The 56,276-nt window shown below is 61.4% G+C and carries 55 protein-coding genes and 1 pseudogene (1 of these 56 running past the window's edge); 22 read left to right on the forward strand and 34 right to left on the reverse strand.

Annotated features, from left to right (window positions below):
• Positions 1-381 precede the first annotated feature (381 nt).
• From POI8812_RS17835 to POI8812_RS14080, 4 genes are read right to left on the reverse strand one after another with little or no spacing between them, the layout of a single operon-like run.
• Positions 382-930 (reverse strand): DUF3726 domain-containing protein, encoded by a 549-nt coding sequence (locus POI8812_RS17835; protein ID WP_245895428.1) that lies wholly within the window; start codon positions 928-930, stop codon positions 382-384.
• Positions 915-2,591 (reverse strand): hypothetical protein, encoded by a 1,677-nt coding sequence (locus POI8812_RS14070; RefSeq protein WP_108783257.1) that lies wholly within the window; start codon positions 2,589-2,591, stop codon positions 915-917. The genes POI8812_RS17835 and POI8812_RS14070 overlap by 16 nt, the downstream gene beginning before the upstream one ends.
• A complete protein-coding gene (locus tag POI8812_RS14075) occupies positions 2,588-3,562 on the reverse strand; it encodes a membrane dipeptidase (RefSeq protein ID WP_108783258.1) in 975 nt (324 codons plus the stop codon). The genes POI8812_RS14070 and POI8812_RS14075 overlap by 4 nt, the downstream gene beginning before the upstream one ends.
• Positions 3,562-5,013: an aldehyde dehydrogenase family protein gene (locus POI8812_RS14080; protein WP_108783259.1), complete on the reverse strand. Its 1,452-nt coding sequence runs from the start codon at positions 5,011-5,013 to the stop codon at positions 3,562-3,564. The genes POI8812_RS14075 and POI8812_RS14080 overlap by 1 nt, the downstream gene beginning before the upstream one ends.
• 94 nt (positions 5,014-5,107) lie before the next feature.
• Here POI8812_RS14080 and POI8812_RS14085 point away from each other — a divergent pair, with 94 nt between their 5' ends.
• Positions 5,108-5,965 carry a LysR family transcriptional regulator gene (locus POI8812_RS14085; RefSeq protein ID WP_162844967.1) on the forward strand — a complete coding sequence of 286 codons (858 nt, stop codon included), beginning with the start codon at positions 5,108-5,110 and terminating at the stop codon, positions 5,963-5,965.
• Positions 5,966-5,975: 10 nt separating this feature from the next.
• Here the strand turns inward: POI8812_RS14085 and lpdA are convergent, their stop codons facing one another.
• The 15 genes from lpdA to irr form a co-directional block, all read right to left on the reverse strand.
• Positions 5,976-7,361, reverse strand: coding sequence for a dihydrolipoyl dehydrogenase (gene lpdA, locus POI8812_RS14090; RefSeq protein ID WP_108783261.1), 1,386 nt, complete (start codon positions 7,359-7,361; stop codon positions 5,976-5,978).
• A gap of 111 nt (positions 7,362-7,472) precedes the next feature.
• Positions 7,473-7,871, reverse strand: coding sequence for an MAPEG family protein (locus tag POI8812_RS14095; protein ID WP_108783262.1), 399 nt, complete (start codon positions 7,869-7,871; stop codon positions 7,473-7,475).
• Complete coding sequence (locus POI8812_RS17730; protein ID WP_162844968.1) at positions 7,868-8,038, reverse strand: hypothetical protein; 171 nt, start codon at positions 8,036-8,038, stop codon at positions 7,868-7,870. The genes POI8812_RS14095 and POI8812_RS17730 overlap by 4 nt, the downstream gene beginning before the upstream one ends.
• Positions 8,035-8,616, reverse strand: a complete 582-nt coding sequence (locus tag POI8812_RS14100) for a hypothetical protein (protein WP_146186177.1) — start codon at positions 8,614-8,616, stop codon at positions 8,035-8,037. Before POI8812_RS14100 ends, POI8812_RS17730 begins: the two co-directional genes overlap by 4 nt.
• 137 nt (positions 8,617-8,753) lie before the next feature.
• Complete coding sequence (gene odhB, locus POI8812_RS14105; protein WP_108783264.1) at positions 8,754-10,250, reverse strand: 2-oxoglutarate dehydrogenase complex dihydrolipoyllysine-residue succinyltransferase; 1,497 nt, start codon at positions 10,248-10,250, stop codon at positions 8,754-8,756.
• Between the two features lies 1 nt (position 10,251).
• Complete coding sequence (locus tag POI8812_RS14110; RefSeq protein WP_108783265.1) at positions 10,252-13,209, reverse strand: 2-oxoglutarate dehydrogenase E1 component; 2,958 nt, start codon at positions 13,207-13,209, stop codon at positions 10,252-10,254.
• 66 nt (positions 13,210-13,275) lie between these two features.
• Complete coding sequence (locus POI8812_RS14115) at positions 13,276-13,743, reverse strand: DUF805 domain-containing protein (protein ID WP_108783266.1); 468 nt, start codon at positions 13,741-13,743, stop codon at positions 13,276-13,278.
• 10 nt (positions 13,744-13,753) lie between these two features.
• Positions 13,754-14,638 carry a succinate--CoA ligase subunit alpha gene (sucD, locus tag POI8812_RS14120; protein ID WP_108783267.1) on the reverse strand — a complete coding sequence of 295 codons (885 nt, stop codon included), beginning with the start codon at positions 14,636-14,638 and terminating at the stop codon, positions 13,754-13,756.
• A gap of 16 nt (positions 14,639-14,654) precedes the next feature.
• Entirely contained in the window at positions 14,655-15,461 is an 807-nt protein-coding gene (locus POI8812_RS14125; protein WP_162844969.1) for a class I SAM-dependent methyltransferase, read from the reverse strand.
• Positions 15,462-15,694: 233 nt separating this feature from the next.
• The gene (gene sucC, locus POI8812_RS14130; RefSeq protein WP_108783269.1) at positions 15,695-16,888 is read right to left on the reverse strand and encodes an ADP-forming succinate--CoA ligase subunit beta; all 1,194 of its coding nucleotides are present in this window, start codon (positions 16,886-16,888) and stop codon (positions 15,695-15,697) included.
• Positions 16,889-17,074: 186 nt separating this feature from the next.
• A complete protein-coding gene (lnt, locus tag POI8812_RS14135; RefSeq protein WP_108783270.1) occupies positions 17,075-18,637 on the reverse strand; it encodes an apolipoprotein N-acyltransferase in 1,563 nt (520 codons plus the stop codon).
• Between the two features lie 2 nt (positions 18,638-18,639).
• Positions 18,640-19,554, reverse strand: a complete 915-nt coding sequence (locus POI8812_RS14140) for a hemolysin family protein (protein ID WP_108783755.1) — start codon at positions 19,552-19,554, stop codon at positions 18,640-18,642.
• 40 nt (positions 19,555-19,594) lie between these two features.
• A complete protein-coding gene (ybeY, locus tag POI8812_RS14145; RefSeq protein ID WP_108783271.1) occupies positions 19,595-20,089 on the reverse strand; it encodes an rRNA maturation RNase YbeY in 495 nt (164 codons plus the stop codon).
• Positions 20,086-21,105: a PhoH family protein gene (locus POI8812_RS14150; protein WP_245895431.1), complete on the reverse strand. Its 1,020-nt coding sequence runs from the start codon at positions 21,103-21,105 to the stop codon at positions 20,086-20,088. Before POI8812_RS14150 ends, ybeY begins: the two co-directional genes overlap by 4 nt.
• Positions 21,106-21,254: 149 nt before the next feature.
• A complete protein-coding gene (irr, locus tag POI8812_RS14155; protein ID WP_211310410.1) occupies positions 21,255-21,686 on the reverse strand; it encodes a Fur family transcriptional regulator Irr in 432 nt (143 codons plus the stop codon).
• 66 nt (positions 21,687-21,752) lie between these two features.
• Here irr and POI8812_RS14160 point away from each other — a divergent pair, with 66 nt between their 5' ends.
• The 3 genes from POI8812_RS14160 to fabB all read left to right on the forward strand — a co-directional run bounded on the left by POI8812_RS14160 (position 21,753) and on the right by fabB (position 24,679).
• On the forward strand, positions 21,753-22,820 hold the full coding sequence (locus POI8812_RS14160; protein WP_108783272.1) for a DUF5671 domain-containing protein: 1,068 nt from the start codon (positions 21,753-21,755) through the stop codon (positions 22,818-22,820).
• Positions 22,821-22,905: 85 nt separating this feature from the next.
• Positions 22,906-23,415, forward strand: coding sequence for a bifunctional 3-hydroxydecanoyl-ACP dehydratase/trans-2-decenoyl-ACP isomerase (gene fabA, locus POI8812_RS14165; RefSeq protein WP_108783273.1), 510 nt, complete (start codon positions 22,906-22,908; stop codon positions 23,413-23,415).
• Between the two features lie 34 nt (positions 23,416-23,449).
• Positions 23,450-24,679 carry a beta-ketoacyl-ACP synthase I gene (fabB, locus tag POI8812_RS14170; protein ID WP_108783274.1) on the forward strand — a complete coding sequence of 410 codons (1,230 nt, stop codon included), beginning with the start codon at positions 23,450-23,452 and terminating at the stop codon, positions 24,677-24,679.
• A gap of 8 nt (positions 24,680-24,687) precedes the next feature.
• On the opposite strand, the gene POI8812_RS14175 is transcribed toward fabB, so the two are convergent.
• On the reverse strand, positions 24,688-25,434 hold the full coding sequence (locus tag POI8812_RS14175) for a hypothetical protein (protein ID WP_108783275.1): 747 nt from the start codon (positions 25,432-25,434) through the stop codon (positions 24,688-24,690).
• Positions 25,435-25,531: 97 nt separating this feature from the next.
• On the opposite strand from POI8812_RS14175, the gene POI8812_RS14180 reads away from it, so the two are divergent.
• Entirely contained in the window at positions 25,532-26,320 is a 789-nt protein-coding gene (locus POI8812_RS14180) for an enoyl-ACP reductase FabI (RefSeq protein ID WP_108783276.1), read from the forward strand.
• 85 nt (positions 26,321-26,405) lie between these two features.
• On the opposite strand, the gene POI8812_RS14185 is transcribed toward POI8812_RS14180, so the two are convergent.
• Positions 26,406-26,786 (reverse strand): VOC family protein, encoded by a 381-nt coding sequence (locus tag POI8812_RS14185; protein WP_108783277.1) that lies wholly within the window; start codon positions 26,784-26,786, stop codon positions 26,406-26,408.
• A gap of 114 nt (positions 26,787-26,900) precedes the next feature.
• Between POI8812_RS14185 and POI8812_RS14190 the strand changes: the two genes are divergently transcribed.
• The 5 genes from POI8812_RS14190 to POI8812_RS14210 all read left to right on the forward strand — a co-directional run bounded on the left by POI8812_RS14190 (position 26,901) and on the right by POI8812_RS14210 (position 31,070).
• A complete protein-coding gene (locus tag POI8812_RS14190; RefSeq protein WP_108783278.1) occupies positions 26,901-27,581 on the forward strand; it encodes a haloacid dehalogenase type II in 681 nt (226 codons plus the stop codon).
• Positions 27,578-28,411, forward strand: coding sequence for an alpha/beta fold hydrolase (locus POI8812_RS14195; RefSeq protein ID WP_108783279.1), 834 nt, complete (start codon positions 27,578-27,580; stop codon positions 28,409-28,411). Before POI8812_RS14190 ends, POI8812_RS14195 begins: the two co-directional genes overlap by 4 nt.
• On the forward strand, positions 28,398-29,369 hold the full coding sequence (locus POI8812_RS14200; protein WP_108783280.1) for a threonine ammonia-lyase: 972 nt from the start codon (positions 28,398-28,400) through the stop codon (positions 29,367-29,369). The genes POI8812_RS14195 and POI8812_RS14200 overlap by 14 nt, the downstream gene beginning before the upstream one ends.
• Positions 29,362-30,411 carry an NAD(P)/FAD-dependent oxidoreductase gene (locus POI8812_RS14205; protein WP_108783758.1) on the forward strand — a complete coding sequence of 350 codons (1,050 nt, stop codon included), beginning with the start codon at positions 29,362-29,364 and terminating at the stop codon, positions 30,409-30,411. Before POI8812_RS14200 ends, POI8812_RS14205 begins: the two co-directional genes overlap by 8 nt.
• A 77-nt stretch (positions 30,412-30,488) precedes the next feature.
• Positions 30,489-31,070: a DUF937 domain-containing protein gene (locus POI8812_RS14210; protein ID WP_108783281.1), complete on the forward strand. Its 582-nt coding sequence runs from the start codon at positions 30,489-30,491 to the stop codon at positions 31,068-31,070.
• Between the two features lie 34 nt (positions 31,071-31,104).
• On the opposite strand, the gene POI8812_RS14215 is transcribed toward POI8812_RS14210, so the two are convergent.
• A complete protein-coding gene (locus tag POI8812_RS14215; RefSeq protein ID WP_108783282.1) occupies positions 31,105-32,088 on the reverse strand; it encodes a 2-hydroxyacid dehydrogenase in 984 nt (327 codons plus the stop codon).
• A 76-nt stretch (positions 32,089-32,164) separates the two neighbouring features.
• Between POI8812_RS14215 and POI8812_RS14220 the strand changes: the two genes are divergently transcribed.
• Positions 32,165-32,647: an SH3 domain-containing protein gene (locus tag POI8812_RS14220; RefSeq protein ID WP_108783283.1), complete on the forward strand. Its 483-nt coding sequence runs from the start codon at positions 32,165-32,167 to the stop codon at positions 32,645-32,647.
• Positions 32,648-32,744: 97 nt separating this feature from the next.
• On the opposite strand, the gene miaB is transcribed toward POI8812_RS14220, so the two are convergent.
• Together miaB and POI8812_RS14230 are read right to left on the reverse strand one after the other, a co-directional pair.
• Positions 32,745-34,070, reverse strand: coding sequence for a tRNA (N6-isopentenyl adenosine(37)-C2)-methylthiotransferase MiaB (miaB, locus tag POI8812_RS14225; protein WP_108783284.1), 1,326 nt, complete (start codon positions 34,068-34,070; stop codon positions 32,745-32,747).
• A gap of 105 nt (positions 34,071-34,175) precedes the next feature.
• On the reverse strand, positions 34,176-34,589 hold the full coding sequence (locus tag POI8812_RS14230; RefSeq protein ID WP_108783285.1) for a Ros/MucR family transcriptional regulator: 414 nt from the start codon (positions 34,587-34,589) through the stop codon (positions 34,176-34,178).
• A gap of 233 nt (positions 34,590-34,822) precedes the next feature.
• Between POI8812_RS14230 and POI8812_RS14235 the strand changes: the two genes are divergently transcribed.
• Positions 34,823-35,680, forward strand: coding sequence for a hypothetical protein (locus POI8812_RS14235; protein ID WP_108783286.1), 858 nt, complete (start codon positions 34,823-34,825; stop codon positions 35,678-35,680).
• Here the strand turns inward: POI8812_RS14235 and POI8812_RS14240 are convergent.
• Positions 35,677-37,056 (reverse strand): MATE family efflux transporter, encoded by a 1,380-nt coding sequence (locus tag POI8812_RS14240; RefSeq protein ID WP_108783287.1) that lies wholly within the window; start codon positions 37,054-37,056, stop codon positions 35,677-35,679. The genes POI8812_RS14235 and POI8812_RS14240 overlap by 4 nt on opposite strands.
• Complete coding sequence (locus tag POI8812_RS14245; RefSeq protein ID WP_108783759.1) at positions 37,053-39,059, reverse strand: M3 family metallopeptidase; 2,007 nt, start codon at positions 39,057-39,059, stop codon at positions 37,053-37,055. The genes POI8812_RS14240 and POI8812_RS14245 overlap by 4 nt, the downstream gene beginning before the upstream one ends.
• A 66-nt stretch (positions 39,060-39,125) precedes the next feature.
• Here POI8812_RS14245 and POI8812_RS14250 point away from each other — a divergent pair, with 66 nt between their 5' ends.
• Together POI8812_RS14250 and POI8812_RS14255 are read left to right on the forward strand one after the other, a co-directional pair.
• Positions 39,126-39,554 (forward strand): tetratricopeptide repeat protein, encoded by a 429-nt coding sequence (locus tag POI8812_RS14250; protein ID WP_146186178.1) that lies wholly within the window; start codon positions 39,126-39,128, stop codon positions 39,552-39,554.
• Positions 39,555-39,674: 120 nt separating this feature from the next.
• Positions 39,675-42,164 carry a GcvT family protein gene (locus tag POI8812_RS14255; protein ID WP_108783289.1) on the forward strand — a complete coding sequence of 830 codons (2,490 nt, stop codon included), beginning with the start codon at positions 39,675-39,677 and terminating at the stop codon, positions 42,162-42,164.
• A 163-nt stretch (positions 42,165-42,327) separates the two neighbouring features.
• On the opposite strand, the pseudogene POI8812_RS14260 reads toward POI8812_RS14255, so the two are convergent.
• From POI8812_RS14260 to POI8812_RS14285, 6 genes and pseudogenes are all read right to left on the reverse strand, one after another.
• A pseudogene (locus POI8812_RS14260) lies at positions 42,328-43,086 on the reverse strand (HesA/MoeB/ThiF family protein); the annotation flags it as partial.
• A gap of 2 nt (positions 43,087-43,088) precedes the next feature.
• Positions 43,089-43,802, reverse strand: coding sequence for a GNAT family N-acetyltransferase (locus tag POI8812_RS14265; RefSeq protein WP_108783291.1), 714 nt, complete (start codon positions 43,800-43,802; stop codon positions 43,089-43,091).
• Complete coding sequence (gene dut, locus POI8812_RS14270) at positions 43,802-44,308, reverse strand: dUTP diphosphatase (protein WP_108783292.1); 507 nt, start codon at positions 44,306-44,308, stop codon at positions 43,802-43,804. Before dut ends, POI8812_RS14265 begins: the two co-directional genes overlap by 1 nt.
• Positions 44,305-45,489: a bifunctional phosphopantothenoylcysteine decarboxylase/phosphopantothenate--cysteine ligase CoaBC gene (gene coaBC, locus POI8812_RS14275; RefSeq protein WP_108783293.1), complete on the reverse strand. Its 1,185-nt coding sequence runs from the start codon at positions 45,487-45,489 to the stop codon at positions 44,305-44,307. Before coaBC ends, dut begins: the two co-directional genes overlap by 4 nt.
• Positions 45,486-46,295 (reverse strand): ChaN family lipoprotein, encoded by an 810-nt coding sequence (locus tag POI8812_RS14280; RefSeq protein WP_162844970.1) that lies wholly within the window; start codon positions 46,293-46,295, stop codon positions 45,486-45,488. The genes coaBC and POI8812_RS14280 overlap by 4 nt, the downstream gene beginning before the upstream one ends.
• A 98-nt stretch (positions 46,296-46,393) precedes the next feature.
• Positions 46,394-47,272 carry an RNA polymerase factor sigma-32 gene (locus POI8812_RS14285; RefSeq protein ID WP_108783295.1) on the reverse strand — a complete coding sequence of 293 codons (879 nt, stop codon included), beginning with the start codon at positions 47,270-47,272 and terminating at the stop codon, positions 46,394-46,396.
• A 114-nt stretch (positions 47,273-47,386) separates the two neighbouring features.
• Between POI8812_RS14285 and cobU the strand changes: the two genes are divergently transcribed.
• The 3 genes from cobU to POI8812_RS14300 are packed head-to-tail and all read left to right on the forward strand — an operon-like array spanning position 47,387 to position 49,476.
• Positions 47,387-47,929 (forward strand): bifunctional adenosylcobinamide kinase/adenosylcobinamide-phosphate guanylyltransferase, encoded by a 543-nt coding sequence (gene cobU, locus POI8812_RS14290; protein ID WP_108783296.1) that lies wholly within the window; start codon positions 47,387-47,389, stop codon positions 47,927-47,929.
• Positions 47,926-48,480 (forward strand): histidine phosphatase family protein, encoded by a 555-nt coding sequence (locus tag POI8812_RS14295; protein WP_245895432.1) that lies wholly within the window; start codon positions 47,926-47,928, stop codon positions 48,478-48,480. Before cobU ends, POI8812_RS14295 begins: the two co-directional genes overlap by 4 nt.
• A 12-nt stretch (positions 48,481-48,492) precedes the next feature.
• Entirely contained in the window at positions 48,493-49,476 is a 984-nt protein-coding gene (locus tag POI8812_RS14300) for a glutathione S-transferase (protein ID WP_245895433.1), read from the forward strand.
• Positions 49,477-49,554: 78 nt separating this feature from the next.
• Here POI8812_RS14300 and truA read toward each other — a convergent pair whose 3' ends face one another.
• The gene (gene truA, locus POI8812_RS14305; protein WP_108783298.1) at positions 49,555-50,316 is read right to left on the reverse strand and encodes a tRNA pseudouridine(38-40) synthase TruA; all 762 of its coding nucleotides are present in this window, start codon (positions 50,314-50,316) and stop codon (positions 49,555-49,557) included.
• A gap of 98 nt (positions 50,317-50,414) precedes the next feature.
• Here truA and POI8812_RS14310 point away from each other — a divergent pair, with 98 nt between their 5' ends.
• The 3 genes from POI8812_RS14310 to POI8812_RS14320 all read left to right on the forward strand — a co-directional run bounded on the left by POI8812_RS14310 (position 50,415) and on the right by POI8812_RS14320 (position 53,346).
• The gene (locus POI8812_RS14310) at positions 50,415-51,839 is read left to right on the forward strand and encodes a YcjX family GTP-binding protein (RefSeq protein WP_245895434.1); all 1,425 of its coding nucleotides are present in this window, start codon (positions 50,415-50,417) and stop codon (positions 51,837-51,839) included.
• Positions 51,836-52,846 carry a YcjF family protein gene (locus POI8812_RS14315; RefSeq protein WP_108783299.1) on the forward strand — a complete coding sequence of 337 codons (1,011 nt, stop codon included), beginning with the start codon at positions 51,836-51,838 and terminating at the stop codon, positions 52,844-52,846. The genes POI8812_RS14310 and POI8812_RS14315 overlap by 4 nt, the downstream gene beginning before the upstream one ends.
• Before the next feature lie 65 nt (positions 52,847-52,911).
• On the forward strand, positions 52,912-53,346 hold the full coding sequence (locus POI8812_RS14320) for a GNAT family N-acetyltransferase (RefSeq protein ID WP_108783300.1): 435 nt from the start codon (positions 52,912-52,914) through the stop codon (positions 53,344-53,346).
• Between the two features lie 24 nt (positions 53,347-53,370).
• Here the strand turns inward: POI8812_RS14320 and POI8812_RS14325 are convergent, their stop codons facing one another.
• Positions 53,371-54,702, reverse strand: coding sequence for an amidase (locus POI8812_RS14325; RefSeq protein WP_108783301.1), 1,332 nt, complete (start codon positions 54,700-54,702; stop codon positions 53,371-53,373).
• Positions 54,703-54,812: 110 nt separating this feature from the next.
• Here POI8812_RS14325 and POI8812_RS14330 point away from each other — a divergent pair, with 110 nt between their 5' ends.
• Positions 54,813-56,039: an FAD-dependent monooxygenase gene (locus POI8812_RS14330; protein ID WP_108783762.1), complete on the forward strand. Its 1,227-nt coding sequence runs from the start codon at positions 54,813-54,815 to the stop codon at positions 56,037-56,039.
• A 191-nt stretch (positions 56,040-56,230) separates the two neighbouring features.
• Positions 56,231-56,276: the start of an SRPBCC family protein gene (locus POI8812_RS14335; protein ID WP_162844971.1), read on the forward strand. It continues 479 nt past the right edge of the window; 46 of the gene's 525 nt are visible here — the first part of the coding sequence; its start codon is at positions 56,231-56,233; its stop codon lies off the right edge, out of view.

Raw genomic sequence — 56,276 nt, forward strand, 5'->3', positions numbered from 1 at the left:
TGAAGGTCGTAGGTTCAAATCCTACCCCCGCAACCAAATCAAAAGCATTGCAAGAACATGAGTGCGCGCAAGCGCCCATACTTGCCGTCACCACAAAACTCAATCACGACGCCAAATCAACGACGCCTTTTTTGTCGCCGGTGTGCGCATTGGGTGCAGCAAGCTAGATGTTGATGACAGTGTTTTGGGCGACGTTACACATGTTCGTGTCGTCTGCTCTATTAATGACGATCGCGCCCAACCGGGATCGCAGGACTGCTAGAGTTCGCGGATGTGACAGTGACCCCAAATGGACGAATGATCATCACTCGTGCTGATCAGTCCGGCAAGTCCTGGGAACAGACTGCCCTCATCCGAAAAGATGGTTTTCGAGGGCGGCGTTCAGTCGTCGGCGCCACCCGCGCCCAGTGTGCGGGATTGTTCTGTGGCTGGTGCGTAGGTGCGACGTGCAAACAGCTCCAGCTTGGTAAGTGCGGTGTCGTCGCACGTCGCTCTATGGCAGATTGAGGTGTGGGAGCTATTCGTTCCGCAGGGTTCGACTATCATTGTCCCGCGAGCTGGAAGGGTTCCGACGACTGATAGCCCTTCGCCAACGTAGGCGAACCCGTCCTGCCAAGTCATACGAAATCCTGAACTTCCCAATCCAAAGAGCAGGAGCGCTGGCGCTATCACATCAACATGCTCTTCGCGGCCACGCGGCGGTTGATCGCTGAGTCGGCAGGCGAGCGTCAGGCCGCATTGGCCGACGACGGTGCCACGGTTGTCTAAAAGAAAGGTGAGGGTCGCTGCGCCGTCGAGTCCCCATTCATGCAGAAACCGCACGGCCCGCCCGGCCTCGTCTGCCATGCCCCAACTGAAGCCAGCGCCGCGCGCAGCCTTGCGGGCAAGCGATTGTACTTCGTTCAGCGAGAGGGTCATTGGATCGGGCACGGATAGACCCAGCGATCACAATTCCAATCGCACAATTCGTCTGGGTAGGGCGCGCCAGCATACATGCAAATGCGCAACCATCGGTCAGAGCGCGGGTCAAAACAGGTCGCACCAAAGAAGGACAGTTTCGCGCGCAGCATGTCGATGGGCATCATGTCCGCCGCGATGGTGTTGTCGCGAATTTCACCATAAGGGGCGAAGGCACAGATTTGCGCACGCCGCACCGTATGGCGATGTTCTGGATGTTTGACCAGGAATTCCGCGATCTCTGTGCCCGCATCCCAGTGTTCCAAAACCTGATGGGCAAGTGCCGCATCTCGTGCCGGCGCAAGGGGTTGTTCGTAAGGTTCAATCGGTTCCTCAAACCGTTCGCCGAGACGCGGTTCAAGCTTTTCCTCAGATACATACCAAGCCCGAGCGATCTGCGGGGACTCACTCCAGTCGCGCTCCAACGCCCAGCCAAAGCTTTCCTGCAACAGTCTGAGCACCTCACCGACTGTCATTCGACCGTTGATGCGAAAGCCTTGCTCGGTCACATCGCTCATACAGTCAGCAAGCCCGTCCACCAGATCAGGATAAGGCTCAAGCATCAGTGAGTTCAGCAGCTCCTGCCCCTCAATGCTCAAGGTTTCGGAGGCCCATGCGGCCAGCGCTTTCCACGGTGTCGGCTGGGTCAATGACGCTTCGGCGAGGTAGTGACGCAGCGCCGCCAGATCATTACGCAATTCCGCGCAGCGCTCTGCCTGTCTGGGATGGGCGCTGTTCCAACGAGCCACGGTTTCATCAGCCCCGTTTAGACAAGCCTCGAAGATCCCGATCGCTTCAGGCGTTGCTGACGTTTCAGAAAGAACGCGCGCCAGCGCTTCTTCCCGCGCCATGATCCAATTGTTGAACAGGACCGGATGATTGACGAGAAACGGTGCCATGCCGAGGCCGGTCGAATTGCCGATGCCAAGAAGGCGCGCATTGGCAGAGGACAGGCAAACGGCGTCATCACCGCCGACCTGCTGCGCCATATGCTCCACCAAATCGCGCACGAATGTACGGATCAGATAGACGGTTAACATCTCCGCTTGGAACGGGGGCTGAAGCTCCCGCCGATCTGCGAGATACTCCCGATCTGCTGCACCGAATTTACCTGAGCCATAGACGGCTGTTGTGCGCATCAAATAGCCGGTTTCTGCCAATTGCGCCGGGTCTGGCTGCAACCCGGCCGCAAGCCGTTCGACCACGTGGGACCACAGCCGGGTAGAGCGATTGGCGCGCGATAGCGTCAGTTCGCGTTCTGTGATCCGCCCCGCCTCCTGTAGCGGGACATTGGCGCGCAGGCGCGAGATATCATCCTCTGTGGGCGCCCCATCGAATAGCGCAAAGGTCGTATCCCAGGCCTCTGCAATCACCCGGTCAGAACGTAGCGAGTCGGGCAAATCATGCGCAAATGCCACCAAGGAATAGGTCCGTTCAGGACCATGTGCTGAATAGACCGCATAACCCACACCGTTGCGGTCGATCTCAAACCGGGGACGCGAAAAACTCCATCCTTCACGCGCCATCCGGCGGGTGAGCTGGCGCATGAAGCTGAGCCGGCACTGGTGTAACGCGCCCAGCCGTTCGAGGCGCATGACCTCTTGCGGTGGGCGGCGTTGCACCGGGGCGTTCATGATCGCGCCCCGAAATTCTCTGCGAAGAAGCGGTACCAGTTGCCGCCCATCACACCCGCAACTTGCTCGGCGCTGAGGCCTGCATTGCCTAATCCGCGTTCGATATTGATGAAGTCGCGATTGTCCTGAAACCAGGTCGGCATGGGCGGGAAGCCCGGCGCGCTGGCCGATCCCTCTCCATAGTCGATTTCCTTGCTCCAACGGCCCACGCGCATCCACTCCACCACGCTGTCAGGTTGATCCTGGCACAGATCGGACCCAATCCCGATATGCTCGAAACCGTAACGCGCGCCTGTCTCTGCAATCATGTGGCAAAAGCTCTCAAGCGTGCAGTCGCTCTTATCCTTTAGGTGGTGGGGGTAGAGCGAAAATCCCAGCATACCGCCGCGCCGGGTGACAGCCTCGATCACCTCATGCGGTTTGTTGCGCAATGCAGGCTGCCAGTCATGGGGGTTCGCGTGCGTGATGGCGATGGGCCGCTCTGACAGTTCAGCCGCCTCGATGGTAGAGCGGTCGCCGGAATGGCTCATGTCGATCACCAGGCCAACGCGGTTCATCTCCTTTATCACCTGTCGTCCCATCCGGGTGATGCCGCTATCTTCCTCTTCATAGCAGCCCGTCGCCAGTAGCGATTGATTGTTATAGGTCAACTGCATGAAGCGCGCGCCGAGCGTGTGCACAATCTCCACCAGGCCAATATCGTCTTCGATGGGGGAGGGGTTCTGAAACCCAAAGAATATCGCTGTTCGCCCGCTGTCGCGCGCGCGATCAATATCCGCTGCATTCAGCCCCTTCATGATCAGGTCCGGATACTGCTCTAACCACCGATTCCAGCGCTCGAAATTGAGCACCGTCTCCCGGAAGTTCTCGTGATAGGCGATGGTGACGTGCACGGCGTCCACACCACCCTCCCGCATCTGGCGAAAGATATTCTCTGACCAGTTGGCATATTGCAGCCCGTCAATGCGCATCACTCTGGCTCGCCTGCAGCGATATAGGCTGTCTTTACGGTCGTATAGAATTCCGCCGCGGCCTTGCCCTGTTCACGTGGGCCATAGCTACTTTGCCCTCGGCCTCCGAACGGCACGTGATAATCGGTTCCAGCCGTCGGCAGGTTCACCGTGACTACGCCTGTGCGGGCGTTGCGGCGGAAATGTGTCGCGCGGGCGAGGCTTTTCGTGACGATCCCCGATGTCAGGCCGAACCGTGTATCATTGACTGTATCAACAGCTTCTTCATAAGAGCCGACTTTGATCACGGAAGTCAGGGGCGCAAACATCTCTTCCCGATTGATAACCATTTGATTTGTCGTGTTCAGGAAGATGCCAGGTGTCATGTAATACCCTTCGGTAGAGCGCTCGACACGAACACCGCCAGTCGCCAGTTCGGCGCCTTCAGCGACACCACGCTTGACCCAGTCAAGGTTTTCGTTCAATTGCGCTTCGCTGACGACGGGGCCGATCTGTGTGCCGGGCTCCAGCGCATGCCCCACGATCATCTTTTCTGCGCCTGCGACGAGCTTTTCTACAAAAGCATCGTGCACCGCCTCGTGCACGATCAGGCGTGAGGAAGCTGTGCATTTCTGGCCTGTTCCCCCAAAAGCGCCTGCCAAAGACAGGCTAACGCCAAGGTCCAGATCGCCGTCATCCATGATGACGAATGCATTCTTCGAGCCCATCTCCATCTGTACCTTGGTCAGATTTGCAATGGCGCTCGCCGCAATCCCTTTTCCGACCGGGACCGAACCGGTGAAGCTAACCGCGTCGATCATCGGGCTTTCGACCAGGCGTTGCCCGATGGTGCTCCCGGCGCCCATGACGAGGCTGAAGAGCCCGGCAGGAATGTCTTGCTTCGCGATAATCTCTGTCAGTGCCACGGCAGAGGCAGGCGTTACATTGGCTGGCTTCCAGACAACCGCGTTGCCATAGCAAAGTGCGGGCGCAATTTTCCACGAGGCCGTCGCGGTCGGGAAATTCCAAGGGGAAATGACAGCCACCGTCCCGACCGGCTCGCGCCGCACATCGATCTCCACACCTGGTCGGACGGAATCGGCATTTTCACCCAGTTGCCGCAGACACTCTGCCGCGTAATAGGTGAAGAACTGACCTGCGCGATAAACCTCACCCTTCCCTTCGGCCAACGGCTTACCCTCTTCACGAGACAGGAGCGTGCCCAGCTCTTCCGCGCGGGCCATCATTTCGCGTCCAATGGCGTCCAGCACGGCTTGCTTTCGCTCCATGCCGTAGGCGGCCCACTCGGCTTGTGCAACCTTGGCGCACTCCAACGCGCAGTCCAACTGATCGCGCGAGGCTTGGGCGAAATGTCCGATCAAATCGCTGAGGTCGGAGGGGCTCCGGTTCTCGACTGTGCTTTCCCCTGAAACCCACGCGCCCGCAATGTAGTTTTGCTTCGTCTCAGTCATGTTCGATCCTTGTTTCGCTGCGAGCAGGATGGACGGGGATGTAAACATCGGTCAAACTCAAATTCCGCAAGTCAAATTCGGAAAATCCGAAGCCATGACAATCAAGATCGATATGCTGCGGTGTTTCAGCGCCGTCGCTGAGGCGGGCCATCTTTCCGATGCAGCCGCCCGGCTTGGCCGCAGTCCGTCCGCCGTTTCCGTCATGGTGAAGCAGCTAGAGGAGCATCTGGGCGCGCCCCTCTTTGAAAGTGATCGTAAGAGCCGCTTGACCCCGCTTGGTGCAGAGGTGTTCGAGTTGGCTCGCGCGCAACTTGCGCAATTTGACGAAGCGGTAAACGCAATGGAGCGGTCTGCCCGCGCCCCCGGCGGCATTGTCCGCATCGCCGCGGTCCCCTCAGCCGCTGGGGCCTTGTTCGACGAGGTTCTCACCTATCTGCAAAGTCACTATCCGCAAGTACAGGTCGAATTGCGGGACGCAGACAGTCAAGCCGTGCTGGAGGCACTGGTGCGTGGTGTCGTCGATATCGGCGTGGCGTCCGGACAGCCCACGCTGAACCAGATTCATCAGGAGCCGCTTTTTCAGGACAAGTTCGGTATGGTCGCCCATGTGGACCACCCGCTTATGGTGAGAGCAGAACCGCTCGATCTGCGCGATCTTGCGAATGCGCCATGTCTTCACAATGACTTAGCGCGGCAACACGGCATTGATCCCGGCGCGCGCAGCGGGGCGACAGTTCACAACACCCTGTCTCTGATCGCTTTGCTGCGGACAGGGAAGTGGGTGACAGTATTGCCGGAGTCTGTGGTGCGCTTGGCGCCGGGCGTGCTGGGATTTCGCCCCGTGACCGGTCTTTCTCAGCAACGCGAGGTGTCACTGTTTCTCAATCAGCGGGCGCCTCTGCCCGATGTGGTTGCGGATCTGGCAAACCGCATTCGCCAGATCCATTTGTAAGGGCCTGACCTCAGGCGTGGATCGCGCCATCGCCGCACGCTAGGGCGGCCTCACGCATCGCTTCGGAGAAGGTCGGGTGCGCGTGGCAGGTGCGGGCGAGGTCTTCGGCAGCTGCACCAAACTCCATCGCGACGCAGACCTCGTGGATCAGATCACCGGCCATCGGGCCGATCAGATGCGCGCCGAGGATGCGGTCGGTCTCCGCATCTGCGAGGATCTTGACGAAGCCCTCACCGGCAAAATGCGATTTCGCCCGTGCGTTGCCCATGAACGGGAACTTGCCAACCTTGTACTTGCGGCCCTCAGCCTTCAGCTGCTCCTCTGTCTGGCCGACATTTGCGACCTCCGGGTGGGTGTAGATCACACCAGGGATTACAGAGTAGTTAACGTGGCCATGCTGACCGGCGATGGTTTCGGCGACGGCCATGCCCTCATCCTCAGCCTTGTGGGCGAGCATGGGGCCGGAGATCACATCGCCAATGGCATAGATGCCCTTGATATTGCTGGACCAATGGGCGTCTGTCTTGACCATCCCACGCTCCATTTCCACGCCCAGTTCCTCAAGCCCCAGGCCGGAGGTGTAGGGGCGGCGGCCGGTGGCGAGCAGCACAACATCGGCGTCGAGCGTGTGTTCGCTGTCATCCTTACGCTTTTTGTAGGTGACGGTGGCCTTGCCGTTTTTCACGGACGTGCCCTGCACCGCAGCGTTCAGTTCGAACTTAAGCCCCTGCTTTTTCAGCATCTTAAGGAACTGCTTGGAGATCTCGCCGTCTGAGCCGGGGATGATGTGGTCCTGGAATTCAACGACGGTGACTTCGGAGCCAAGGCGTGAGTAGACCGAGCCGAGTTCGAGGCCGATCACGCCGCCGCCGATGACGACCATCTTGCCCGGGACTTTCTTCAGTTCCAAAGCGCCGGTGGAGGTGACGACGACTTTCTCGTCCACCTCAACGCCGGGAAGGCTTGCCGCCTCGGAACCCGTTGCGATTACGATGTTTTTCGCGGTGTGAACCTTATCACCGACCTTGACCTTGCCCGCTTCGGGGATGGAGCCGTAGCCCTTGAGCCAATCGACCTTGTTCTTTTTGAACAGAAACTCGATGCCGCTGGTGTTGCTGTCGACGGAGGACTGTTTGTATTCCAGCATTTTGGGCAGATCGACAGAGGGTGATTTGCCCATCAGGCCCATTTTCGCAAAGTTCTCAGTGGCTTCGTGGTACAGCTCAGAGGCGTGCAGCATCGCCTTTGACGGGATGCAGCCCACGTTGAGGCAGGTGCCGCCCAGCGTCTCCCGCCCTTCGACACATGCGGTTTTCAGGCCCAGTTGCGCGCAGCGGATGGCGCAGACATAGCCGCCGGGGCCTGCTCCGATAACGATCACATCATAGTCGGCCATTTGGCTCTCCTAATTTGGTTAACGGGCGAAATCTGGTGTGCACAAAGCGTACACAGACCGTACACCACCCGTACACCGGAGATATGCACTCCGGCAGTTGGTTAACACCGCTCAGAACAGAGCGACGATGAGCATGAGCGCGGTGGCCAGAAAGCCAACGAGCCAGATAAGCGTGCGCCATGGCACCCAGCCAAACGCATAGGCGGGCACGTAGAGAATGCGCGACACGACATAGGCCGCAGCGCACCCGGCGGTGAAGGCTGAGTTCTGTCCACTGAGCTGAATGACGAGCACGGCAATAGTGAACAGGATTAGCCCTTCGAAATGGTTGTTGAGCGCGCGGTAGAGGCGCGCATTACGCGGAGAAAGCTGATCCTCCATCCGCCCCTTGTCGCGCGGCGACAGGGTTTTGCCCGCGCCAAGTTCGAGATTGGCGGGAACTGCCATCAGCACGAACTGGACGATCTGGAGAAGGGCGGCGCAGGCGAGGGCGGTGAGTTCGGGGGTCATGCGTGTCTCCAATTCTGGCTGAGACCTGCGAGGGTAACGTCGAGACGCTGCATCGTTGCCCCCTTCTTATAAAGGATGTAGGCCCCCTGCATGATGCTGGTCACGCAAAAGAGCGCGAGCAGGACGAGCGGCATGCTCTCGCCGGTCTGGAGCCAGAGGAGGTTCATTCGCCGCCTCTTTCGAGCTTCTTTGCGTCTTTGCGGTAAAGCCAGCAGCCATATGCGAGGACGATCGAAAGTATCGAAAATATCAATCCGCCTACTGAGCTTGAAGGTGGCCCCTGAGTGAGAGTCGGAACCGTGGTGAGAAATGTAAGTATGCAAACCACATATGATGCATAGGCAGCGATCAAACTGCGCCGCTTCACGCCGTATAGTATCGCATACTTCAAAAATAAATCGACGATGATCATCAGCGCCGTTTCTTCGTAATCCTTAATGCCGATTACACTCAGAAAAAGCAGTAGAACGAATATAGAAATCTCAACCCAGAGCACAATTCGAAGTGACAAAACGGCATAATAGATGCCCCTTCGCCCGTCTGCGCCAATGCGCTGGTTCGGATCACTCGGGTGGGGTGCCGTGATAATTGGAGGAAAAATCACCCGCATGATTGACGAAGTCCAGCGGCGCAGTGCTCCCGAGCGCACGTTTGCAATCGACTCACTTCTCACGGTCGAATTGCCTCGCCCGGCATCGCCGGGCAGCGCCCGACCCGCCCCCCAGGGCGGGCGCTTCTCGCCCACCCTCGGGTCGGGCGCTGCCCTATGTTGTTGAGAGTGGGCATTTGATGCGCTCTCCTTAGGCGGTGGCATGCCCCGGACTTGATCCGGGGGCGTGATGTTCAGAGTGGTCCCGGCTCGGTGGCCGGGACGTGGCTTTCTTACAGGTCCATCAGCAGGCGCTGGGGATCTTCCAGCGCTTCTTTTACGCGGACGAGGAACGTCACAGCGCCTTTGCCGTCCACGATGCGGTGGTCGTAGCTGAGGGCCAGGTACATCATCGGGCGGATGACGATTTCGCCGTTCACCACGACCGGGCGGTCCTGGATCTTGTGCATGCCGAGGATGCCCGACTGTGGCGGGTTCAGGATTGGCGAGGACATGAGCGAGCCGTAGACGCCACCGTTGGAGATGGTGAAGGTGCCGCCCTGCATTTCTGCCATGCTGAGCTTGCCGTCGCGGGCCTTTTTGCCCATCTCACCGATCTTCTTCTCGATGCCCGCAAAGGACATCTGATCGGCATCGCGGATCACCGGCACGACGAGGCCCGTGGGCGTGCCAGCGGCGACACCCATATGGACGAAGTTCTTGTAGACGACATCGGTGCCGTCAATCTCCGCATTCACCTCGGGCACTTCTTTCAGCGCGTGGATACAGGCCTTGGTGAAGAAGGACATGAAGCCGAGGCGCACGCCGTGCTTCTTCTCGAACTCGTCCTTGTACTTCTTGCGCAGGTCCATCACGGCCTTCATGTCCACCTCGTTATAGGTGGTGAGCATGGCGGCGGTGTTCTGCGCATCCTTCAGGCGGCGGGCGATGGTCTGGCGCAGGCGCGTCATCTTCACACGCTCTTCGCGGGCCGCATCCTCTGCCGGGGATGGCGCGCGCGGTGCAGCGGGTGCCGGTGCGGCGGCTTTCGGTGCGGCAGCAGCCTTCATGACGTCTTCCTTCATGATGCGGCCATCGCGGCCGGTGCCGGTGACCTGATCGGCGGTCAGACCCTTTTCGGCCATCATCTTGTTGGCCGACGGCGCGTTCTCGACATCCTTGGAACCGCTGGCGGCTGCTGGAGCAGCGGCAGGCGCCTCCGCCTTCGGAGCAGGGGCGGCTGCGCCCTCTGCGGACAGTTCGGCGAGGATGCCGCCCGCCTGAACGGTGCCGCCTTCCTCGACCAGCAACTTGGCGATGGTTCCGGCCTGCGGGGCGGGAACCTCAACAGAGACCTTGTCGGTTTCCAGCTCGGCGATCATCTCATCCGCCTCGACAGTGTCGCCGACCTTCTTGAACCAGCTGGCGACGGTCGCTTCCGTCACGCTTTCGCCCAGAGAGGGGACGGGGACGTCGATATGGCCCTTGGGCGCCTCGGCGGCGGCGGGTGCGTCTTCTTTCGCAGCGGCGGCCGGGGCAGGGGCGGCGCCCTCCCCCTCACTGATCGTGGCGAGCAGGGCATTCACCCCGACGGTTTCCCCTTCGGCGGCGACGATCTCTCCGAGTGTGCCAGCGACAGAGGCCGGGACCTCTACCGTGACCTTGTCGGTCTCAAGCTCGCAGAGCATTTCGTCAACAGCTACGGCGTCGCCGGGCTTCTTGAACCAGGTGGCGACAGTGGCTTCAGTGACGGATTCGCCGAGGGCGGGGACGCGGACTTCGGTGCTCATCTTAGTTTCCTTCTCCGGTCAGCGCGTCGTTCACAAGCGCTTCCTGTTCATATTTGTGCTGAGAGGCCAGGCCCGTCGCGGGCGAGGCGCTGGCGGAGCGGCCGGCATAGCGCGCCCGCTTGGATTTGCTGTCCTGACGCGACAGGACCCATTCGATATTCGGCTCAACATGGAACCATGCGCCCTGGTTCTTGGGCTCTTCCTGACACCAGACAATTTCGGCATTGGGGAAGCGGGCCAGTTCCTTGCTCATCGACTGGGCGGGGAACGGATAGAACTGTTCCAGCCGCATCAGGTAGACATCGTCGAGGCCCTGTTCGTCGCGTGCTGCGAGCAGGTCATAGTAGACCTTGCCGGAGCTGATCACGACGCGCTTGATCTTGTCATCGGCCTTGAGCTTCATGTCCGAGTTGCCGTGCTGGGCATCGTCCCACAGGACGCGGTGGAAGGACGAACCCTCTGCCAGTTCTTCCATCGTGCTGACGGCCATCTTGTGACGCAGCAGCGATTTCGGCGTCATCAGCACCAGCGGCTTGCGGAAGCTGCGGTGAATCTGGCGGCGCAGGATGTGGAAGTAGTTCGCTGGCGTCGTGCAGTTCGCAACGATCCAGTTGTCACCCCCGCAGAGTTGCAGGAAGCGTTCCAGACGGGCCGACGAATGCTCCGGTCCCTGCCCTTCATAGCCGTGGGGCAGCAGCATCACGAGGCCGGACATGCGCAGCCACTTGGACTCGCCTGACGAAATGAACTGGTCAATCATGATCTGCGCGCCATTGGCGAAGTCGCCGAACTGGGCTTCCCAAAGGGTCAGCGTGTTCGGTTCCGCGAGGGAGTAGCCATATTCGAAGCCGAGCACGGCGTATTCGGAGAGCATGGAGTCCACGACCTCATAGCCCGCTTGACCGCTTTCGATGTGGTTGAGCGGCAGGTAGCGCTCCTCCGTCTCCTGGTCGATGATGCCGGAATGGCGCTGGGAGAAGGTGCCGCGGGTGGAATCCTGACCCGCGAGGCGCACCGGATACCCCTCGGTCAGCAGGGAGCCAAAGGCCAGCGCTTCTGCCGTGGCCCAGTCGAGCCCCTTGCCGCTTTCAATCATCGCCTTCTTGGCTTCGAGCAGGCGAGAGACGGTGCGGTGCGGTTTGTAGCCGTCGGGCAGGCGGGTAAGCGCCGCGCCGACTTTCTTGAGCGTGTCCATGTCCACGGCGGTGGTGCCGCGCTGATACTCTTCCTTGCGCCGCTCCATATGGGACCAGCGGCCGTCGAGCCAGTCAGCCTTGTTCGGCTTGTACTCTTTGCCAGCCTCGAACTCTTCGTTGAGGTGTGCCTGGAATGCGGCCTTCGCGTCTTCGATCTCGCCCTCGGGGATCAGACCGTCGCGGATTAGACGTTCCGTGTAGAGTTGCAACGTCGTCTTCTGCGTCTTGATCTTTTTGTACATCAAGGGCTGCGTGAACATCGGTTCATCGCCCTCGTTGTGACCAAATCGACGGTAGCAGAACATGTCGATCACGACGTCTTTGCCGAACTTCTGCCGGAACTCCGTCGCGACCTTGGCCGCGTGGACAACCGCTTCCGGGTCATCACCGTTCACGTGGAAGATCGGGGCCTCAACCATCAGCGCGATGTCGGTCGGGTAGGGGGAGGAGCGGGAGTTGTGCGGCGAGGTGGTGAAACCGATCTGGTTGTTCACAACGATATGGATCGTGCCGCCGGTCTTGTGCCCGCGCAGGCCGGAGAGGCCGAAGCATTCCGCCACGACGCCTTGCCCGGCAAAGGCCGCATCACCGTGCAGCAGGACGGGCATAACCTGTGTCCGCTCTTCATCGCCCAGCTGTTCCTGCTTTGCGCGGACCTTGCCGATTACGACCGGGTTCACCGCCTCCAGGTGGGAGGGGTTGGCCGTCAGCGACAAGTGCACTTCATTACCGTCAAAATCGCGGTCAGAGGATGCGCCGAGGTGATATTTCACATCGCCGGAGCCGTCGACATCCTCGGGCTTGAACGATCCGCCCTGAAATTCGTTGAAGATCGCGCGGTAGGGCTTTGCCATCACATTGGCGAGCACCGACAGACGGCCCCGGTGGGGCATGCCGATGACGATTTCCTTAACACCCAGCGCGCCGCCGCGCTTGATGATCTGCTCCATCGCAGGGATCAGCGATTCACCGCCGTCGAGGCCGAAACGCTTGGTCCCGGTGTACTTGACGTGCAGGAATTTCTCGAAGCCCTCGGCCTCCACCAGCTTATTCAGGATCGCCTTGCGGCCCTGTTTGGTGAAGGCGATTTCCTTGCCGTAACCCTCGATCCGTTCTTTGAGCCACTGGGATTCCTCAGGGTTCGAGATGTGCATGTATTGCAGGGCGAAGGTGCCGCAATAGGTCGCCTTCAGGATCTCGACGATCTGGCGAAGGGTCGCAACCTCCAGCCCCAGAACGTTGTCGATGAAGATCTGACGGTCATAGTCATCTTTGGTGAAGCCATAGTTCTCAGGCTTCAGTTCGGGATGGTCTTCGGGATCCTTGAGGTTCAGAGGATCGAGATTGGCAGCCAGATGCCCCCGGATCCGGTAGGCGCGGATCAGCATGATCGCGCGGATCGAGTCGGTCACGGCCTTGCGCACCTGATCCTGCGAAAGCTCGGCACCTTTCGCGGACGCTTTCTCGACCACTTTCTTGGCGAGTTTCTCTGGCGTTGCGGCTTCGTCCCACTCTCCGGTGAGAGCGGCCACCATGTCGCCTGTCGGCACTGGCGGCCAATCCGTGCGCGCCCAGGAGGGACCAGCGGCAGCATCGCGCGCGGCGTCATCCTCATCAAGCTGGGCGAAGAAATCCTGCCAGCTTGCGTCGACGCTCGCCGGATCGGCGACATAGCGCGCGTGCAGCTGCTCGACATATTCAGCGTTGTGCCCTTGCAGGAAGGACGAGTTATGGAACTGGTCGTTACTTGACTGATCCGTCATCTTTTTTCTCCTGTCGGGCGTCGTGGAAGGCGTCCGGGTTCAAATCTAAATACGATCCCTACGGGATCATTCCTTTGAGACCGACCCAGGGGGCGGCCCGTATTTGTTTGTTTCTGGATCGCTGCGGCGGACGTAGAAGAAGATCAGAGCCAGAATACTAAAAAGCAGTGATCCAAGAGCGATGAAAAGCAGCCAAAGTGCCAGTTGTTCATCAAACACCACGCTAGCCGCACCCAGAAAAACGGGGCTGAGATACAAAGGCGCCCACACCAGCCCACCCCACCAGCCTGATCTTCCGGTATCGTGCAAGCGACGCGCTGATACCGCAAATGTGGGCGGAACTAGTGCTAAGAAGATCAGCGTGGAAAGCCAGAAGCTTTCGGGACCGAGCAGTCTTAGTTCCGCTCGATCCGCAAGAAAGCTGATCAAACAGAGGGCCAGAAAGAACCACCAAAACTCACTTCGCGAAGCACGCCCGCTAAAGGTGGCGTAGTGCGACGAAAGGTTACGTTCTAGCGCTTCGGTAAAGCCCATCTGTCTTATCTCACTTCCCAATCGCCTTCAGCACGGCCTCGCCGAGGCCTGCAGGGCTGTCGGCCACCACGAAGCCTGCGGACTTCATGGCTTCGATCTTGTCCTCGGCACCGCCTTTGCCGCCGGCGATGATCGCGCCTGCGTGGCCCATGCGGCGGCCCGGAGGGGCCGTGCGGCCCGCGATGAAGCCCGCGATGGGCTTGGCGCGGCCCTTCTTGGCCTCGTCCTTGATGAACTGCGCGGCGTCTTCTTCGGCCGAGCCGCCGATCTCACCGATCATGATGATGCTTTCGGTCTCATCATCCCCCAGCAGCAGCTCGAGCGCGTCGATATGCTCCATGCCCTTGATCGGGTCGCCGCCGATGCCGATGCAGGTCGACTGGCCGAGGCCCGCTGCCGTGGTCTGGCCCACCGCCTCGTAAGTCAGTGTGCCGGAGCGGGAGACGACGCCGACGGAGCCGCGCTTGTGGATGTGGCCCGGCATGATGCCGATCTTGCAGGCATCCGGCGTGATGACACCGGGGCAGTTCGGGCCGATCAGCGTGGATTTCGAGCCTTCAAGCGCGCGCTTCACCTTCATCATGTCGAGCACCGGAATGCCCTCGGTGATGCAGACGATCAGCTCCATCTCCGCATCAATCGCCTCAAGGATCGCATCCGCGGCGAAGGGGGGCGGAACGTAGATCGCGGTAGCATTGGCCTGCGTTGCGTGGCGCGCTTCGGCCACCGTGTCAAAGACCGGCAGGCCGATATGGCTGGAACCGCCCTTACCGGGTGTCACGCCGCCGACCATCTTGGTGCCATAGGCAATCGCCTGCTCGGAGTGGAACGTGCCCTGCGAGCCGGTGAGGCCCTGACAGATCACCTTGGTGTTTTCATTGACGAGTACGGCCATTGGAGCCTCCGTTCCTTTAGGATTGCGGGGCCGGCGCGGTGTCCGGCTTGATGAGGAGTGCCTGAATGTTGTCGTCAAACATCAGGTTCAGGCGGTTGACGATGCGCATCTCGAACCCGGCGCGCACGGCCACGCGGCGCAGGGAGGATGCGGTGAAATAGTTGACATGGTCCGGCCAGCGAAAGCCGCACCACTTGCGGCCCCGAACCTTGCGGTTGACCGAGCCGAAATTCGGGACGCGCACATAGACACGGCCCCCCGGGCGCAGGGCGCGGGCGGCCCCTTGCAGCACGCGATCGACCTCAACCTCGTGTTCCAGGTAGGAATGCATCATGACAGCGTCGAAGTGGCCCTCTGGAAAGTCCCAGATCGCGTCTGCGCCCGCGCCGTGAATGCAATAGCCCCCGCGGCTGCGCATCAGTTCGTCTGACATCTGATACTGAGCTTTCGAGATTTCGATCCCATAGGGCACGAAAGGCGGCTCCATCCGGTGCCCGCCGCCGCAGCCGATGTCGAGCACCTTGCCGCCGCCCAGCAGCTTGAGAAACTTCTCCGAGCGGGTGGGCCGCAGGCTGCGAAGCCCTGCCCGCATTTTTGCGACAGCAGAGCGGCCCCCCTTGCGCGGTTTTGCCTCAGACACTTCGGCAATCTGCTTTTCCCAGGCAAATTCCTCGACAAGCGCGTCATAGCTTGGAGGGTTCGTCAGGTAGACGAAGCGACATGACGTGCATTCCGCAACGCGCCACTCATCCTGCGAAAACGCGGGGAGCGTATTCGCTTCGGCACTGGTGCAGGAGGGGCAGGGGCGGATGGGGTTGGTCATCTCACAAAATCCTCCCCCAGCACGCAAACAGGGACGCTGAGACCTCGACAGATGCCAGTCGCAACGCTTGGGTCTGGCTCCCAACATTGGCTGCGACATGCAAAAGCGGGCATGGTCAGCGCGGCCAGTGCGGAGCCATTTTCTGGAATGTAAGACGCTTGAGGCACGTTAGTTCTTTCCGTCGATAATTGCGGGGGCTTTGGCGGCCAGTGCCAGCGCCCCCGCACTCTCGCTTAGCCCTTCACAGCCTTCACGATCTTCTCGGCTGCGTCGGCGAGGTTGTCGGCGGCGATGACGTCGAGGCCGGAGGTGTTGATGATCTCCTTGCCTTTCTCGACATTCGTGCCTTCGAGGCGGACGACGAGGGGTACTTGCAGGCCGACCTCTTTCACTGCGGCGACCACGCCCTCGGCGATGACGTCGCACCGCATGATGCCGCCGAAGATGTTGACGAGGATGCCCTTCACGTTCTCATCGGAGGTGATGATCTTGAAGGCTTCGGTCACCTTCTCCTTCGTGGCGCCGCCGCCCACGTCGAGGAAGTTGGCAGGCTCGGCACCGTAGAGCTTGATGATGTCCATCGTCGCCATGGCGAGACCCGCGCCGTTCACCATGCAGCCGATTTCACCGTCGAGCGCGATGTAGTTCAGGTCGAACTTGGAGGCGGCAAGCTCCTTGGGGTCTTCCTCGGTCTCGTCGCGCAGGGCCATGATGTCCTGGTGACGGTAGAGCGCGTTGCCGTCGAAGCCCATCTTGCAGTCAAGGCACTTCAGATCACCTTTGTCGGTGACGATCAGTGGGTTAATCTCAAGCATTTCGAGGTCTTTTTCGGTGAACAGCTTGTAAAGCTGGTTCACCAGCTTCACGCACTGCTTGACCTGCGCGCCTTCCAGCCCGAGGGCGAAAGCAACCTGACGACCGTGGAAGCCGGAGAGGCCAGAGGCCGGGTCAACGTCGAAAGACATGATCTTTTCGGGCGTCTCAGCAGCGACTTCTTCGATGTCCATGCCGCCTTCGGTTGAGCAGACGAAGGCGATGCGGGAGGTTTCGCGGTCGACGAGCATGGAGAGGTAGAGTTCGCGCTCAATGTCGGAGCCGTCCTCGATGTAGATGCGGTTGACCTGCTTGCCCGCCGGGCCGGTCTGGTGCGTGACGAGGGTACGGCCCAGCATCTTCTGCGCTTCCTCGGCGGCTTCCTCGACCGACTTGGCGAGGCGCACGCCGCCCTTTTCACCGGCGCTTTCCTCTTTGAAGGAGCCCTTGCCCCGGCCACCGGCGTGGATCTGTGCCTTCACGACCCAGAGCGGTCCGTCGAGTTCACCCGCTGCGGTTTTTGCTTCTTCGGCTTTGGTGATCGCACGGCCGTCAGAGACGGGGGCGCCATAGGCCTTGAGAAGTTGCTTTGCCTGATACTCGTGGATGTTCATGGCCGATCCTTTCGCTCATGTCGTTGCGCAAAGGGCAGGGCCGTTGCGCCGTTGCGTAAGAACCTATGCGCGCAGGCGTCTGGGGCAAAATGCAAAGGGCGGGCAAAACCGGGGTCGGATCGGGGTATCGGCGGCTCTGTGATCACACCAATTTTTGTGTGATCACAAATTAACCAGAGTGGCGCCTCAGGGGCGTGTGCGAATCACCAAGAGCCCGGCGGACACCGCCAGCAGCAACACGAGCCCCGGCAGATCGCCGCCGCGTGCGTAGGGTGGCGCTGCGATGGCTGCGGGCAACGGCCCTTCCAGAAATCCCTGCTCACCAATGGCGAGGCTTTGAAGAAGCGCGCCCCGCGGGTCGATGAGGGCCGAAATGCCCGTGTTTGCGGCGCGTGCCGCGGGCAGGCCCTGCTCGATCGAGCGGAAGCGCAATTGCGCCAGATGTTGGTGGGGGCCGGAGGACGTGCCAAACCAGGCATCATTGGTGACCACTGCAATCCATTCGGCGCGGGGCTGATCGGGCACGCGCAGTTCATGTGGGAAGATTGCTTCATAGCAGATCAGTGGCAGCGCACGGGGGAGGCCCTCGATTTCCAGCGTTGTTGGTCCGTCGCCCGGGACGAAGCCGCCCGCCGTGCCGCCGGCGGCAAGTCCACGCAAACCCAGCCGTGAAAGCTGCCGGTCGAAGGGAATGAACTCCCCCCCGGGCACGAGACTATGTTTGTCGTAATGGGCGGCGATCCGACCATCCTCGGCCACCAGGGCGATGGAGTTGTACCAATTGGCCCAGCCCGGTTCCTCCACACGCCGGCGTGCGCCGACCAGAGCGGGGCGGCCGTCGGTGGCCTGTGCGATGTCCTGCCAGGCATAGATCAATCCTGCGACCTGCACTGCCGGGGTTTCAATGCGTTGCGGGACTGCGGTTTCAGGCCAGAGAATGACGTCATATTCCCCGCCGCGCGATGCATCGAGGGCGCGGTTGTAGAAGACTGGCATGCCCTCGGCCGTCCATTTTTCCCGCTGGGTTGCATTGGGTTGGACGACGCGAACGATGAAGGGTTCTTCCCGCTCTGGGATGGGCGTGTCCAGACGGGCTTGCCCCATGGTCCAACCCAGACCGAACAGGCCGATGGCGACGAGGCTCGGCCATTGCCCCTTGCCGGAGAGGGCCAGCATCCCCCCCATCAGGAGTGTTGCAAAGCCCAGCAGGTGCGGTCCGATCAGCGCGCTCATCTGCGCGACCGGCGTGTCGAGCCAGCCATAGGCGATGAGGCCCCACGGAAAGCCCGTGAGGACATAGGTGCGTGCAAGCTCGAACAGCGTCAGCGCTGTGGCAAGTGCAAGTATCCCGTGCCATCCCCGCCGGGTCTGGGGGGTGGTCAGCCGGTGGGCCAGTGCGAAACCTGCCGCCCAGAACAGTGCAAGCCCGCCTGCAAGCCCGCCAATCGCGAAAGGGATCATCCAGCCGTGCCGTGCGGCATCGACGAGGAACGCTTCATGTATCCATGAAAGGCCCACGATCATCATGCCAAAGCCCGCGGCCCAGCCCGTCCACGCCGCCCCCTGCCAGCTGGTGCGCCCCTGCCATAGCCAGACAAGAACGGGGAGTGCGAGCAGATAGATCGGCCAGACGCCCCATGGGGCCTGTGCCAGTGTCAGCGCAGCACCGGCGAGCAGTGTCACGAAGAAGCGTGGCCAGCGGCCAAGACCGTCCAAGGCACGGCTGAGCGCAGGTACGGAGGACGCCATGCCTATTCGGCTGCCTGCTGTACGGGTTTCTCTGGATCATGGATGCGGACGCGCATGCGCTTGATGCGCCTCGTATCTGCGTCGATAACCTCGAACTCATGACCATCGGGATGTGTCACCACCTCGGCCCGTTCGGGGATGCGACCGGTGAGCATGAAGACAAGGCCCCCCAACGTGTCCACATCCTCGTCCAGTTCATCGGCCAGCAGGTCGACGCCTGCATCCTTTTCGAAATCGACGAGTTCCGCGCGGGCCGAGGCGACGAAGGTGCCGTCATCCTCACGCCGCCAGAGGGCGGTCTCTTCGGTGTCGTGTTCGTCTTCGATATTGCCGACGATTTCCTCAAGCAGATCCTCGATGGTGACGAGACCATCGACGCCGCCATATTCGTCAATCACCAGCGCGATATGAATGCGCGTGCTTTGCATCCGCTGGAGCAACGCTCCCAGAGGCATGGAGGGGGGCACGAACAGGATGCGACGCACCAGACCTGCAAGATCAGGCTCTTTCGCCTCGGCCCCAAAGGCAAAGCCAAGGGCAAGATCCTTGAGGTGGAGAAAGCCGATCGGGTCATCGAGCGTGTCGTTGTAGACGGGCAAGCGGGTGAAGCCACTGTCGCGGTAGGTCGCCATAACCTCATCGAGTGAGGCGTCCTGTGCGATTGCAGCAATGTCGGCCCGTGGCACTGCCACGTCCTGAACGCGCTTGTCGCGCATGTTGCGCAGATTGATGAGCATTTCGCGCGCGCCCGCTTCGGACGCTGCTTCCATCGCGTTCTGGCTAGGCACGGGATCGGCGGCGGGATTGCGCCGGCGAAAGAGGCGGGACAGAAGCGGCGTGGGCCGCGTCAGACTGTCGGCTGGCTCGGGCTGCGCGCGGTGCGCCGCCGTAGAAGAGCCTTCGGGGCTATTGCTCATCGTCTCCATCTTCATGAACGGGCGAGATCGCCCACATCCCCTAATATGGGTCCGCTATCCCTATGCTGGCAAGGGCTTCGCTTTCGAGTTTTTCCATCAATTGCGCGTCTTCCTCGGTTTCATGGTCGTAGCCGAGCAGATGGAGGGTGGCGTGGAGCAGAAGATGGGTCGCGTGATCGGCCAGCGCCTTGCCCTGTTCGCGCGCCTCTCGCACGCAGGTATCATAGCTGATGGCGATGTCGCCCAGCGCATCATCGAAGCCATCGGGGGCTGGCGGCGGCGCCGGGATTTCGCCGGGCATCAACGGCGCGAGATCGTGCGCGGGCCAGCTGAGCACATTGGTCGGTTTGGGCTTGTCACGAAACTCGGCATTGAGCGCTGCGATCCGTGGATCGTCGCAGGCCATGATGACGATCTCGTACCCTTCAGGCGCTTTTGCGGCTTTCAGGGCGAGTGCCGTCGCGCGGTCCGCCCAATTTGGCAACTGGACCTTTTCCCATCGCGGATCTTCGATGACGATGTCGAGGGTGGTCACGCCGCCGGGTCCCGGTCGTAGGCCTCGATGATGCGTTGCACCAGTTTGTGGCGCACAACATCCGTCGCTGTGAAGCGTGTGAAGGCGATGCCTTTCACGCCGCGCAGTACGCGTTCGGCCTCAACCAGTCCGCTGGTGACGCCGCGCGGCAGGTCGATCTGGCTCATGTCGCCGGTGATCGCCATGCGGGAGTTCTCGCCCAAGCGGGTCAGGAACATCTTCATCTGCATTGTTGTGGCGTTCTGCGCCTCATCGAGGATCACGAAAGAGTTCGAGAGCGTGCGACCGCGCATGAAGGCGAGCGGGGCGATTTCGATCCGCTTGTCCTCCATCAATTTGGCGACCTGCTTGCCCGGCAGGAAATCGTTCAGCGCGTCATAGAGCGGCTGCATGTAAGGATCGACCTTCTCCTTCATGTCACCGGGCAGGAAGCCGAGGCGCTCACCAGCCTCAACCGCCGGGCGGGACAAAATGATGCGGTCCACTTCGCCATTGAGAAAATAGTGCATGGCCGCGGCAACGGCGAGGTAGGTCTTGCCGGTGCCTGCCGGGCCGAGGCCGAAGACAAGTTCATGCTCGAAGAGCTGGGCAACATAGGCGCGCTGGGCGGGCGTGCGCGGCTCCACCACCTTCTTGCGGGTGCGAATTTCGATATGCTCCGCCTCTCCGGGGAACATTTCCACCTGATCGCCTGGCTCGGGCTGGGTGTCAGAGCCGGAGCGGCCCAGCCGGATGGCGGCATCCACATCTCCGCTTTCGACGGTCTTGCCTTGCTCCAGCCGTTCGTAGAGCGCGGTCAACGCCTCCGCCGCGCGGCGCACGTCATCTTCGTCCGTGCCTTCAACAGTGAACTCGTTGCCACGATGGTGGATGGTCACGCCGAGCAATTGCTCGACCTTAGCGAGGTTGAAGCCATGCGGGCCAATCAGCTCGATCAGCAGCATGTTGTCGGGAAAGCTCAGGACCGTTGCGGTTCCGGTGGCAGCGGGCGGGGTGGGCACGGCTTGATCGGCCAACGGGTCTCCTTCCCTCGGGTGGGTATTGCTCTGGTTCGCTTATCGTGCCGGGTGGATGCGGGCACGGCAAGGGGCAAAGGGTGCGATTGGCGCACCTGTCGCAGCCTCTGGCGGGGATATTTGTCTGAAAGTGAAAGAGGTGGGCCGCGTCAGGCCCGGCGCACGCGGATCACAACATCGACGCGCGAAATCTCCGCCCCTTCGGGCGGTTCGGGGAGCCGTTCGAACTTCACACTCTCTGTCGGTGCGTCCGTCAGGCTGCCGTCATCCTCCCAATAATAGTGGGGATGATCGTCGATGCGCGTGTCGAAATAAGAGCGTGTACCGTCAACGGTGACTTCATTCATCAGGCCCGCATCGCAAAAGGCGCGCAGCGTGTTGTAGACCGTTGCCAGCGAGACGGAGATCCGGGAATTCTGTGCCGCGTGGTGGAGCCCCTCCGCCGTGACATGGCGGTTCTGACCATCGCCGACCAGCAGTTCCGCCAGCGAAAGACGTTGCCGGGTCGGGCGCAATTCAGCACCTGCGAGCCAGTCGCGTGCGCGCCGTTCGGGCGTGATCGTGGAGGACATCTGTTTCATCGTGCTACAAACCTAGGTAGTTCTTTGCAAAATTGCCAGCCCGTTTGCCGGAAAGGGCCCGTTCGCATGTCGAATACCAAACTTTTGTCTCAATATGTTGAAGGTGCTTTGAATGCGGGCTTGAGCCATTCGCAGGTCCGTGCCCATCTGGAGGCCGCTGATTGGCCCGCGGATGCCATCGAGGATGCGCTGGGCGAGTGGGCGGAGATCGATGTCATCCCACCCGTCCCGCGCGCGCGGGCAGTCTTTTCGGTCCTCGATCTGTTCACCTATCTGGCGCTGCTGGTCATGCTGGCGCTGACGGCGTTCTATATGATCTCGCTGAGCCTTGGTCTGATTGAATATGCCTTTGATCCGCCCTCTGCCTCCAGTTGGCAGAGCGACCATCTGGCCTCCTCCGCGCGCTGGGCGCTTGCAATCATCGTTGTGGCCGCACCGATCTATGGCCTGTTGGTGCGCTGGACAGATCGCGACGTGATGCGCAATCCCGTGAAGCGCACAGCGGGTGTGCGACGGTTTGCCATCGGGCTGACCATGCTGATCTCGGCGGCGGTTTTCGTCGGGGATCTGGTCTTTGTCGTCTATTCGTTTTTGCAAGGGGACGTCACCATCGCTTTCCTGTTGAAGGCGCTGGTCGTGGCTGCGGTCGCACTGGCCCTGCTTGCCATCGGCCGAGAGGATCTGAGTGCCCAGCGTGGAAGGTTCAAGCGCCCCCTGCTTTGGGCTGGGGCAGGGGCCACCGTCTTGCTGATCATCCTGACGGTTCTGGCGCTGGGCAGCCCGCGGGAGGTGCGCAGTGCTCAGCAGGATCGCGAGGCTTATGACGACCTCACGCGCATCGCGGTTGCGCTGCAATGCCCGGATGAGGGGAGTGCCGTTCTGCCTGAGACGCTGACCCCGGCAGCCCTTGCGCAATTCTGCGATGGCGTTCGTTTGCGCTTTGCGGCCGAACCCGATGCAGGGGGCGCGCCGCCCTATGCCTATACCCGGATCGGAGAGACCGGTTTCACCCTTTGCTCAGAGTTTGGCGATGCCGCAGCGCTGGAAGGGCGCCGGACATGGACGCCGGACGGGTTCTGGTTCTTCAACACGGCGACGGGATGTGTTGAGGGCAGTATTCGCGCCGCGCAGTAGCGCCCAAGGCCCATTGCCGCCCGGCGCGATCCGATGCTAGGAAGCGTGATCGAAAGAAACGAATTGAAAGACTGCGGGAGCGCCCATGACTGATCGTCCGACAAGCATCGACTATGATGGCCTGATGAAATGTGCGCGGGGGGAGATGTTTGGCCCGGGCAACCCGCAGCTTCCCGCGCCACCGATGCTGATGATGGACCGTGTTACGGAGATCAGCGCCGATGGTGGGGAGCATGGCAAAGGCCATGTGATCGCGGAATTCGACATCAATCCTGACCTGTGGTTCTTCCAGTGCCACTTCCTGGGCGATCCGGTCATGCCGGGTTGCCTCGGCCTCGACGCGCTGTGGCAGTTGACCGGCTTTAACCTCGGCTGGCGCGGCATGCAGGGTAAGGGCCGCGCGCTGGGCGTGGGTGAGGTAAAGTTCACCGGCATGGTGACACCGGATGTGAAGCTGGTGACCTATGAAGTCACCTTCACCCGCGTGATCGACCGCAAGCTCAAGCTTGGAATGGCCAACGGCGTGATGAAAGCTGATGGCGAGACCATATATACCACCACGGACATGAAGGTCGGCCTCTTCCAAGAGGACTGATCCAGGGTAACCGAGGGCAAAAAGGGGGGACGCCATGCGTCGCGTAGTCATCACGGGCATGGGCGCTGTTTCGTCCATCGGGAACAATGTTGAAGAAATCGCGGCCAGCCTGAAGGCGGGCCGTTCGGGGATCGCAGCTGACACGGATATGGCCGAGCGTGGCTTTCGCAGCCAGATCAGCGGCGCACCCAAGATCGACATCAAAGAGCATATCGACAAGCGCGCCTTGCGCTTCATGGGGCCGGGCGCGGCGTACGCCTATATCTCGATGACGCAGGCGATTGCCGATGCGGGGCTGGAGGAGAGCGATATCTCCAACCCGCGCACGGGTCTTATTGCCGGGTCCGGTGGACCGTCGACGCAGAACCTCTTTGCCGCCCACCAGATCGTGCTCGAGAAGGGGTCGCCCAAGCGGATCGGCCCGCTCATGGTGCCGCGCGGCATGTCCTCGACCGTTTCGGCCAACCTTGCCACGGCCTATGCGATCAAGGGGATCAACTATTCGATCACCTCGGCCTGCTCGACCTCGCTGCACTGCATCGGGTCGGCGGCGGAGCAGATCCAGTTCGGCAAACAGGACGTTATGTTCGCGGGTGGTGGCGAGGAGTTGGACTGGACCCTCTCCTGCCTCTTCGACGCGATGGGCGCGATGAGCTCCAAGTATAATGATACGCCAGAGAAGGCCTCCCGCGCCTTCGACGCCAACCGTGACGGCTTCGTCATCGCGGGCGGCGGCGGCATGGTGGTGCTTGAAGAACTGGAACACGCCAAGGCGCGTGGTGCGAAGATCTATGCCGAGGTCACGGGCTTCGGCGCGACCTCCGACGGCGTGGATATGGTGGCGCCGAGCGGTGAGGGCGGCGAGCGTGCCATGCGCCTCGCCCTCGACACGATCCCCGAGGGGCGGTCCATCAGCTACATCAACGCTCACGGCACCTCGACCCCGGTGGGCGATGTGGGTGAGATCGAAGCCGTCCGCCGCGTGTTCGGCGAAGGCTCCACACCGCCGGTGTCTTCAACCAAGTCGATGACGGGCCACAGCCAAGGGGCCACCGGCGCACAAGAGGCGATCTACTGCCTCCTCATGCTGCGCGACGACTTCATCGCCCCGTCTATCAACGTGGAAACCCTCGACGAAGCGCTGAAACCGGAAGAGATCGCAACCTCGCTGGTAGAGAACGCCGGCCTCGACACGGTCATGACCAACAGCTTCGGCTTCGGAGGCACCAACGGCTCGATGCTGATGAGCAAGTGGCGGGGGTGATGAGCGACTTAATGCTTCGTCTTTGAACTTCGGTTCCACCAGCCGAAGACTGATTTCGGTTGGCGGTTCTCGATCTCGCCCGCCGCGAGGAGGTCTTTCGCGATTTCGGCAACGCGCGCTCCCCATTCCCCATCCTTACCGCCCTCGATTATTTCAAGGCTAGGATGGCTAAGGATGTAAGCACAGGCGGCGATCTCAATCTTTGTGGCCTGCCAGTCTTTTGCGTCAACTGACTTTTCGAAGTTGATCTTCTGCTGCTCTGTCATGCCTTCCGTTAGGCTTTCGAGGTTTAGTTCAAATTGGCCTGCATTTGAGTAAAAACCGTAATCCAAGCAATGGAGTATGGGCAGGTCTTCGTCGCCATCGAGTAGGTCTTGTGCAGAATCGCCTACGAGATCGAGCCACTGCAATTCAGCCAGCCAGACGCTTGGGTATGCCGAGTATTTTACCAGTTTGGTGCCGAGGTGAGCTTCGTTCAGAAACGGCCTCGTAAAGTCCAGTCCATGGATCCTGATGAGATTTCCAAGGCTTACTCTGACGCCACTGCCTTTGTGCGCACCAACAGAATTCAACATCGCTGCCAATTTTCGGAGTTCTTCGGAAATGTAGCTCCACTTAACACCATGTTCTTGAAGCGTTGAGATATAGTGCTCGAAATTGCCGATGACGTCCAAAATGCTCTCCGCTTCTGGCGATACGTCGCGTTGCAGGAGCAGCGGAACTGCCTTGGCCTTCTCGGGCTGAGTATCGGACATTTGAAATCTCGCAGGTCTGGTTTTTGCATTGCGCTTAAGGCGACTGTTTGTGAGGTTGCTACAGAATGGCAATGGTCGACAACCGAAAGGCCCCAAAATGACCCAACTCATGGCTGGCAAGCGGGGCCTCGTGCTCGGGGTTGCCAATGACAAGTCCATCGCTTGGGGCATCGCCCGGACCCTGGCCGAGCATGGGGCCGAGATGTGCTTCACCTATCAGGGTGAGGCGTTCGGCAAGCGGGTGGAACCGCTCGCGGCCTCCCTCGGTGACCCCTTCTGCCTCGATTGCGATGTGACCGATGAAGCCTCCCTCGACCGGGTCTTCGCGGCCATCGAGGCGAAATGGGGCAAGCTCGATTTCATCGTCCACGCCATCGCCTATTCCGCCAAGGAGGAGTTGACGGGCCGCTTCGTGAACACCACGCGGGCGAACTTCCTGAACTCGCTCGACATCTCCTGCTATTCGCTGATCGACATCAGCCGTCGGGCCGCACCGCTGATGAGCGAGGGCGGCTCAATCATCACGCTCAGCTTCCTGGGCGCGCAGCGCGTGACGCCGAACTACAACGTGATGGGCGTCGCAAAGGCTGCACTCGAAAGCACGGTGCGGTACCTCGCCAACGACCTCGGCCCGGATGGCATCCGCGTGAACGCCGTCTCCCCCGGCCCGATGCGCACCCTCGCGGGTGCTGCCATAGGCGGGGCGCGCAAGGTCTACCGCACGACGGAGGCGAACAGCCCGCTCCGCGCCAATGCCGACCTTGCCCATGTCGGTGGTGCAGCGCTCTACATGCTCAGTGATCTGGGCGGGTCAACCACTGGCGAAGTGCTGTTCGTGGACGGTGGTTATCACGCGACAGGCATGGCTCAGCCAGAAAACCTCTAACCGTCTTCATCTGTCCCGAAATATCCCCGCCGGAGGCGCAGGCTAGCCACTGGCGGGACATGGGTATTTGAGCCAATCCGAAACGTCAGGACGGCGTCATAAGGCCGATCGTCGCCCCTGCCGGATCCATCAGGATCGCGACCCGCCCCACTTCGGGCACGTCCCACGGTGCCCGGACGACCGTCGCGCCATGTTTTACCGCATCCGCGCATGTGGCGTCGATATCGTCGACGGCCAGATAGGTCGCCCAGTGCGGGGGCACGTCGGCCATCAGCGGCTCGTCCTTCATGTCAAACAGGCCGCAGATCATCTGTTCGCCCAGCATCGCGCAGTGGTAGGTGCCGCCCCCCTCCATCGGCATTTCCGCATAGGTCCAGCCGCACGCATCAGCGTAAAAGGCTTTCGCCGTCTCGATGTCGCGGGTGGCGAGTTCTGTCCAGTGGATGGTGCCGTGGGTGTCGGTCATTGTGCTCTCCCTTTTTCCGATAGCATATCACAAGGGGCTCAATTGTGGTGCAGACAATCCCGCCGTTGCCCTCTGCCGGTTGATTGCGCAGTTTGGGCAGGAGGAGGGCCGACCATGCCGATCACGACCTGTATCTTTGACGCCTACGGCACATTGTTCGACGTCTCCGCCGCCGCGCGGGAGTTGGCCGGGCAGGAGGGGCATGCGGATCTGGCCGCGTGTTGGCAGAAGGTTGCGGCAGATTGGCGGCTCAAACAACTCGAATACACCTGGTTGCGCGCCACCGCAGGACGCCATGCAGATTTCTGGCAGGTGACGCAAGATGGCCTCGATTTCGCACTTGAGGCGTCATCGTTGACCCGGGCGGAGACGCGGCAGGCCTTGCTCGACCTCTATTGGGAGCTTTCGGCCTATCCCGAAGTGCCCGGCATGTTGGCCGCGCTGAAATCGAAGGGCTTGGCCACGGGCATCCTGTCAAACGGGACGCCTGCCATGCTGAGCGGTGCAGTGGAGAGTGCCGGGATCGGCGACCGGCTCGATCATGTTCTGAGTGTCGAAGATGTCGGCGTCTTCAAGCCTGCCGATGTGGTCTATGACATGGTGGGCCAGGCCTATGGATGCGCGCGCGACGAGGTGCTGTTCGTCAGCTCAAACGGGTGGGATGCGGCAGCCGCATCCGGCTATGGGTTCAAGACCGTCTGGGTCAATCGCGCGGGCATGCCACAGGATCGTCTGTGGGCCGCACCGGACGTCGTATTGAGCGACCTCACCACCATTCCGGAGATTGTGGGATGAAGCATTTTCAATCGAGCGATGGTTTGTCGCTGGCCTATGATGATCAGGGGGATGGGGTCCCGGTACTGTGCCTTGCGGGGCTGACACGAAATATGGACGATTTCAAACCGTTCATGGCCGTGACTTCTGGCGTGCGGATCATCCGGCTCGACACGCGCGGCCGGGGCGGATCGGATCATGATCCCAATCCGATTGAGGGCTATACCTTGCCTGTTGAGGCGCGTGACGCTGTCGAGCTGCTCGATCACCTAAGTCTGGAGAAGGCCGTTGTCGTCGGCACCTCTCGCGGTGGGCTGATCGCCATGCTTCTTGCGATGAGTGTGAAGGACCGGCTTGCGGGTGTACTGCTCAACGATATCGGACCAGTGCTTGAGGATGGCGCGCTGGATGTGATCAAGGACTATCTGGGTCGACGGCCAGCAGCACGGACCTATGCCGAAGCCGGGGCGGGATTGGCGCAGTTCTATTCTGCAAGCTTTCCAGAGGTGACCGCGGCAGAATGGGCCGGACATGCCCGCGCGATGTATGGGCAGGGTGAGGATGGCCTGACGCTACGTTATGATCCTGCGCTGCGCGAGGCGGTCATGGCCGGGGGCGCGGTGCCCGACCTCTGGCCCCTTTTCAACGCGCTGGACGGCCTTCCGCTCGCAGCCCTGCGGGGCGCGCATTCCGATTTGCTGAGTGCCGAGACCTTTGCTGCGATGCAGGCCGCTCGCCCCGATATGATTGCGGCCACGGTACCCGGACGCGGGCACGTCCCGTTTCTGGATGAGCCAGAAGCGCAAGCGGTCTTGAAGGGATTGATGGAGAAAGTCGATGAGCACAGTTGAGCAGGTCCGCAAGGCGGCCGAGGTTCTGACCGGTGTTGCCCGGCGCACGCCGCTTTTGACCTCCCCCTTTCTGGATGAGATCGCCGGGCGGCGGGTCTTTCTGAAGGCCGAGTGTTTGCAGCATACGGGCAGTTTCAAGTTTCGCGGGGCGTGGTTCGCGCTGTCTCAAATCCCGGCAGAGCAGCGTGCGCGCGGGGTGATCGCGTTTTCTTCCGGCAATCACGCGCAGGGCGTCGCCAATGCCGCACGTGCGGCGGGGGTCCCGTCGGTTATCATCATGCCCGCCGATGCACCGGCGCTGAAGATCGCCAACACGCGTGCGCTGGGCGCAGAGGTCGTGCTTTATGACCGGGAAACCGAAGATCGCGATGAAATCGGCGCGCGCCTCGCCGCTGAACGAAGCCTGACGCTGATCAAACCCTTCGATGATCCCAATGTGATTGCCGGACAGGGTACGGTGGGATTGGAGCTGCGCGAACAGGCAGCCGAGGCCGGGATTGAGAGCGCGGATGTTCTGGTGTGCTGTGGCGGTGGTGGGTTGACCAGCGGGATCGCCCTCGGCCTCGACGGTACGGACCTGACCGTGCGCCCGGTCGAGCCGGAGGGATTTGACGACGTCTCGCGCTCTCTCCGTTCTGGTGGGATCGAGCGGAACAATCGGATGAGCGGGTCCCTGTGCGACGCGATCATCACACCGCAGCCGGGCGATATCACATTCCCCATTCTGAAGGCGCACTGCGGCGCGGGTCTGGTGATCAGTGACGAGGAAGCGCTGCGGGCCATTGCGCTGGCCTTTCAGCGGCTGAAGGTCGTGATTGAACCGGGCGGCGCGGTGGCATTGGCGGCAGCGCTGTTTCGCGCGGATCAGATCGAAGGCGACGCCGTGATCTGTGTCGCGACCGGCGGCAATGTCGATGCGGCGGTTTTCGCCCGCGCGCTCGATACGCTTGATGCCTAAGGTCGTCATCATCGGGGGCGGAATCGCGGGCCTTTCGCTTGCGGCGGAATTGGCCGGTCAGGCAGAGGTTGTGGTTCTCGAGCGTGAGGCCCATCCCGGCATGCACGCCACAGGCCGATCTGCGGCCCTATTCGTCGAGAATTATGGCAATTCAGCCATTCGCACGCTGAACCGTGCCAGTCGGTCGGGGTTGCAGCCCTATTTGAAGCAACGGGGCGTTTTATTCGTCGCCTCAGCGGAGGAACAGGACGCGCTCGATGGGCACCTTGCAGAGAGTGCGGGCATGGTTGAGATCAGCGTGCAGAAGGCGCTGGGCCACTTTCCGATCCTGAACGGCGCGCGGTTCAGCCGGGCCGCCTATGAAGAGGATGCCAGCGACATTGATGTGGATGCCTTGATGGGCCAACACCGCCGGTCATTGCGTGCGAGCGTCGGCCGCATCGCCACCCGCACAGAGGTCATTGCGCTGTCGCCGTCTCGCAACGGTTGGGATGTGGTGACGGCTGATCGGACCTATCGCGCCGATATCGTGGTGAATGCTGCGGGTGCTTGGGCGGATGAGGTTGCCCAGCTTGCCGGGATCACACCGCTCGGGCTGACACCGCTGCGCCGGTCGGCTGCGATCCTGCCCGCGCCGGGCGGTCACGATGTGTCGCGCTGGCCCATGGCGCTGTCTGCTTCTGAGACATGGTATGCAAAGCCGGAGGCCGGTCGCCTTATGGTTTCCCCCGCGGAGGAGGACCCCGTTGCCCCGATGGATGCCTGGCCGGATGACATGGTTTTGGCCGAGGGGCTGGATCGCTATGCACAGGCTGTGACCGAACCGGTGACGCGGGTTGAGCGCAGCTGGGCCGGGTTGCGCACCTTTGCGCCAGACCGCACGCCGGTCCTGGGCTGGGGCGCATCGGGGTTCTTCTGGTGCGCCGGGCAGGGGGGATACGGGGTTCAAACCTCGCCAGAGATGGCGCGGCTGGCCGCGCAGGCGATCCTGCACGATAGCGACCTTCCCGCAGAACTGGATGTTGCGCGTTTCTTAAACTGACTGGCTGGCATTGCCGGCCTTAACCTTGCACTCTGCAACCAACCCTATGGTGGACAATTTCGGAGTGGGAGAAACAGATGTCTTCATTGATGAACATGTTGCAGGGCGCGGGTGGTGGTCAGGGCCTTGCACAGCTGGGGCAGCAATTTGGGCTGGACCGTGCTCAGGTAGAAAACCTCACCTCCATGCTGGCCCCCGCGCTTGGGCAAGCGACAGCCGCGCAGGCGCGTGCGGGCAATGATGAAACGGTGCTGCGCCAGATCGAGGGATCAGGACTTGCGGGTCTTTTGGACCGGCCGGAAGCTGCCGCAGATGAGGGCGTGCGTGCGCAGGGTGAATCGTTCCTGTCGTCCATTCTGGATGGTGGTGCGCGCGGCACGCTGGAAGCGCGAGCGGCGGAGCAAAGCTCGGTCTCGCCCGACACGGTGGCCAGTTTCCTTCCGGCACTTGCAGCAATGGTTCAGGGCGCGATGCAGCAGCAGGTTCCCGATGATGAGATTACGGCAGAGCGGTCGCGTTCCGGTGGCCTCGGCGATCTGCTTGGCGGATTGAGCGGTCAGCAGCAGGGCGGTGCGCTGGGCGGGCTGATGAACATGCTCGATCAGGACAATGACGGCAGCCCCATCGATGATGTGCTGGGCATGTTTGGCCGTCGTTAAATGTAAAAAGGGGGCCCGTGCGGCCCTCTTTTCGTCACAGCATTGATGGCACGACCAGATCAGGCGGGCGGTGACCGTCAGCAAAGGTCTTGATGTTGATGATCACCTTTTCGCCCATCTCGATACGCCCCTCGACTGTCGCCGATCCCATATGCGGCAGTAACAACACATTGGGCAGGTCGATCAGGCGGGGATTGACGCTGGCCCCATGCTCGAACACGTCGAGACCTGCGCCCGCCAGCTCTCCATTGCGCAGCGCGCGGGTCAGGGCATTCTCATCGATCACCTCTCCCCGCGCGGTGTTGATCACGCAGGCCGTCGGCTTCATCAGCTTCAGGCGGCGGGCGTTGAGCAGGTGAAAGGTTGCCGGAGTGTGGGGCGCGTTCACGCTTAACACATCCACCCGCGCCAACATCTGATCGAGACTTTCCCAATAGCGCGCCTCCAGAGGGCGTTCGATATCGGCGTGCAGGCGCCGGCGGTTGTGATAGTGCACCTGCATCCCAAAGGCCTTGGCCCGCTGGGCGACGGCCTGTCCGATCCGCCCCATGCCAAGGATGCCAAGTCGCTTGCCGCCGACCCGGTGACCCATCAGTGCCATCGGGCTCCACCCGGTCCAGTCGCCCGATTGCATCAGGTTCACACCTTCTTTCATCCGGCGTGTGACCCCCAGGATCAGGGCCATGGTCATGTCAGCCGTATCATCGGTCAGCACGCCGGGGGTGTTGGACACCTGAATGCCGCGTGCGCGCGCCGTTTCCACATCAATATGATCCACGCCCGCACCGTAATTCGCGATGAGCTTCAGGTTCTCAGCTCCGGCCAGCATGCCGGCGTCGATCTTATCACCCAGCGTGGGAACCAGCACATCCGCGCGCGATACTGCATCGGCCAGGGCATCGCGGCTCATCGGCTTGTCGCTTTCGCACAGCTCAACCTCGAACAGTTCGGCCAGGCGTGTTTCGACCGGTTCGGGCAAGCGTCGCGTTACGACAACTTTCGGTGCCTGATCTGCCATAGATCCCCCCTTTGGACGTGATTTTCCGTTTTGCCCAGCTTAGGGTCAGGCCCGCACGAATTGAACCGGAAACACGATGCGCCTGACGTTGATTTTGCTGATCACCCTTCTGGTCCAGCCGCTGACCGCGCAGGAGATCGGCCCGGAAACCGGATTGAGCATGCCACGGTTCGTCAGTCTGAAAGCCGCCTCCGCGAATGTGCGCCGTGGACCGAACCTGACCCATAGAATTGACTGGCGCTATCTTCACCGCGGCACGCCGCTGATGGTGATCGCGGAGTTCGACAACTGGCGCAATGTGCGCGACGTGGATGGGCAGGGCGGCTGGGTCCACTTCTCGCTGCTGTCGGGCAACCGCACGCTTCTGGTCCGCAGCCAAGACCTGACGATCCATGCCCAGCCCAGCGTGGATGCGCGGATAATTGCCCGGGCACAGGCTGGCGCGATTCTGCGCCTCGTCGAATGTCCCGATGACTGGTGCCTGGTCACGGCGGACGGGCACGAGGGCTATGCGCCTGCAGATGGTGTATGGGGCAGCGACCGCGATCTGCCTCAGTAGTCACGACGACTGCAACGGATTGGCGGTGACCAATCCGGCCACGAAAAGCGTCTGACTTCTTCTTGGGTCAAATATCCCCGCCGGAGGCCGCCGGACGTTAGATCGCTTCCCCGGCCAGGGAATTGGGGTTGGATCGGACGATGCGGGTCTGGATGATCTGACCCACTGTGTCGGGCGCCGCGTCCAGGTGGACGGCCTGCAGATAGGGGGATTTTCCGATCATCTGACCGGGCTCGCGCCCCTCTTTCTCGATCAGGATCGGCAGGGTCTTACCGACCTGAGCCTGTTGGAAGTCGCGCTGATGCTCGGTCAGCAAAGCCTGCAGGCGCGCCAACCGCTCCGATGCGACCTCGTCGGAGACAAATGTCCGACCGGAGGCTGGCGTGCCGGGACGCGGGGAGTACTTGAAGCTGAACGCAGCGGCGTAGCGGACCTCGCGGCACAGCGCCAACGTGTCTTCGAAATCTGCATCGCTCTCACCGGGGAAGCCGACGATGAAATCGCCTGAGAGGGCAATGTCTGGGCGAGCGGCGCGGATACGCTCAAGCAATCGCAGATAGCTCTCAGCGGTATGTTTGCGGTTCATGCCTTTCAATACACTGTCGGAGCCGGCCTGAACGGGCAGATGCAGATAGGGCATCAGCTTCTCGACCTCGCCATGCGCTTCGATCAGGTCGTCGGTCATGTCATTGGGGTGGGAGGTGGTATAACGAATGCGCTCCAACCCGTCGATCTTGGCCAGTTCGCGAACCAGACGGGCCAGCGACCAGTCGCCCCCCTCTCCGGCACCATGATAGGCATTCACATTCTGGCCCAGCAGCGTCACCTCGCACACGCCCCGTTCCACAAGGTCGCGCGCCTCGGCCAGCAGGCGGGGCGCAGGGCGGGAGACTTCAGCACCGCGCGTATACGGCACGACACAGAAGGCGCAGAATTTGTCACAACCTTCCTGAACTGTGAGGAAGGCCGCAGGGGCGCGGCGCATTTTCGGACCACGCGGGCTGGGCAGATGGTCGAACTTGTCTTCCTCGGGGAATTCGGTGTCGAGCGCCTTCTGCCCGGTACGGGTCTTTGCCTCCATCTCTGGCAGGCGATGATAGGCTTGCGGGCCAACGACCAAATCGACGACGGGCGCCCGGCGCATGATCTCTTCCCCTTCGGCCTGTGCCACACAGCCCGCGACACCGATCTTTAGGTCGGGATTGGCGTCTTTGAGTGGTCGCAGGCGGCCCAACTCGGAATAGACCTTCTCCGCCGCCTTTTCCCGAATGTGGCAGGTATTGAGCAGGATCATATCCGCGTTTGAGGGATCGTCCGTTTCTTCATAGCCTGATTGCCCCAGCGCACCGGCCATCCGCTCACTGTCATAGACGTTCATCTGACAGCCATAGGTCTTCACGAAGAGCTTCTTGGTCTCGGACATGAGCGGTCCCTCAAACTACAGTCGGCACAAACGAAAGCGGCGTGGCCGTCCCTTGCCACGCCGCCTCCATTACTGCCCTGCGGCCCCCGCCGCAAGGTTGTCGGATCAGGACTTGGGCTTGCGGCCCAGACCGTTTTCCTTTGCCAGCTGTTTACGCTTCTTGGAATAGTTCGGCGCAACCATCGGGTAATCGGCCTTCAGGCCCCATTTTGCACGATAGTCTTCGGGGGTCATGTCGTATGCTGTCTTGAGGTGACGGCGCAGCATCTTCAGCTTTCGACCATCTTCGAGGCAGATGATGTAATCGTCGGTGATCGACTTCTTGATCGGCACTGCGGGCACCAGCTCAACCTGTTCTTCCACAGTGTCCGAAGACAGATCATTGAGCTTTGTATAAACCGTCTCGATCAGGTTTGGCAGATCGACAGTCGCCACAGGATTGTTTGAGACATGCGAAGATACAATCTCAGACGTCAGGGCCAACAGCTCTGTCCGGTCAATGGTTGCAGTTTCACTCATGTGAGTTCCTTCCAATAGCGCCCAAATTTGCCCCCCTTGACTGCCGCTGGACGCAAGAAGCACTGCCAAGGTTAGGAGTAGATAGACCTAAAACAACTGTGCCTGCAATCGGTTACTTGTACATTGATGCTCAATTTATTGAGTATTTAGTATAGTAACGCGACGGTAATTGCTGTGCCTTCCGTGTTTCGTAGTGCTTGCGAACAGGGCGGTTTGCGCCCATCAAGGGGCGCATGAGAACCGTTGCTGCCGATGATCCCCTTTCAGCGCTGGACGTGCCAGGACGTGGTCCGGTCTGTCTGATCTTTGCTGAGGATGAGACTGATGTTGTCGCGACGGCGCAGCATCACGCTGCACTCGGCTTCGATCATGTGCTTCTCTTTTACAAAGGGCAGATTGCAGAGGCGATGGGGGGCTTGCCCAACCTTACCGTCATTCCACGTCCCGTGCCCAACAGGCTGACCGCGATTGAGTTGCTCAATAGCCTTATGGGCAAACTTTCCGGGCGCTGGGTCTGTTATCTCTTCAACTCCGAGTATCTCTTCTACCCTTACATGAAGACCCGCGGCGTCGCGGATCTTGCAGGGTTCATGGAGGAGGAGCGGCGGCAGGCGATATTCACCTACGTGATTGACCTCTATGCCCAAGATCTCGAACAGTACCCCGATGCAGTGGACCGGCAGAGCGCGCATTTCGATGGCTCGGGCTATTACGGGTTTCAGCGCTTTAGCGGGCCAGAGGCGCTCGACCGTCAATATGACATTTTCGGTGGGTTAGGGTGGCGATATGAGGAGTTCATTCCGTGGGAGCGGCGGCGAATAGACCGTATCGCGTTCTTCCGCGCCATCGACGGATTGCGGCTTGATGAGAACCTGCACCTCAACGAGCCTGAGATGAACACGATTTCCTGCCCGTGGCACAACAATGTGACGATTGCGCTTATGTCATTCCGGGTTGCGAAATCGTTGAAACGCAATCCTGGTTCGATGTTCGACATCGAAAGCTTCATGTGGCGCCAATCGGTCAAGTTTGATTGGACGCCAGAACAATTGCTGGAACACGGCCTGATCGAAGCAGGGCAGTGGTTCTAAGCCACGCCCTTTCTGGTCCACAGGGTGATGTCGCTGCGGCGAACGGTGCGGATCAGAAAGATCAGTGACAGGATCGCGCCGCTTCCCGCTGCTACCAGCAGCGCCAGCCATACGCCTGTCGGGCCCATGTCCAGCGGTCCAGTGAACAGCCAGATCAGCAGAAGCAGCGCCAATCCCTGTCGCCAGAGTCCGATGAAAAGCGGCACAAGGGGGCGCTTGAAACCTTGCAGCACGTTCTGGGCAATGAAAACCACGGCAAAGAAGGGCAGCGCCCCGGACAGCACGCGCAAATAGGCCACGACGTTCGAGACAACCGCGTCCTCGTCATTGAACAGGCGGGCGATCGGCTCTGCCGCGAGCCAGATCAGGATGATGCTCAACCCGACGAAGCCGAAAGCGATGGCCGCAACTTGTTGGATGGCTTGTCGGATGCGATTTGGCTGATCGGCGCCACGGTTCTGCGCGGTCAGCGGCAACAGTGCAGTGGTCAGGCCGATCACCGGCAGCAGCAGCAGTTGCTGGAGGCGCAGGCCAACCCCGTAGGCGGCCACAACCTGTTCCCCGAAGTCCCGCAGGAAAAACTGACAGATCACGCCCGCCAATACGCTGACTGAAACGGTTCCGGCAGCCGGGCCCACTTGTTTAAGAAGTTCGAACATCCGTGCCATATCCGGCACGAAGTCGCGCCAACTCGTGCCCTGCATCACGTCAGAGCGCATTGCCCTCCACGCCACAAACAACAGCATCCCTGACTGCGCCGCGATGGTTGCAAGTGCGATTCCATTCAGACCAAACCCCGGCCAAAGTCCGGGCGCGCCCCAGATGAACAGCGGGTTCAATCCGATATTGGCCAGCATCGCGCCGCCCTGCGCGCGCTCTTGCGTCACGTTGTTTCCCTGAGCGGTCAAAATCCCGGCGAAGGCGTTCGACAGCACAAAGCCTGGTGCAGCGAGCAGCATGAGCTGTGCAAAGGTTACGGCTTCATTGACGTAGTCCTGCTCCCCGCCAATGGCGCGGATCAGGGCGGGCAGGCCCCAAAATCCCCCGACCATCGTGACAAGCGTCAGAACTGCCGCCGCGAGGATGCCCTGGACTGCGGCCCGCGCGGCGCCGTCCCCGTCGCCCCCTCCGATCGCGTCACCGACAAAGGCGGACATCCCGATGCGAAAGCCGATCCCGATCGCGATGACCAGAAAGAACACCTGCGCACCCAGTCCCAGACCAGCCTGCGCTGTGGTCGAGATCATGCCCGCGTAAAACGTATCCGTAACGTTGTAGAGCGTAACGAACAGCAGGCTAAGGGCCGCCGGGAGGGCGACGGCCCGCACATGTCCCAAGACGGCGCCTTCGGTCAGATCACGCTCTTGCCCGCTCATGCGTCTGCGAAGCCGCGCCCTTTCAACAACGCCTCCGGCCCGGGCATCTGTCCGCGGAACGCGGTGTAGAGATCTTCGGGAGGACGGGATCCACCGGCGGAATAGATGTGGGCCGCAAGCTTTTCGGCCATCGCCGGATCAAAGGCATTGCCAGTTTCCTTAAACGCCTCGAATGCATCGGCATCCATCACTTCGGACCACATGTAGCTGTAATAGCCTGCCGAATATCCGTCGCCCGCAAAAACGTGGGCGAAATTCGGGGTCGCATGCCGCATGGGGATCGCAGAGGGTTGGCCGATCCGCGCCAGTGTTGCGGCCTGTGCATCCATCGCGTCAGCCGGTGGTTTGCCCGTGTGAAAGTCCAGATCGACCAGGGCCGATGCGACATATTCAACGGTCGCAAAGCCCTGACCGAACGTTTCCGCCGCCAGCAACTTGTCCAGCAGATCACCCGGCAGCGGCTCACCGGTTTCATGATGACGGGCAAAGCTCTCTAACACTGGGCGCTCGCTCAGCCAGTGCTCGTAAAGCTGGCTGGGCAATTCAACGAAATCGCGTGCCACTGATGTGCCCGAGATCAACGGATAGGTGACATCTGACAGAAGGGAATGCAGCGCGTGGCCAAACTCATGGAACAGGGTGCGCGCATCGTCAAAGGTCAAAAGCGACGGATCGCCCTTCGCAAAATTGCACACATTGATGACAATGGGTCGGATGTCTCCTGCCAGCTTCTGCTGCCCCCGGAATCGGGAGCACCATGCCCCCGAACGCTTTGAGGGCCGTGCGAAGTAGTCCCCGATGAACACACCAATATGGGTGTCGCCGCGCACAACCTCCCACGCGCGCGCGTCCTCGTGATAGAGCGGCACATTGAGCGGACGGAAATCGAGGTTGAACAGTTTGCGCGCCACATCGAAAGACGCCTCGATCATGGAATCGAGCGGGAAATAGGGTTTGAGTGCGGCCGCGTCGAAATCATGTTCGCGGGCGCGCAGCTTCTCTTCGTAAAAGCGCCAGTCCCAGCCTTCCAGATCATGGTTTTGACCCGCTTCAGCGATCAGGCCGCGCAATTGCTCTGCATCCCGCTCAGCCTGCGCCTTTGCCGGGCTCCAGACTTTCATCAGAAGATCGCGGACGCGGTCGGGCGTCCCCGCCATCTCGGTCGCCAATTTGAAATGGGCGAAATCATCGAAGCCCAGCAAGGTCGCCTTCTCGTGGCGCAGAGCCAAGATCTCAGCGGCAATCGCGCGATTGTCGGTCTGTCCGCCATTCGCACCACGGGCCGTCCATGCCTTCCACGCGGTTTCGCGCAAGTCTCGGCGGGTGGAGTTCTCTAAAAACGGCACGATGATCGAACGGGAAAGGGTCAATCGGTACCCCTCCCCGCCAGCGGCCACCGACATGGCACGTTTCAGATCATCGGGCAGCCCGGCCAGATCATCGGCCGTCAGGGCCATGCCCCAATCGCGCTCATCGGCCAGCAGATTTTGGGTGAACTGGGTGCCCAGCTTCGCAAGTGCCTGCCCGATTTCCGCAAGGCGTGCCCGATCCGCCTCTGCCAGCGCGGCACCTGCCCGCACGAACGAGCGGTGATAAAGCTCAAGCACACGGGCCTGTTCTTGGTCGAGGCCCAGTTCGCCGACTTTGGACCATAAGGCATCAACACGCGAAAACAGCCTCTGATCCTGAAAGATTTCACTGCTCAGTGCTGACAGGCGCGGCGACAGATCCCGCATCAATGTCTCGATTTCGCTGTCGCTGTCCGTGCCAGACAGATTGTAGAAGACGCCCGCCACCCGGTCGAGCAAAGCGTCGGACTGCTCCAGCGCCTCGATCGTGTTCTCAAAAGTCGGCTCAGCCGCCTGCGTCGCAACCGCCTCGGCCCCGGCCCGCGCTTCATTGATCGCAACGTCGAATGCTTCGGCAAACTGACCGGTCTCGATCTGCTCAAAAGGCGGCATTTGGAACGGCGTGTTCCAGTCTGAGATAAGGGGGTTGGTCAAAGCTGTCATCCTTTAGCGGCTCCGCTTATACCTGTGCACATCCTCTCTTTTGGCAAGGATCAAGTCGTGCGCGGTTATCTTCTGATCCTCCTGGTTGCTCTCCTCGTCTCACCGGCCATGGCCGACTATCCGGATACGGATGAACAGGACTCGATGCTGATCGCGGCACGCGGTCAGATAAACAGCGGTGATGTTGCTGGCGCGATAGAGACGCTGGAACGCCTCGTTCTTTTGCGGCCCGATGATGCGGACGTCCTGTCAGTGCTGGGCTATGCGCATCGGCTGCTGGGAGAGATCGCGCCGTCACGGCGATACTACAATCGTGCATTGGAAGCTGATCCAGACCATCGCGCGGCGCTCTCCTATGCAGGCATCCTCGAATGGACATCTGGCAATCGTGCGCTGGCGCGGCGCTATAGGGCGCGGCTCGCAACGCTGTGCCCGGAGGGCTGTGCGTCCCTGGCCCTATTGGATGACGTGATCGACGCGCACTGATTTGCGTTCCGTGCCCGAAACCGCAAGTCGCAATTCGCGCGTTAACGGTCGCCAGCCCCTCGCCCTGCGCGCGTGGCGTTGGCTACAAAAGAGCCAACACCAGATGCGGGAGTGCGCGTGATGAGAACCCATGCAAGAGCAGTCGTCGTTGGCGGGGGCGCGGTTGGCGCCTCCATCGCCTATCACATGGCCAAAGCGGGCTGGACCGACACGCTGTTGCTGGAGCGCGATGAGCTGACCTCGGGCTCAACATGGCATGCGGCGGGCCTGCTGCCCTATTTCAACATGAGCTACGCGACAACGTGGATCCACGACTACTCCATCAAGTTCTACAAGACCCTTGAGGAGGAGACGGGGCTAAACGCGGGCTTCTCGGTCGTTGGCAACCTGCGCATGGCGCAATCCAAGGCGCGCATGGATGAATACATGCTCTATGCCTCCACGGCAGAGAGTGTGGGCGTGCCCTTTGAATGGATGACCCCCGACCAGATCAAGGAGCGCTGGCCGTTGGTGCGCACCGAAGACCTGGAGGGCGCGATCTATCACCCCACCGATGGCTACATCAATCCGGCGGACGTGACGCAAGCCATGGCCAAGGGTGCGCGCCAGCGCGGGGTGGAAATCATCCGCAAAGTGCAGGTCGATGGGTTCACCCGACGCGGGGATGAGTGGGTCGTCCACTGCCGCCGCATGGTCGAAAAAGGCGGCAACCTGATCGGCGGGGAAGAGTATTTCGACATCACGTGCGAGCACGTCATCACCGCCACCGGCAACCATGCGCAGCGCACGGCAGCGATGGTGAACTGCTACATCCCCGCGATGCCGGTCGAGCATCAGTTCATCGTGACCGAAGAAGATCCGATGCTACAGGAATACCGCAAGCAGAATGCGGAACACCCGGTTTTGCGGGATGCGGATGCGAAATGGTATGTGCGTGAAGAACGCGGCGGCTGGATTCTTGGCCCTTACGAGCGCAACGCGCCTGCCTGCTTCAAACATGGCGTGCCCGACAGCTTCCGGGCTGATCTGTTCCCCTTGGATCTGGAGCGGATCGAAGAAGAATATATGTCGATGATTCACCGCATCCCGTCCTCGGAGAATTGCGGTCTCAAAGACGATTTCAACGGCCCGATCTGCTACACGCCGGACGGCAATCCGCTGATTGGTCCCGCGCCGGGTGTGGAGAATTTCTGGTTCGCCGAAGGATTTTCCTTCGGGATCACTGCGGCAGGCGGTGCGGGGCATTACCTCGCCCAACTCATCACCGAGGGCGAGGCGGAGATCGACATGTGGTCGCTCGATCCGCGCCGTTTCGGCGCCTGGATGAACCGCGAATATGCAGCCGAGAAGAACGAGGAAGCCTACGAACACGTCTACATCCTGCACCACCCCGATGAGGAGCGGGAACGTGCGCGCCCCCTGCGCACAGCGCCCAGCTATGATCGTATGAAGGCGGCAGGCGCACAGTTCGGGCAAGTGAACGGTTGGGAGCGGCCCAACTATTTCGCGCCACAGGGCTTCGACGATCACGCAAGCCGGTCCTTCCGCCGGGGCGGCTGGTGGCAATATGCCGAGGCAGAGGCAAAGGCCGTGCGCGAGGGCGCGGGCCTCTTCGATGCGACCGCCTTCACCAAGCATCGCGTCGCTGGGCCGGGTGCGACCGCCTTCCTCGACTGGCTGACCTGCAACAAGCTGCCCAAAATCGGGCGCATCAACCTGACCTATGGCCTGACCGACGCAGGCACGATCCGCACCGAATTCACCATCGTGCGCGAGGCGGAGGACGAGTATTACGTCGTGACCGCGGGTGCTGCGACGGCCTATGATCACGACTACATGGTCAAAGAAGCGGCCAAAAAGCGTGAGGACTTCGGCTGGATTGAGGTGCAGGACGTGACAACCCAATGGGGCGTCTTTGCCATCGCCGGGCCAAAGTCGCGCGATATCCTGAAAGAGATCATCTCCGCCGCCGACCCTGACACGGCCCTGACCAACAAGGCGTTTCCGTGGCTAAGTGCGAAGCGCATTGACCTTGGCATGGTCCCCGTGAAGGCGATCCGCGTGGCCTATACCGGCGAGCTTGGCTGGGAACTGCACCACCCGATCGAGATGCAGAACCATCTGTTCGATCTTCTGATGAAAGCAGGTGAGAAACACGGCCTCAAATTGTGCGGCGCGCGCGCGCAGAACTGGCTGCGGCAGGAAAAGAGCTACCGCGCCTTCGGCTCAGACCTTGGCCGCGATGCGACACCGCTGGAAGCGGGGCTCGACCGCTTCGTCGATATGGACAAAGACTATCGCGGCAAACAGGCGATGCTCGATACTGGGATCCGCGCGAAATGCGTCACGCTGTTGATCGACGGCCCCGCGGACGCCGATCCCTGGGGGCGCGAGGCCCTGCTGGACGGTGACCAAATGATTGGACGCCTCACCTCCGGCGGCTACTCGGTCGCTTTCGGCAAATCCATCGGCATCGGCTACGTGAAACCGGACCTCGCCGAGGTCGGTAAGAAACTGAAAGTGCGCATGTTCCGGGAGCTCTATGACGCAGAGATCGTCGAAGACAGCCCCTATGATCCAAAGAACGAGACCATTCGTGCAAATGGCTGAGGATGCCACCTGAAAACACGCTTCCGCCCTGCCGGGCGGAGGTATTTGTAAGAGCAAAGTTGGGGACGAAGCGCGTTATATCCGGCGTTAAATCTGAGAGTCCGGGCCGAATGTGCTGCACTTTGCTCTGACAATACCTCGGGGTGAATGACCCCGAATGGGGTCAGAGGGGCAGCGCCCCATGGCACGCCGGACAATCCGTGCGTCGTTCGATCGTGATCGTGCGATGCTCGGCATAGAGGGCATCATGCAGCAGCAGCCGCCCCCGCAGCGGCGCGCCGGCGCCGGTCAGGTGTTTGACTGCCTCCATCGCCATCATGGATCCCATGACGCCGCCGAGCGCCCCGATCACGCCAGCTTCTGCGCAGCTGGGGGCGAGCCCCGCCTCTGGAGCCTCAGGAAAGACGCACTCATAGCAGGGACCGCCGCGGGCAGGGTCATAGAGGCTGAGTTGTCCCTCCCATTGCGTCATCGCGGCAGAGATCAACGGTCGCCCGGCGGCCACACAGGTGCGGTTCACAAGATAGCGTGTCGCAAAATTATCCGTGCCATCCAGTACGAGGTCATAGCCGTCGATGATCTCGCCCGCACTGGTCCCATCTAGCTGGACGTCGTGCCCCTCGACCGCTACATGGGGGTTGAGCCGCGCGATATGCCGCGCCGCGCTTTCCACCTTCGGGGTTCCCACGGCTTGTGTGTCATGGATGATCTGGCGCTGCAGATTTGACAGGCTCACGTGATCATCGTCGATCAGGCCAAGCGTTCCGATGCCCGCAGCGGCGAGGTACATCGCCGCTGGTGCGCCCAGCCCGCCGACGCCCACGATCAGCACCCGCGCGGCCTTCAGCTGTGCCTGTCCCGGGCCGCCCACCTCGCGCAAGACGATATGGCGAGCATACCGCTCCAGTTCTTCGGGGGAGAAGCTCACAGCGCTTTCTCGAATGTCAGACGGGTTGCACCATGGCCAAGGTCGGTACGGTGGACCTCTGTCCAGCCCTGACGAAGATAGAACTCGGGAACCTGCCAACTGAACGTGTAGAGGCTTGCAATATGACAACCGCGACGGCGTGCCTCTTCCTCTGCTCCGGTCAGCAGGGCTGCACCAATCCCGTGGCCGCGCATCGCCTCATCAACATGCAGCACCCGGATTTCGGCAAGACCCATGGTGATGCCCACACGCAAAGCGCCTACGACCTCACCCCGTTCATCCCGCCATGCCAGCGAGAAGGTCTCGCGGCTGAAATGCGGTGCCTTGTCGTTGAGCGCCAGAAGCTTGCCAAGCTGTTCGGCAAATAAAGCGTCGTCCTGTTCAATCAGCCGCAGGCCCGGCTCGGGCAGGGCGGTCTCAGCCTCTTTTCCGCGCGCTTTCTTACGCGCTTCGCGCAGCACCAGCGCATAGAGCACGATGGGAAAGAGGAAGATTGAGAGCCAAAACACCGCGACGACGCTTTCACCCATCTGTGCGCGGAACACTTCCGACGGCAGCAGTGCAACCGTGATCACGATGGCGCCCAGCACCGCGCCGATCAGCGCACCGCGCCGACCGCCAAGGATCAGGGCGCCTGCCCCAGCCCCCAATGCGGCGAAGACCAGCAGGCTGAGCAATCCACCGCTTGCGAAGACGCTCAGGACGCTCATCAGATGCGCGGAGTTGAGCGGCCGGTAGAGCCGAAGCCCCCTTCACCACGTGCCGTTTCGCCAAGGCTGTCTACTTCGTCCCAGACGATTTGCGTGACCGGGGCCAGCACCATCTGCGCGATGCGATCGCCGTGACCGATATCGAACAGCTCATGTCCCTGATTGATCAGAATAACACCAATCTGGCCGCGATAGTCGCTGTCGATGGTGCCGGGCGCGTTGGCGACAGTGACCCCGTGGCGCAACGCCAGGCCAGAGCGGGGTCGAACCTGAATTTCATAGCCGCGTGGTATCTCAACCGCGAGGCCGGTCGGGATCAATGCCCGGCCGCCCGGCATCAGCGAAATGCCCCGCTGGCGCTTGTCGTCCCCGAAATTGGCCAGCAGATCCATGCCGGCCGCACCACCAGACGCATAGCTGGGCAAGGGCAGTTCCAAATCCGCACCTTGCCAGCGGCGCACCCGCACGGTCACATCGCGGACGGCAAGTTTCAGGCCGGTATTCATGACAACTCCTCTGCCAGACGGGCCGCAATGCGCCGCGCGGTCTGATCTTTGCTCAACCGGGGCCATTCCTCGACATCATCTGCCGTGACTAGGATGGCGGCATTCTCATCCCCGCCCATGATCCCGGTCTCTGGCCGCACATCATTCGCGACGATCCAATCGCATCCTTTGCGCGCGCGCTTAGCTTGCGCATTGGCGATCACATCATGGGTTTCAGCGGCAAAGCCGATCACGATTCCAGGGCGATTGTCGCCTTGCGAGACCGTGGCGAGGATGTCGGGATTCTCCGCGAACTGCAGCGCTGGAAGCGTGCCGGAGCCGTCTTTCTTCATCTTGAGGTCAGATGCATTTTCCACCCGCCAATCGGCAACGGCGGCGCAGAAAATCGCGGCGTCCGCAGGCAAAGCGGCCTGAACCGCATCGGCCATCTGCCGCGCAGTCTCCACTTCGACCACCCGCGCCCCGCTTGGGCGCGCGGCGGCGGCCGGACCGGTCACGAAGGTGACATTTCCCCCCAGCGCGAGCACGGCCTCGGCCAATGCTGTGCCCTGTGCACCGGAAGAGCGGTTGGCGATATAGCGCACAGGATCGATCGGCTCGTGCGTTGGGCCGGACGTGATCAATACGTGCTTCCCGGCCAGTGGACCGTTGCGCAGTGCGCCATTTACGGCCTCTGCGATGGCTGCAGGTTCCGCCATGCGACCCGGTCCATATTCACCGCACGCCATATCCCCCTCATCCGGCCCTACCACCGCAATGCCATCCTCACGCAGGGTGGCGAGATTGCGTTGCGTGGCCGCGTGGGTCCACATGCGAACATTCATCGCGGGTGCGATCATCACGGGAGTATCCGTGGCCAGAAGCAAGGTGCTGGCCAAATCATTGCAGAGCCCATGGGCCATCTTTGCCATAAGGTCTGCTGTTGCTGGTGCGACGACGATAAGATCGGCGGAGCGCGACAACTGGATATGACCCATCTCTGCCTCATCGGTCAGATCGAACAGATCGCGGTAGACCTTTTGTCCAGACAGGGCACTGGCGCTGAGCGGCGTGACAAACTCCTCAGCAGCCCGCGTCAGGACAGGCGTTACGGTGTGCCCGCGCCGGCCAAGTTCCCGGATCAGGTCCAGTGACTTATAGGCTGCGATGCCGCCACCGATGATCAGCAGGATACGGCTCATCGTGTGATCCCGAAGGCAGCACAGGGGTCTTCGCCCGCCGGAAGTGGCTGAACGCGCACCTCGTTGAATGGCTCGGTGCTGTCGGGGCCAACCTGCCCAATCGACCAGACGGCCAGATCAGGGTTTGCTGTCAAAAGACCACGCGGAGCCCCCCAGTCGATGCGCGCATGGCCGTTTCCGGTGATCAGCACCACCGTGCCGCCGCGGGTCCGCTCCCGCGCCAGAAGAACGGTCTGCGCCAGAACCGCATCGCGATAGCGCTGCGCCTCTACAAATCCGCTCATGGCGCGCAGCGGTACCGCCCCGCAATGGGCATCGAACTGGGCTTGTTCACGCGTCGCACGCTCCGCCGGGGCGAGCGGTACTGTCAGTCCGTATCGCGCGGCCTCTGCGCCAAATGCACTTGCAGCCCCCTGCAACCGTGCCTGACGGACATCCGCGTCCGGCGCAGCCGCCCCGAGTATAAGTGCCGAGGGTGCGGCCCGCATGATCTGTGCATAAAGCCCGAAATCTGGCCACCCGCTTTGCGCCCATCCAAGGCGTTGCGCGATATCCCGATCCGAGGCGCCAGCCTGTAAGAGACCGTTCAGGCGGGCGGTGTCGGCACCATCCACCTGTTCGAACACGATGGCGGCGGGCTGAAGCGAAGCAACCAGCGCGGCCTGATAGGCGTGATGGTCCGCCACGCCATGCACCTCACCGATTATCACGACATCGGCGGTTTGAACGGGATCAGGTTCCGGCTCCCGCTCGGCACAGGCGGCCAGCGCAAAAGCGATCAGGGTCAGGATCAAAGGCAGGCGCATGCCATCCCTCCGCAAATAGACAAAGCCCCCGAAGCGACAACGCGCCGGGGGCTTCATATCAGGCAGTCTGGCACGGGTGCGCAAGCAGTTTCGCGTGCTTACCCCAGCTCCAGCAACTCGGCAGACGCACCGTTTTCGGCTTCGAGACGCTTGCGCAGCTTGCGCAAGGCCTGCGCTTCAAGCTGACGAATACGCTCCTTGCTGAGCCCCAGCTCGTTCCCGAGGCTTTCAAGCGTGCGCGGATCGTCACGCATCTTGCGCTCGATCACGATCATCTTCTCGCGGTCCGTTAGGGCCGTCATCGCGTCTGCAATCCAGCCGCGCACGCGGATCAGATCGACATCGTCGCTGACGGTTTCTTCGGCCTGCGGGCTTTCATCTTCCAGCGCCTCGACCCATTCGCGACCTTCGTCGCCGGCCTGTTGAGCGTTGAGCGAGAAGTCAGAGCCGTTGAGCCGTGCCTCCATCATCTCCACATCCCGCAGGGGAACACCAACCTCGGTCGCGATCATTTCGCGCATTTCGTGACCGGACACGGTGTCATCCATCGCCGTCTCACGCTCAAGCTTGGCCTTCACGCGCCGCAGGTTGAAGAACAACGCCTTTTGGCTGGAGGTCGAGCCGGTCCGCACCATCGACCAGTTGCGCATCACATAATCCTGGATCGATGCCTTGATCCACCACACGGCATAGGTCGAGAAACGCACACCGCGATCCGGGTCGAACTTCTCCGCAGCCTTCATGAGGCCCACACCAGCTTCCTGGATGAGATCGGGCATAGAGGCGCCATAGCGGCGATATTTCGACGCCATCGATACGGCAAGCCGCATGTAAGCGTTCACGAGCCGGTGCAGCGACCGCTCGCACCCCTCGTCTCGCCAGGCACGGGCGAGCATCAGCTCCGTTTCCGCGTCCAGCATTTCGGCACCCATTGCTTGACGGGTGATGGAACGGTGTCCTGAATCATCCAAAGCCATTTTGAGCCTCCATCCGTTGTGATCGCGGTGTCTTCCCGCTTATCTTGTTTATGCAGCTGCGGACCATTCGGTTCACTTTAGGCTGCGATTTTTCTGAGCGTCTGTTGGTAAGAAATGTTAAAAAATCTAAGCATCATCCTGGGCGGCGCGCGGTCAGGGAAGTCAGGCTTTGCTGAACGGCTGATCGTCGCGGACGGTCGCGCGCGGGCATATGTCGCCACAGCGCAGGCTTTCGATGCAGAGATGAAATTGCGGATCGCAGACCACCGTGCTGATCGGGGACAGGATTGGGAAACCATTGAGGAACCGCTCGCGCTGGTCGGCGCGATGCAAGGATTGGAACAGCGCGGGTTCAATGGGATTATCCTCATTGACTGCCTCACCTTGTGGCTCTCCAACCTTCTGTTGGCCGAGCAGGATCTCGAAGAGAACACGAGCGCGCTGTTGAGATATCTCGCGGGCGCGACGTGTCCGGTGGTCTGTGTGTCCAACGAAGTAGGCATGGGATTGGTTCCCGATAATAAACTGGGAAGACGCTTTCGTGACGCCCAAGGCCGCCTGAACCAGCAAATTGCAGCGCAGGCGGACCTTGCCGTGTTCGTCGCCGCGGGCCTTCCCCTCGTGTTGAAAGGCACCTTGCCGGAGAAATTTTTGTGAGAAATTGGTGGTTTATCCGACATGCTCCGACCCATGAGCGGCGCATGGTTGGCCAGCTCGACATTGATGCGGATTTTTCTAACGCGAAAAGCGTAAACAGATTGTTTCCAGTTTTACCCCAAAACGCTTTGCATCTTTGCTCCGATCTGACCCGGGCGCGTCAGACTGCCGCAGCGCTGAATTTGAACCCGCATTTCGATCCCCGCCTGCGTGAGATCAGTTATGGGGAATGGGAGGGGTTGGCCTTCGATGCTGCACCTGACCCAGACCTTGCCCGCGCCTTTTGGGAAAGCCCTGGCGATATCGCCCCACCTGGTGGCGAGAGCTGGAATGACCTCTCCGCGCGCGTCACCGCGCTGATTGATGAGGTGAATGCCGCAGGCGATGGTCCCGTCATCGCGGTTGGCCATATGGGCAGCATCCTTGCGGCCCTGTCTTATGCGACCGGATTGCCGCCGGAACGGGCGTTGAGCTTTCGGATTGACCCCCTCTCGATCACCCGGCTCGACTATCTCGATGGTCCATGGGCGATAAGCTGCGTCAACGCGTGATCCGATGCCGTGATGGGTACCACGCCAAATGCTGATTGGACCGATGCGGCCAAGACCGGCCAGAATGCTTTCACGAAGACAGGAGAGTACATCATGACTTGGGACATTCTCATCGGCGACCGTACCTATTCGAGCTGGTCGCTGCGCGGCTGGCTGTTGTTTGCCGGGTTTGAGACACCCGTAAATGTCTATCACGGTCGGATGTATTCGGATGAGCTTGAAGCGCTGAAAACGGATTTTGGTGCAGGTCGGCTCGTTCCGCAAATGCGGCGGGGCGATGTGCGGGTGTGGGACACGCTCGCCATGGCAGAGACGCTGGCGGATGAAAACCCGGCCATGTGGCCAAGCGATCCGGCTCAGCGAGCCTTGGCGCGCGCCATGACCGCCGAGATGCATTCCGGATTTGGGGCATTGCGCAATGACTGCACCATGAACCTGCGCCACGCCTATGAGGGGTTCGAACCCTCTGACGCCGTGCGCAAAGATGTCGCCCGGATCGAAGAGCTCTGGTCTACGGCACACGCCATGGCGGACGGCGGACCGTGGCTCTTCGGCGCCTATTCCATCGCAGATGTCTTCTACGCTCCGGTGGCCACCCGTATTGCAACCTACCGTCTTCCGGTGGGCGCGGTCGCGGCGGAATATGTCAAAACAACGCTTTCCCATCTTCCGCTGCGCCAATGGCGTGCGCGCGGCATCGCAGAGAATTACGTGCAACCGGGCTATGATCTAGAGCTGCCCCGCATGCCGTGGCCCGGGCCGACGGCCCCTGCAGGGCGCGTAATCGAAGGCGTGGACCCGATCAACAAGACATGTCCGTTTTCGGGCAAGCCGGTGCGTGCGGACTCTATTGGCTTCATCAACGGGGCGCCGATCGGATTTTGCAACACGTTCTGCCGGGACAAGGCCATTGCTGATCCAGGTGCCTGGCCTGAACTGTCCGCGATGGACGGATTTTGCCACGCCGTTGAGGATCGTCTCGCAATAGATGACTGACGGATTGGGTATTTGGGACCAATCCGAAATCACCTTCGGATTGGCTCAAATACCCAGATCCTGACGGAAGCCGCGCACTCAACCTCGGCTGAAGAGCGGGATCGGGTACCCAACATCCATCAGGTAGAGGCCGCAGGACGGCGCGACCGGGCCGCAGGCCGCGCGATCTGCCGCGCGCAGGGCTGCGCCAACATCGTCCGGCTGCCAGCCGCCCGAACCAACCTTTTCCAGAGTTCCCGCAAAGCTGCGAACCTGATTGTGGAGGAAAGAACGGGCTTCGACATGGATGTGAATTTCCTCTCCCACCGCCTCGATGTCGAGCCTGTCCAGCGTCTTTACCGGACTTTGCGCCTGACAATTGACCGAGCGGAATGTCGTGAAGTCATGTTTGCCGATCAACTGTGCGGCTCCGGCCCGCATGGCCTCGATGTCCAAGCGGTTTCGGGTTTGCCAGACACGACCAAATTCCAGCGCGGTGGGCGCTTTGCGTGACAGAAGCCGATAGAGATAGCGCCGTGACCGCGCGGAAAATCGGGCGTGAAAGTCATCCTCTGCCGCCACAGCCTGCAGGATTGAGACGGGTTTGGGGCGCAAGTGATGGTTCACTGCCTGTTGCAGCCGGTAAGGGTCCCACGCCGTCGGCAGGTCCACATGTGCCACCTGACCGCGCGCATGCACGCCCGCATCCGTCCGCCCGGCTCCGGTGATCAGAGGGTTCTCCGGCATGATTTTTGCCAGCGCCTTTTCAATCGCCTCCTGGACAGACGGATGCTTGTCCTGGCGTTGCCAGCCTGAGAAAGGCGCGCCGTCATATTCGATGAGAAAGGCATATCTGGGCATGATCCGGGGCCTAGTGTGTAACGGCGCGCTTGCCAAGCCCTCGAAATCCCGGCGTCGGGCCGCCATATTGAGCGCGACAGCTAGAATATGAGGCATCTTTGGGCATCACCGACATAACAGATGGCGTTCTGCGCCGGATCGAGGATGCGCAGGACGGTGCGCGGGAGATGCTGCTTGACCCGGTCGTACGCCTCGGCGTGACGGGGTTGAGCCGGGCGGGCAAGACCGTCTTCATCACCTCGCTTGTCGCCAATCTGCTTGAACGCGGGCGGATGGCGCAGATGGGCGCGGTGGGCGAGGGCCGGATCGCGTCAGTCTATCTTCAGCCGCAACCCGATGACAGCCTGCCGCGCTTTGATTTCGAGGGGCATCTGGCAAAGCTGACGGCCCCTGATCCGACATGGCCCGACAGCACCCGCGCGATTTCCACGTTGCGCCTGTCGATCCGCGTGCAGCCAAAGGGCCTGCTGAGCGGCCTCAGGGGATTGCGCACGGTCCATCTGGATATTGTCGATTATCCGGGGGAGTGGTTGCTCGACCTGCCGCTGATGACGCTCGACTATGCCCAATGGTCCGAGCAGGCCCTCAACGCCGCACGGTCCCCGGCGCGGCGCGATCATGCCGCGCAATGGCTGGCCGGGCTCGATCAGGTCGATCCCGCCGCAAAGTTGGACGAGAGCGTTGCTGGCGAACAGGCCCGCGCCTTCACAAATTATCTGGCCGCGATGCGCGCGGCGGGCCTGTCGGACTTCGCGCCGGGGCGGTTCTTAATGCCGGGTGATCTGGAAGGGTCCCCCGCGCTTACCTTTGCCCCGCTGCCCAAGCCGGACAAGGGCGGCTCACGCTCGCTCTGGCGCGCGTTCGAGCGCCGCTTTGAAAGCTATAAGCGGCTGGTCGTCAAACCCTTCTTTCGCAATCATTTTGCGCGCATCGACCGTCAGATCGTGCTGATCGACGCACTTGGCGCAATCCATGCCGGACCGCAGGCCGTTGCCGATCTGCGCGGCTCCATGGCTGATATTCTGGAGGCTTTCCGCCCCGGCCCCAATTCTTGGCTGACGAGCTTTATGGGCCGCCGGGTGGAGCGGATCCTGTTTGCTGCCACCAAGGCCGATCACCTGCATCACACCCAACACGCAGAGCTGACCGCGATCATGGAGGCACTCGTCGCAGATGCCCGCAGGCGCGCTGATTTTCGCGGCGCGCAGACCGGTGCGATGGCGCTGGCCGCCGTGCGCGCAACCGTCGAACAGATGGTGGATCATGGCGGGCAGGAGCTTGGCATGGTGCGCGGTCGCGCGCTCGACACCGGGCGCGACATCGCATTGCACCCCGGTGATCTGCCTCGCGATCCCAACGCGCTCATCGGCATGGCGACCAGCGGGGCGCAAAGCTGGCTCGACGACGGTTATTCGGTGATGCGGTTTGCGCCGCCGCGCCTGACCGGGATCGCGGGGGAGGGACCGCCGCATATCCGTCTCGACCGGGCGGCTGAATTTTTGATCGGGGATAAGTTGCGATGAGCGAGGAACCAAAGCGCCGCGGACCGGTCATTCTGGAGCAGGACTTGCCCGCCGCAGACGTTACACCGCAGACGGCGGCGCCTATTCTCGACGCCCCGCGACCGGCAATGGTGCGCGCCACAGCTCTGGCCGCGCGCCAGCAGCCACGGGGATCATGGCTTGCGCGCCTTTTCTGGAGCGCGATGGTCGCGCTCTTGGGAATTGCCATCACGACGAGTGCGTGGAGCTTTGTCGAGGGGCTGATCCTGCGCAATCCGCTGCTTGGACAGATCACGCTGGGCCTGATGGCGATCCTTGTTTTGACCATCGTCGCCTTTGTGTTGCGGGAGTGGTTGGCCCTGATGCGCCTGGGGCGTGTCGACACGCTTCGCCAATCCGCTACGGCGGCGCGCACTGGATCCTTGCAAGAGGCGCAGGCCGTCGCCAAGCGGGTTGCGCAGCTCTATGCGGGCCGGGCGGAATTGCGGGCGAAGGAAGACCGGATCGCGCGTCGGATCGACGATATGCTCGACCCGGACGCCGTTCTGGCAGAGGCGGAACGCGGCTGGCTGACCCAACTCGATGCACAAGCGGTTGAGGAGGTTGGAAGCGCCGCTCGAACCGTCGCCGGTGTCACCGCACTTGTCCCGCTTGCGTTGATGGATGTGTTGACCGCAATGAGCGCGAATATCCGCATGATCCGGCGAATTGCTGAAATCTATAATGGGCGCACGGGTTTCTTTGGCTCATGGCGACTGTTTCGGGCGGTCGCCACTCATCTGGTTGCAACCGGTGCGGTCGCTGTCGGCGACGACGTGATCGGGGCGGTCGCAGGGGGCGGTGCACTCGCCAAGCTGTCTCGCCGGTTTGGTGAAGGGGTGGTAAACGGTGCGCTCACCGCACGCGTCGGTGTGGCCGCGATAGAGGTCTGTCGCCCCATGCCCTTTGCCGCGCTCGACCGTCCATCGGTGCGTGGCATTGCCAGCCGTGCCCTGGGCGGCCTGTTTGGAAGCCGCGAAAAATCTTAAATATTTGCGCCCTTGCAGCGACGCCCGTTTCCATCAAATTTGAAACAAAGCTGACAGGAGCCACCATGACCGTCGAAATCGGATTTGCCACCACGCCCGAGGATATCGCCGCTTGTATGGAGGTGCGTCGGCAGGTGTTCGTCATTGGTCAGAACGTGGATCCCGAGCTCGATTTTGACGGGCTCGACGATGAGGCGATCCACTTCATTGCCCGCAAGGACGGAAAGGTTGTCGGCACGGCACGGTGGATTGTGGACGGGCCGAAAGTGAAGTTCGGGCGCCTGTCCGTGCTCGATGAAATGCGCGGACAAGGCATCGGCACGCTGATCTTTGATCGTATGGTGGAAGAGATGCGAACGCGTCCCGACCTGACTTATGCCAAGCTCAGCGCCCAGATCGGGCCGATGCATGTCTACCGTGATCGCGGCTTTGTCGAGATCGGAGAGCGCTACATGGAGGCGGGCATGGAGCATCAGGACATGGAACAGCATTTCGACTGAGCCGTGCCGGAGCGGATCAGCTCGTCAGCGAACGCCCAGCATGCGTTCCATTTCCGATGCAACGCGCAGCAGTTTTGCTTCACCGAACGCCGCACCCATTGCCATGATCCCGCAAGACGGTGTGCCAGTGGGCAAGGTGATCGCAGACAGGCCCAGCAGATTGCCGATGCGCGTGTTTTGCAGTGCCAGCAGGTTCTCCGCTCGATAAAAGTCGAGATCGGCGGCAAGATCGGCCACTTTCGGCGGCGTGATGGCTGCGGACGGGATGAGGACTGCATCAAAGGCGGAGACCTCTTCCCGCCAGATGGCCCGCAATTCTTCAAGCCGCTTACGCTTGCCGATGTAGTCCCAGGCCGCGACTGCCTCTCCTGCGCGGAACCGGGCCTCGACCTCCGAAAACATCGTGTCAGGATGCGCGGCGATCCGCTCTCCATGCGTGGCCCAGGCCTCTGCGATGAAAAGCGGCCCGCCATTGGCCATTGCCTCCGCGACGGTCTCGCTCGTGATCCGAGTGATCTGCGCGCCCGCTTTGGCCAACGCATCGACGGCGGTCTCGAACGCTGCACGCGGTGCGTCCCGTGCGTCTTCGACGGCGACCGTGTCCAGCACCGCGAGGTTCAGCGTCGGATGGGTGCCCGCCAGATCCGGGGCCTTGGGGCCGCCAAGAGCCTCCAGCATCAACGCCGCGTCCTCGACCGAGCGGGTCAGGGGGCCAACCGTATCAAAGAACGCGCAGAGCGGCACGACCCCGTCCAACGGCAGCAATGTTGCGGTGGTCTTCAGGCCAACAAGGTCGTTCCAAGCCGAGGGCACGCGGACCGACCCGCCCGTATCAGACCCGATCCCGACGGCTGCCAGCCCGTGGGCAACGGACGCCGCTGCACCGGATGAAGATCCGCCCGGAACGGCGTCTGGGTCGTGAATATTCGGAGGTGTCGCTGTCACCGGATTGTACCCGATGCCTGCAAAAGCCAACTCAGTCATATGAGTCTTGCCAAGGCAAACTGTCCCATGCGCCGCCGCCGTTGCCAGGACCTTTGCATCCGCATCAGGCAAGCGGCCCTTCAACAGGGCACTGCCCGCCTCGGTCTCGGTTCCTGCGGTGTCGAACAGGTCTTTCCATGAGATCGAAACCCCGTCGAGCGGCCCTTTGCGGGTTCCGGCCTTCGCCCGTTTCGCCGCGGCCATGGCCTCGGCGCGCGCGCGCTCAGCGGTGGTGCGGGCATAGATTGACTGGCCGGCGGGATGATTTGAGATGGCGTCCAGATAAGCCTCTGTCATCTCAACAGGATCAAGCGTGCCTGCGGCGATGGCTCGTCCCTGATCGGCGGCAGTCCAATTGAGGTGATCTGTCATCTGAAGCCCTTCTCTGGTCAAGCGGAGCCTAGCCGGGTGCTCTCCCGGCGGCAATCGGGCGCGGCTCTTGCCAGTGGACAATCCCTGCTCAGCGACCCCATATGCAAATCATGAATTATGATTGCGATATCGCCATTGTCGGCGGCGGTTTGAATGGCCCCGCCCTCGCCCTTGCGCTTTCAGGCGCTGGATTTTCGGTGACGTTGATCGACGCGTTGCCGGTCGAGACACGCGCGGACCCAGCATTTGACGGACGCGCTTACGCCGTTGCGTTGACGTCGCAGAACCTCCTGCGTGCGCTCGGTATCTGGTCCGCGGTTGAAGATCATGCACAGCCCATTCTTGATATCGTGGTGAGTGACGGTCGCGCAGGGCAGGGCGGCTCCCCGCTTCATGTGCATTTCGATCATCGCGAGATCGAGGAGGGACCGTTCGGCGCGTTGGTCGAGGATCGCCACTTGCGCAGCGCGCTGATCGCAGCTGTCGCAGCCAATGAGCAGATCACCATGCGCGCGCCAGAGCGGGTTGTTGCTCAACATGTCGACAACACAGGCGCGACGCTGACGCTTGAAAGCGGCGAGAGCCTGCGCACCCGTTTAATCGTCGGCTGTGATGGCCGCGCGAGCGGCACGGCGGAGCGGGGGGGGATCGGGCGTATGGCCTGGGGATACGACCAGACCAGCCTTGTCTGTGCGATTGAACATGAGAAACCCCATGATGGCGTTGCCCACCAAATGTTCTTCCCCGAAGGACCACTGGCGATCTTGCCGTTGCAAGGCAATCGCTCCTCTATTGTCTGGACAGAGGAGACGACGCGCGCAAACGCGGTTCAGGCAATGTCGGACGTTGGGTATCTGGCGGCATTGCGTCCGCGCTTTGGTGATTTTCTGGGTGATATTCGCCTTGCCGGGCAACGCTACACCTATCCGCTGGGGCTGAGCCTTGCGCGCAGCTGGACGGCAGATCGGATCGTGCTGGCCGGTGACGCGGCGCATGGTATTCATCCGCTCGCCGGGCAGGGCCTGAACCTCGGCCTGCGCGACATCGCGGCTCTTGCGGAAGTGCTGACGGATGCAAAGCGGCGGGGTGAAGATTTTGCCCGTGCCAGCGTTCTTGAGCGATATGTGCGCTGGCGCCGGTTCGATACAGCCGGTCTTGCCATCGCAACGGACGGGATCAATCGGCTGTTTTCCAATGACAACCCGATTTTGCGCGGTCTGCGCGATCTGGGCCTTGGTGCGGTGAACGCCGTGCCGCGCGCCAGGCGCGGGTTCATGCGGGAAGCGGCGGGGCTAACGGGCGACCTTCCGCGATTGCTTTCGGGACGCGCGCTCTGACCGCGCGATCAGATGGGTATTTTTGCCAATCCGAAGGGCGCAGGTTTCGCGCGCGAAACCTTTTATCTTTCATTTTCAGGGGTTTGTCGTTAACGCAAAATTAATTTTTGCAGAAATGTCGATCCGGGCCGGTCCCGTTCGTCATGGATGTGAAGGCGATGTGCCTTCGGATCATGATGAAAGGTTTAGACATGGCCCTTGCTTCCACTTTGACGGTCGGATCCGCGCTGGTGGCGC

Origin of the sequence: Pontivivens insulae, assembly GCF_900302495.1 — a bacterium.
GTDB lineage: Bacteria > Pseudomonadota > Alphaproteobacteria > Rhodobacterales > Rhodobacteraceae > Pontivivens > Pontivivens insulae.

Coding starts and splice junctions, on each gene's coding strand:
- POI8812_RS14070 (WP_108783257.1), bottom strand. CDS start 2,591: ATGAACGCCCCGGTGCAACGCCGCCCACCGCAAGAGGTCATGCGCCTC.
- POI8812_RS14075 (WP_108783258.1), bottom strand. CDS start 3,562: ATGCGCATTGACGGGCTGCAATATGCCAACTGGTCAGAGAATATCTTT.
- POI8812_RS14080 (WP_108783259.1), bottom strand. CDS start 5,013: ATGACTGAGACGAAGCAAAACTACATTGCGGGCGCGTGGGTTTCAGGG.
- POI8812_RS14085 (WP_162844967.1), top strand. CDS start 5,108: ATGACAATCAAGATCGATATGCTGCGGTGTTTCAGCGCCGTCGCTGAG.
- lpdA (WP_108783261.1), bottom strand. CDS start 7,361: ATGGCCGACTATGATGTGATCGTTATCGGAGCAGGCCCCGGCGGCTAT.
- POI8812_RS14095 (WP_108783262.1), bottom strand. CDS start 7,871: ATGACCCCCGAACTCACCGCCCTCGCCTGCGCCGCCCTTCTCCAGATC.
- POI8812_RS17730 (WP_162844968.1), bottom strand. CDS start 8,038: ATGAACCTCCTCTGGCTCCAGACCGGCGAGAGCATGCCGCTCGTCCTG.
- odhB (WP_108783264.1), bottom strand. CDS start 10,250: ATGAGCACCGAAGTCCGCGTCCCCGCCCTCGGCGAATCCGTCACTGAA.
- POI8812_RS14110 (WP_108783265.1), bottom strand. CDS start 13,209: ATGACGGATCAGTCAAGTAACGACCAGTTCCATAACTCGTCCTTCCTG.
- POI8812_RS14115 (WP_108783266.1), bottom strand. CDS start 13,743: ATGGGCTTTACCGAAGCGCTAGAACGTAACCTTTCGTCGCACTACGCC.
- sucD (WP_108783267.1), bottom strand. CDS start 14,638: ATGGCCGTACTCGTCAATGAAAACACCAAGGTGATCTGTCAGGGCCTC.
- POI8812_RS14125 (WP_162844969.1), bottom strand. CDS start 15,461: ATGACCAACCCCATCCGCCCCTGCCCCTCCTGCACCAGTGCCGAAGCG.
- sucC (WP_108783269.1), bottom strand. CDS start 16,888: ATGAACATCCACGAGTATCAGGCAAAGCAACTTCTCAAGGCCTATGGC.
- lnt (WP_108783270.1), bottom strand. CDS start 18,637: ATGGCGTCCTCCGTACCTGCGCTCAGCCGTGCCTTGGACGGTCTTGGC.
- POI8812_RS14140 (WP_108783755.1), bottom strand. CDS start 19,554: ATGAGCAATAGCCCCGAAGGCTCTTCTACGGCGGCGCACCGCGCGCAG.
- irr (WP_211310410.1), bottom strand. CDS start 21,686: ATGAAACAGATGTCCTCCACGATCACGCCCGAACGGCGCGCACGCGAC.
- POI8812_RS14160 (WP_108783272.1), top strand. CDS start 21,753: ATGTCGAATACCAAACTTTTGTCTCAATATGTTGAAGGTGCTTTGAAT.
- fabA (WP_108783273.1), top strand. CDS start 22,906: ATGACTGATCGTCCGACAAGCATCGACTATGATGGCCTGATGAAATGT.
- fabB (WP_108783274.1), top strand. CDS start 23,450: ATGCGTCGCGTAGTCATCACGGGCATGGGCGCTGTTTCGTCCATCGGG.
- POI8812_RS14175 (WP_108783275.1), bottom strand. CDS start 25,434: ATGTCCGATACTCAGCCCGAGAAGGCCAAGGCAGTTCCGCTGCTCCTG.
- POI8812_RS14180 (WP_108783276.1), top strand. CDS start 25,532: ATGACCCAACTCATGGCTGGCAAGCGGGGCCTCGTGCTCGGGGTTGCC.
- POI8812_RS14185 (WP_108783277.1), bottom strand. CDS start 26,786: ATGACCGACACCCACGGCACCATCCACTGGACAGAACTCGCCACCCGC.
- POI8812_RS14190 (WP_108783278.1), top strand. CDS start 26,901: ATGCCGATCACGACCTGTATCTTTGACGCCTACGGCACATTGTTCGAC.
- POI8812_RS14195 (WP_108783279.1), top strand. CDS start 27,578: ATGAAGCATTTTCAATCGAGCGATGGTTTGTCGCTGGCCTATGATGAT.
- POI8812_RS14200 (WP_108783280.1), top strand. CDS start 28,398: ATGAGCACAGTTGAGCAGGTCCGCAAGGCGGCCGAGGTTCTGACCGGT.
- POI8812_RS14205 (WP_108783758.1), top strand. CDS start 29,362: ATGCCTAAGGTCGTCATCATCGGGGGCGGAATCGCGGGCCTTTCGCTT.
- POI8812_RS14210 (WP_108783281.1), top strand. CDS start 30,489: ATGTCTTCATTGATGAACATGTTGCAGGGCGCGGGTGGTGGTCAGGGC.
- POI8812_RS14215 (WP_108783282.1), bottom strand. CDS start 32,088: ATGGCAGATCAGGCACCGAAAGTTGTCGTAACGCGACGCTTGCCCGAA.
- POI8812_RS14220 (WP_108783283.1), top strand. CDS start 32,165: ATGCGCCTGACGTTGATTTTGCTGATCACCCTTCTGGTCCAGCCGCTG.
- miaB (WP_108783284.1), bottom strand. CDS start 34,070: ATGTCCGAGACCAAGAAGCTCTTCGTGAAGACCTATGGCTGTCAGATG.
- POI8812_RS14230 (WP_108783285.1), bottom strand. CDS start 34,589: ATGAGTGAAACTGCAACCATTGACCGGACAGAGCTGTTGGCCCTGACG.
- POI8812_RS14235 (WP_108783286.1), top strand. CDS start 34,823: ATGAGAACCGTTGCTGCCGATGATCCCCTTTCAGCGCTGGACGTGCCA.
- POI8812_RS14240 (WP_108783287.1), bottom strand. CDS start 37,056: ATGAGCGGGCAAGAGCGTGATCTGACCGAAGGCGCCGTCTTGGGACAT.
- POI8812_RS14255 (WP_108783289.1), top strand. CDS start 39,675: ATGAGAACCCATGCAAGAGCAGTCGTCGTTGGCGGGGGCGCGGTTGGC.
- POI8812_RS14265 (WP_108783291.1), bottom strand. CDS start 43,802: ATGAGCGTCCTGAGCGTCTTCGCAAGCGGTGGATTGCTCAGCCTGCTG.
- dut (WP_108783292.1), bottom strand. CDS start 44,308: ATGAATACCGGCCTGAAACTTGCCGTCCGCGATGTGACCGTGCGGGTG.
- coaBC (WP_108783293.1), bottom strand. CDS start 45,489: ATGAGCCGTATCCTGCTGATCATCGGTGGCGGCATCGCAGCCTATAAG.
- POI8812_RS14280 (WP_162844970.1), bottom strand. CDS start 46,295: ATGCGCCTGCCTTTGATCCTGACCCTGATCGCTTTTGCGCTGGCCGCC.
- POI8812_RS14285 (WP_108783295.1), bottom strand. CDS start 47,272: ATGGCTTTGGATGATTCAGGACACCGTTCCATCACCCGTCAAGCAATG.
- cobU (WP_108783296.1), top strand. CDS start 47,387: ATGTTAAAAAATCTAAGCATCATCCTGGGCGGCGCGCGGTCAGGGAAG.
- POI8812_RS14300 (WP_245895433.1), top strand. CDS start 48,493: ATGGGTACCACGCCAAATGCTGATTGGACCGATGCGGCCAAGACCGGC.
- truA (WP_108783298.1), bottom strand. CDS start 50,316: ATGCCCAGATATGCCTTTCTCATCGAATATGACGGCGCGCCTTTCTCA.
- POI8812_RS14315 (WP_108783299.1), top strand. CDS start 51,836: ATGAGCGAGGAACCAAAGCGCCGCGGACCGGTCATTCTGGAGCAGGAC.
- POI8812_RS14320 (WP_108783300.1), top strand. CDS start 52,912: ATGACCGTCGAAATCGGATTTGCCACCACGCCCGAGGATATCGCCGCT.
- POI8812_RS14325 (WP_108783301.1), bottom strand. CDS start 54,702: ATGACAGATCACCTCAATTGGACTGCCGCCGATCAGGGACGAGCCATC.
- POI8812_RS14330 (WP_108783762.1), top strand. CDS start 54,813: ATGAATTATGATTGCGATATCGCCATTGTCGGCGGCGGTTTGAATGGC.